This window comes from Ruegeria sp. HKCCD4884 (assembly GCF_013110855.1).
In the GTDB taxonomy this organism is placed as follows: Bacteria; Pseudomonadota; Alphaproteobacteria; order Rhodobacterales; family Rhodobacteraceae; genus Ruegeria.
In genome coordinates, this window is record NZ_WVRJ01000004.1 from 1 (window position 1) to 57,671 (window position 57,671).

Consider the following 57,671-nt stretch of genomic DNA (forward strand, 5'->3'; position numbering starts at 1 on the left):
GGAGAGTAGGTCACCGCCAAACCTAGTAAAAACCCAACAATCTCTCTAATACGATTAAAATAATACCTGGCCTCAAGTAGCCGAATAGGCGATAGGCCCACCAAAGCGTCGCGGGGTGGAGCAGTCCGGTAGCTCGTCAGGCTCATAACCTGAAGGTCAGAGGTTCAAATCCTCTCCCCGCAACCAGCGATACTTGCGAAACCGCCTCGGCTATGTCGGTATGGGCGGTTTTTGCTTTTTTACCAGACGCTAAGGCGAGAATGCCGGCAAGATCTCCATGCAGATCAATGTCATATCCATCTTCAGACGGTGTCAGCACCACCTTGTCGATCAGAGCGCGCAGCGCCTCAGCAGCTTCGCTGCGTACGTCGGGCTCATTGGGTAACGCCGAAGCTGCCATGCAAGACGCTTTGCACCCCGTTGTCATCACGCATCCTCTCAGCGGTCGGCGAGGTTTGTTCGTCAATCTTGTGTTCACGACCGAAATAAAAGGCTTGAGCGCGGATGAGTCTGCCGCGGTGCTGGCTATGATTTATGATCATTGCAAGCAGCCCGAATTCCAATGCCGCCTGCGTTGGCAGAAAGGGGATATCGCCATTTGGGACAACAGAGCGACCTGCCACAAAGCGATCAACGATTACCATGGGTTTCGACGCCTTATGCACAGGGTGACGGTGGAAGGAGACGCTCTGACGCAATGATGCAAGTGGCACACGGCGAATTTCTGCGACTCAGTTGGAGAGCCGACACGCTATGAATCTCTTCGATTCCCTGTGATTGCTTTTTGATGAGGTGTCCAGCTTCGTGGTTTTAGCCATGTTTTCTTACCTTTAAAGCGCGTTAAGAGTTTTTTCTTGTCATACTTGGAACGTTCCACTAGAAAATTGGAACGTTCCAAATTCGGGAAAATCAGATGAACTGGGCTTTTGTCGGAGCGAGTACGATAGCTTCACAACACATGCTGGGCGCGGTGCGTCATCAGACAAGCAACGAAGTGACCTGGGTCGTCAGCAATTCGCCTGACCGGGTGCAAACCTGGGCCAATGAACACGGTATTCCCAATGCGACCACAGACTTGGACGCTGCATTTGCTGACGAGAATGTTCAGGCTGTTTATATTTCCTCAACCAATGAGAAACACCACGGCCAGGCAATGGCAGCCATTTCGGCTGGTAAGCATGTACTGTGTGAAAAGCCGCTTGGGATGACGCAAGCGGAAGCTATCGAGATGGTGCGTGCGGCCGACACGGCTGGCGTGACATTTGGAACCAATCATCACCTGCGTTGCTCTGGCAGCCATCGCGCAATTCGTGACCTAATTGCAGCCGGGCGCGTCGGAGACATTCTCTCGCTAAGAATCCATCACGCAGTGCATCTGCCGGGTAACTTGCAGGGGTGGCGTATAAACTCTGCGGATGCTGGTGGCGGCGTGATCCCCGACATAGTTGTTCATGATGCAGATGTCACTCGCTTCCTGCTCAATGAAGACCCGGTGTCTGTCGTCGCGCAAATGGCCAGTTCCGGGATGGGGCAGGGCGTCGAAGACTCCTGCATGTCTGTCTGGACGATGCCCTCGGGCGCAATGGTCATGACACATGAAAGTTTTACGCACCCGTTTGCCGGGTCGGACCTGCAAGTTCACGGAACCAAGGGTTCGATTTTTGGGCATGGCGTCATGACGCAGCGACCGGTTGGGTCGATCAATCTGGTGACTGAAGCCGGAAGCGAAGAGATCCCGTTTTCGGATCATTCGCTCTACGTTCAGGGCGTATCAGAATTTGTCGCCGCGACCATCGGCAAAGGTCGCCCGGCGGCTGACGGGCCCGATGGCGTGAAATCGTTGTCCGTGGCGCTTTGTGTGCGAGAAGCCGCAGCCTCGGGTCGGCGTATCAATGTAGATTATGGTGGTTTCTGATGACCAAGCTGGTTTCTGTTTCCGAGGCCGTTTCTCGCATCCCGGACAATGCGGTCGTCTCTGTGTCATCGTCTTCGGCTCTGGGTTGCCCTGACCTTGTTCTAAAGGCGATTGGAGAGCGGTATCGCACTGAAGGGCATCCGCGCAATATTACAACGCTGCACCCTATTGCTGCAGGGGATATGTATGGCGTAAAGGGCATGGACTATCTGGCGCAGGATGGACTGCTAAGTCGCGTTCTCGCCGGATCATACCCGTCGGGCCCTTCCAGCCTTGAAATGCCGAAAATCTGGAAAATGATCGTCGAAGATCGAGTGGCTGCATACAACGTGCCATCGGGAATTCTGTTCGATATGCATCGCGAAGCCGCAGCGCATCGACCTGGTGTTCTGACGCAGGTCGGGCTTGAGACTTTCGTGGATCCTGTTCGCGAAGGATGCGCGATGAACGAGCGTGGTGCGACGGCTCCCATCGTTAATCGCAAGGAATTCGACGGTCAGACTTGGTTGCACTTCCCAAATATCAACCCGAACGTTTGCGTTTTGCGCGCAACCACGGCGGATGAGTTTGGCAACCTGACCTATGAACATGAAGGTGCCTATCTGGGCGGATTGGAGCAAGCGATTTGCGTGCGCAACCACGGTGGGCTCGTGATCGCACAGGTTCAACGTGTGACTGCTGCAGGTAGCTTGCGCCCCCATGACGTGCGCGTGCCGGGGCACCTTGTCGATCTGATCGTTGAAGACCCAGAGCAGATGCAAACGACAGAGACGCCCTATGACCCGGCGATCTCTGGCCAAATTATGCGCCCTTGGGACAGTTTTTCGCTGGCCGAGCACGGTGTCGAGAAGGTCATCGCACGACGGGCTGCCCAAGAACTGCGCCGCGGCATGAGCGCCAACTTGGGCTTTGGGATCAGCGCAATGGTTCCGCGTGTCTTGTTGGAGGAGGGCCATCCTCAGGCGGTAACATGGGCGATTGAACAGGGGGCCGTCGGTGGTGTCCCACTAACCGGCTTTGCCTTTGGGTGCGCATCCAACGCGCATGCCTATGTGCCGTCACCACAGCAATTCATCTATTTCCAGGGCGGCGGGTTCGATATGTCGTTCCTCTCGTTCCTCGAGGTCGATGTCGAAGGCAACGTGAACGTCTCCAAACTTGGTAAAAAACCCTATTTGACAGCAGGGTGCGGCGGTTTTGTCGATATAACCACGCGGGCCAAAAAGATCGTGTTCTCGGGCTGGTTCGAAGCTGGCGCCAAGATTGATCTGGCGGATGATGGTATCCGTGTGAATGCCCCCGGAAAATTCACCAAGATGGTGGATCAGGTCGAACATGTCACATTCTCGGGCCGCCGTGCCCGGGAAACCGGTCAGGATGTGCTCTATGTAACCGAGCGTTGCGTTATTCGCCTGACGGATCAGGGGCTGGTCGCGACGGAAATCATGCCCGGCATTGAGGCGCAGCGCGATATTGTCGAAGCTTCAGGCGGTCGCGTCAAAGTCGCGGAAAACGCGGTTCAGATGCCCAAGTCGCTATTCGCAGTTGGCCCGATGGGGATGACACTTTGAGCAAACTGCGCATTCATATCGAGGGTGCAACCGCCGTCCTGACTTTGGACAACGAGGCCAAGCTCAATGCGCTAACTGTAGATATGCTGCACGCGCTGGAAGCTGGCCTGACAGAGGTCGAGCGTGACGTATCTATTCGTGCGCTTGTTCTGACCGGCGCGGGTGAAAAAGCGTTCTGTTGTGGGGCCGATATTGGCGCTTGGGGTGGTCTGAGCCCCGTCGAATTCGCGCGCCATTGGGTCCGTGATGGACATCGCATCTTTGACCGCCTGGCGCGGATCGGCAAGCCAACAATTGCTGCGATCAACGGTCATGCGTTCGGCGGTGGGCTAGAGCTGGCCAGTTGCTGCGATCTGCGCCTGATGACCCCGCGGTCCACGTTGGCTTTACCTGAAGCTCGGGTCGGGATTGTACCCGGCTGGTCCGGGACACAGCGGTTGACCCGGCTGATCCCCGAAGCTGCGGTGAAAGAGATGGCACTTTTTGGGCGCCGTATTGGTGCTGACCGCGCCGTGGCCTTGGGCTTTGCGACCGAGGTGACTGACGACGTTCTGGCGCGCGCGCTTGAGATCACCGCCGAACTTAGCGACCTTTCGCCTCGCGCCACCGAAATCTCAAAAAACATGATCCATGCAGCGGTCGGTGAAGACACTCATGCCGTGGTCGAAGCCCTTGGTAGCGCAGCGATTGCCGCCTCAGCGGACCGCGAAGAAGGCGTTGCCGCGTTCATTGAAAAACGTAACCCCACATTTTCGGGCCTTTGACAATATGAAAGATATCACCATCAACCCTGCTATCCCGTTCGAGTTGCCGCCGTTGTTCGAAGGTCGGCATCTCATCGATGGCAGGTGGCAGAATAGCGCGTCGGGTGAGACGTTCGAACGGCGCTCGCCCTCGCACGGGCACATCGTCAGCCGTTCGGCCTTAGGTGGCGAGGCTGAAGCCGAGGCCGCGATCCAGGCGGCGCGCAAGGTGTTCGACACCGGTTATTGGAGCCGCGCATCCGGCAAAGAACGGGCAGCGGTTCTTCTGAGAGTTGCAGAACTGATCGAGCAGAACGTCGACCGCATCGCCCTGATCGAAACGCTGGAGAGTGGCAAGCCGATCAGCCAATCCAAGGGCGAGGTAGGCGGTGCCGCAGACCTTTGGCGTTATGCTGCCTCGTTGGCGCGCAGTACGCACGGCGACAGTCATAACACTCTCGGCGCAGACATGATGGGTGTTGTGTTAAAGGAACCCATTGGGGTCGTGTCCATCATCACGCCATGGAATTTCCCGTTCTGGATCCTCAGTCAGAAGCTCCCCTTTGCATTGGCCGCTGGTTGCACTGTTGTTGTGAAGCCGTCTGAGATGACACCGTCGACAACCTTGATGCTTGCCGAGCTGTTGGTCGAAGCCGGTTTACCCGCAGGTGTCTGTAATGTCGTGCTTGGTTACGGCGTTCCCGTCGGACGCACTATGTCCGGCCACGACAGCGTGGATATGGTCAGCTTTACCGGCTCGACAGCCGTGGGCAAGACGATCAGCGTAGTTGCATCGGACACGCTTAAGAAAGTTGCGCTGGAGCTTGGGGGCAAAAACCCGCAGGTCATCTTTCCTGATGCCGATCTGGATGCAGCGGCGGATGCCGTTGTGTTCGGTGTTTATTTCAATGTCGGCCAGTGCTGCAATTCAAGCAGTCGTATCATTGTGCACGAAGATATCGCCGACGATTTCCGTGAGCGAGTCGTAGCCTTATCGCGCAAAGTCAAATTCGGCGATCCACTGGACCCAACAACGCAAGTCGGAGCTATTGTAACACCGGAGCACAACTCAAAAATCGACGCTTATGTCAAACAGGCGCGGGCGTCCGGTGCGACTATCGATCTGGGTGGTGAGCCGCTGGAGGTCGAAGGCCTCGGTGCTCAGTTTTATCAGCCGACTGTGATTTCCAACGTCTCGTCCGACATGCCCATTGCCCGTGATGAGGTATTCGGGCCGGTTCTGTCCGTTTTGACTTTCAAAACACTGGACGAAGCCATCGCGCTCACCAATGATAGCGCTTACGGTCTGTCGGCAGGGGTCTGGAGCGAAAACGTTCACACCTGCCTAGAGTTTGCCCGCCGAGCAGAAGCGGGAACGGTCTGGACCAATACCTGGATGGACGGGTTCCCCGAGGTCGCTTTCGGTGGGGTCAAACAATCCGGGCAGGGGCGGGAAATCGGACGATATGGGTTCGAGGAATTCTTCGAAGTGAAATCAGTGGTCATGCGCGTCGGCAACAGCCGGGCGCCATGGGTTCCGCACGACTAAGACCGGGCACCAGATTGGTCCCGAGTGAGAATAACGCATTAAGGGAGGAAACAAGAATGCGTAAATTTTTGAATACAAAATCGCTGTTTGTGGCAGGTCTACTGTGCACGACCAGCCTTGCGCACGCTGAAGACGTGGAAGTTCTGCATTGGTGGACTTCTGGCGGCGAGGCTGCAGCATTGAACGTTCTCAAGGACGACCTTTCTGGACAGGGCATCGGCTGGACCGACATGCCTGTTGCAGGTGGCGGTGGTGAGCAGGCGATGACCGTTCTGCGCGCACGCGTCACCGCAGGCAACGCTCCAACAGCCGTTCAGGCTCTGGGCTTTGACATTCTTGACTGGGCCGATCAGGGCGCGCTGGCCGATCTGAACGAAGTGGCAGCCCAGGAAGGTTGGGATGACGTCGTCCCAGATGCGCTGAAAGCCTTCGCCAAGTATGACGGCAAATGGGTCTCGGCCCCTGTGAACGTGCATTCGACCAACTGGGTCTGGGCTAACAAGGCGGTGCTGGACGCCAACGGCATTGCACAGCCCACCAACTGGGACGAATTCGTCGCCGCAGTTGAGGCGTTGAAAGCCGCTGGTGTCACCCCGATCGCGCATGGTGGTCAGGCATGGCAGGACGCGACCGTGTTCGATGCTATTGCGATGTCGACGCTGGGGCCTGACGGCTACAAAGCGGCTTTCATCGACTTGGACGAGGAAACGCTGGGTGGCGACGCGATGAAAGAAGCGTTCGACCGTATGGCCTTTATCCGCGACAACGTGGATGAGAACTTCTCGGGTCGTGACTGGAACCTGGCGACAGCGATGGTCATCAACGGCGAAGCCGGCTTCCAAATGATGGGTGATTGGGCCAAAGGCGAATTCCTAAACGCGGGCAAAGTGCCGGGCGAAGACTTTTTGTGCTTCCGCTTCCCGGGTACTCAGGATCAGGTCACCTTCAACGCTGACCAGTTCATGATGTTTGATCAGGGCGGTACGGTATCGGCCGAGCAAGCCGCGCTGGCCAGCGCGATCCTGTCGCCATCCTTCCAGATTGCCTTTAACAAGGTGAAGGGCTCTGTCCCGGCTCGTACTGACGTGGATGGAAGCGATCTGGATGCGTGTGGTCAGCAGGGCATGAAAGATTTGGCCGCCGCGGCTTCGTCAGGCAACCTGTTCGGCTCGATGGCACACGGACATGCCGCGCCCGCGTCAGTCAAGAACGCCGTCTATGACGTGGTGACCGCCCACTTTAACGGCGAGTACGGCAGCGAAGATGCCGTGACCGAACTGGTTGACGCCGTTTCGATCGCCAAGTGATCCACAATTGATCCTCCCGATGGGGCGGCGGTCTGGCCGCCCTGTCACCAAACGGGCGCAAAAGCTCCGATCTAACACGACACGAACGAGGAGGGCGCGCCATGGCTGCTTCAGCCGACGCGGATTTTAAGACACGCCTTCAGAACTGGATACCCAAGCTGGTCCTGTCACCGTCGCTGGCGATGATGCTGGTCTTTGTCTACGGGTTCATTCTGTTTTCGGTCTACCTGTCATTCACCGACAGTCGCATCCTGCCGTCCTTTGGATGGGTCGGATGGGAAAACTACGACAAACTGTGGCGGCTGAGCCATTGGGAAACCTCGTTGATCAATATGGGGATTTTCGCGAGCCTATATATCGTGATCTGCACCTGTATCGGCCTGGGCCTGGCGATCTTCCTTGATCAGAAAATCCGAGGGGAAGGGCTGCTGCGTCCCATCTACCTCTATCCGATGGCTCTGAGCTTCATTGTCACCGGTACAGCCTGGAAGTGGTTCCTTGACCCTGGTATCGGGTTGGAAAACGTGATGCACACATGGGGCTGGACCAGCTTCGAGTTCGACTGGATAAAAAACCGTGATTACGCCATCTACACAGTTGTTCTAGCAGCCGTCTGGCAGACGAGCGGCTTTGTGATGGCAATGTTCCTGGCTGGCCTGCGTGGGATCGACAATGAAATTCTGCGGGCTGCGCAGATGGACGGCGCGTCGAACTGGAACCTCTATCGCCGGATCATTATCCCGCAACTACGACCAGCCTTCTTGTCGGCCTTCGTGATCCTCAGCCACCTGGCGATCAAGACCTTTGACCTTGTCATCGCCCTGACCGGGGGTGGCCCCGGTCGCGCCACAGAACTACCCGCGACCTTCATGTATTCTTACACGTTCACGCGAAACCAGATGGGGATCGGTGCGGCCTCGGCCACGATTATGCTGATGACCATTGCCGCGATCATGATCCCGTATCTTTACGCTGAATTGCGGGAGAAACGCTGATGTCTCAAGCTACTCAGGATACCGCAATCCGAACGGGCCGCGTTACGCGCACGTTGATCTATCTGGTGCTGCTTCTGTTCGGTCTGTTCTACCTGCTGCCGCTCTATGTCATGCTGGTGAACTCGGTGAAGCCATTGGAAGAGATCACCGGCGGCGGCATGATGAACCTGCCGCATGTGTTCACGATTGAGCCGTGGCTCAAGGCGTGGTCTTCGGCGCAGATCGGCGTCGATCCGACTGGGCTGAAGCCCTACTTCTGGAACTCGATCAAGATGGTGGTCCCGGCGGTGATCGTCTCGACCATTCTTGGGGCGTTGAACGGCTATGTGCTGACCAAATGGCGCTTCAAGTACGACACCATCTTATTCGGTCTGATGCTGTTCGCCTGCTTCATCCCGTTCCAGATTGTTCTTATCCCGATGGCACGGATGTTGGGCATAATCGGGCTGGCAGGCACCACCTGGGGTCTTGCACTTGTCCACGTTGTCTACGGGATTGGCTTTACGACGCTGTACTTCCGTAACTACTACGCTGTGTTCCCGACCGAGCTGATCCGCGCGGCGCAGATTGATGGCGCCGGGTTCTTCCAGATTTTCTGGCGCATTCTTCTGCCCAGTTCCGGGCCGATCGCCGTGGTTTCGATCATCTGGCAGTTCACCAACATTTGGAATGACTTTCTGTTCGGCGCGTCCTTTGCCGATGCCAACAGCCAACCGATGACGGTGGCGTTGAACAATCTGGTGCAGTCATCAACCGGTGTGAAAGAATACAACGTTCATTTTGCAGGCGCCATTCTGGCGGCCATGCCAACTCTGCTCGTCTACATCGTGGCCGGTCGATACTTCGTCCGCGGCCTGATGGCGGGTTCGGTGAAAGGATAAGACCTCATGGGTTTTCTAGACATAGACAACGCGACCAAATCCTACGGGGCGGTTGAGGTTCTGCACAAGGTCGACATCTCGGTGCAGGAAGGAGAGTTCCTGGTTCTGGTCGGTCCCTCGGGCTGTGGCAAATCCACTCTGCTGAACATGATCGCGGGGCTGGAAGAGATCACCAGCGGCGAAATCCGCATCAAGGATCAGGTGATGAACGGGGTGCACCCGTCCAACCGCAACATTGCCATGGTTTTCCAAAGCTATGCTTTGTATCCCAATATGACGGTCGGGCAGAACATCACTTTCGGACTTGAGATGCATGGTGTGCCCAAGCCTGAACGCGACAAAGCGATGCAAGAAGTTGCCAAGCTCTTGCAGATCGAGCAGTTGCTGGATCGTAAGCCCGGTCAGTTGTCGGGCGGTCAGCGCCAGCGGGTTGCGATGGGTCGCGCGTTGGTACGGAACCCTGATGTATTTCTGTTCGATGAACCGCTCTCGAACCTGGATGCCAAGCTTCGCGTCGACATGCGAACCGAGATCAAGAAGCTGCATCAAAATCTCGGGACCACCATCGTCTATGTGACGCATGACCAGATCGAGGCGATGACGCTTTCAAGCCGGATCGCCGTAATGAACGGCGGTTATGTCCAACAGCTGGGTACGCCGCAGGAAATCTATGACACACCCGCGAATATCTTCGTTGCAACATTCATGGGCTCGCCTGCGATGAACGTGGTACCGGCCAAGGTTGCGGTTTTGAATGGCCGCCCTCATGCAGAGGTCGCCGTTCACGACGGATCTATGGCGCAACTTCCGTTCAGCCAGGACAACTTGGCCGCATGGGATGGGCGCGAGATCTTGTTGGGAATCCGCCCTGAGACAATCACCGATATGGATGGCGCGGATCGAAAGTCGTCGAACATCGCGCAGATGGCCAACCGTATCGTGGTGACGGAGCCCGCTGGATCGGACACCTTCGTCTCGATGCAATTGGGCGGACGAGATGTGATCGCGCGGATGCGTTCGGATGCCGAAGTGGCACCGGGTCAGGATTTCAACTTTGCAGTGAACATGGAAAAGGCCGTGGCTTTTGATCCCGAAAGCGAGATGCGGATCCTTCCATGAATCGAGCTGACGTCATAATCATTGGGTCGGGTATCGGAGGGGCAACACTGGCTGCGGCGTTGGCTCCGTCCGGTCGTCGCATTCTGATCCTTGAACGAGGCAAGCGGTTGCAGCTCTCACCTCAGGATCGAGACCCAAAAGCGATCTTTGCCAATGGGCACTTTCGCCCTGATGAAACATGGCTGGATGGAGCAGGCAAACCTTTCAACCCCGGAAACTACTACTGCGTTGGTGGAAATTCCAAGTTCTACGGCGCAGCTTTGATACGCTATCGGAAAGAGGATTTTGAGCCGCGTCAGCATATGGGTGGCTATTCGCACGGCTGGCCCATGCCCTATGAAGAGCTGGAGGCGGATTATACCACCGCGGAACAGCTTTACGACGCACGTGGGACCACCAAAGAGGACCCCACCGAACCGCCGCACAGTAGGGGTTATCCGCACCCACCTGTGCCGGATGAGGTTGATATTGCAGACCTGAGGAACCGGCTAAGCCACGCAGGCCTGACGCCGTCCTCAGTGCCTTTGGGCGTGGATATCGAAACCTGGTTGCGGGCTGGGCAAACAACTTGGGATGCGTTTCCCAATACATGCGGCGGCAAAATGGACGCCGAAACCTGTGCCCTCGCCGAGGCATTGAAGCATGGGAATGTCGAGCTGCTAACTGACGCGCGTGTCCGAAAATTGAAGGCTGATGCCATTGGTCGTGTCACAAGTGTCGAAGTTGATGGCCACGGTACCCTGCGTGCGCCGGTCATCGTGCTTGCAGCAGGTGCGGTACAGTCCTCGGTACTGTTGCTGCAATCCGCGAACGACAATTGTCCAATCGGTCTTGCCAATCGGTCCGATCAGGTCGGACGGAACTTCATGAACCACAATTGTTCGGCGGTGCTGGCCCTTCATCCGCTGCGCCGAAACAGGGCGGTCTATCAAAAGACATTGATGTTCAACGACTATTACAACAGCGACGGACAGGGTGGCTTGCCTTTGGGCAACGTTCAGATGTTGGGAAAGATCACTGGGCCGATCCTTGCGTCGCAAACCCATCTACCGGGTCCAATTGCAGCACTGATCGCAAATCGCAGTTTTGATTTCTATGCTATGTCCGAGGATCTGCCGAACCCAGAAAGCCGGGTGACGGTCGAAGGTGACCAGATCAAGCTGGATTGGAAACGCTCGAATTGGGCTGCGCACGAGGCCTTGGTTGCGCGGCTAAAGGCGCATCTGAAGCAGGCCGGGTTTCCGGTGGTACTGTCGCGACCATTTGATCGGCGAACTCCGTCGCATCAATGCGGAACTGCGCGGATGGGCAATGACCCGGCAAGCAGTGTCGTCGACACGTTCTGTCGCAGTCACGACCACAAGAACCTGTTCATCGTCGACGCGTCAGTTCTTCCGACATCTGCGGCGGTGAATCCGGCCCTTACTATAGCCGCACTCGCACTCCGCTCGGGGCGTCATATCATTGAAACGGAGTTCGCCGCATGACCGGAACAGCATTGGTGACCGGAGGACAACAGGGCATTGGACTAGGGGTGGCGCGTGCCTTGATCGCGGTGGGGTACAAGGTCGCAATTGCCTCTCGCTCGGAGCCCGACAAACCAGTCGTTAAGGCGGCTTTGGCAGAGCTTGGCCCAAGCGCAATTTATGTACAGCACGACGTGTCCGACATTGATCACGTTCCGGCGCTACTGGATCAGATCGAAGCCGATTTGGGCCCGATCACCGCGTTGATAAACAACGCAGGGGTTGGGGCGCCAGTGCGCGGCGACATGCTGGATCTGAAGCCCGAGAACTGGGACTTCGTGCAGAATATCAACCTGCGTGGCGCGTTTTTTCTGGCGCAAGAGGTGGCCCGGCGCATGTTGGAGCAGCCGCAAGATTCCTATCGTTCGATCACCTTTGTCACCTCTGTCAGCGCTACAATGGTATCGATCGAACGCGCCGAGTACTGCGTGTCCAAGGCAGCCGCAGCGATGATGGCTCAGTTGTTCGCAGTACGCTTGGCCCCCGAAGGCATCGGCGTCTTTGAGCTGCGACCGGGCATCATTGCGACCGAGATGACGGCGGGCGTGCGCGACAAGTACACCGACCGTATCGAAGGCGGTCTTGTTCCCGCGGCACGCTGGGGTGAGCCCGCGGATATTGGGTCCGTTGTCGTCCCACTGGTTCAGGGGCAGATGCACTTTGCGAACGGCGCCGCCATCCCGGTGGATGGCGGCTTGTCGATTTCACGTCTGTAAGTCAGGGCACATAAGAATGTCTGAAGGATATGATTTCATTGTCATTGGGGGCGGCTCGGCAGGCTCGGTGATCGCTGCGCGTCTTTCCGAAGAACCGTCAGCGCGTGTGCTGTTGCTAGAGGCCGGCTCCACCGACCGTCACCCGCTCTTCCACCTACCAGCCGGGTTCGCGAAGATGACCAAGGGTATCGGCAGCTGGGGCTGGTCCACGGTTCCGCAAAAGCACATGCAGAACAAGGTCTTCAACTACACCCAGGCCAAGGTGATCGGCGGAGGGTCTGCAATCAACGCGCAAATCTACACGCGGGGTGCAGCTCAGGATTACGATGACTGGAGACAGATGGGGTGCGAGGGGTGGAGTTATGCCGACGTGCTGCCCTATTTCAAAAAGTCCGAAGACAACGACACCTACGACGACGAATTTCACGGCAAGGGCGGACCGCTGGGCGTGTCCATGCCCGCAGCACCTTTGCCAATCTGCGACGCCTACATCAAGGCCGCAGGGGAAGTGGGGATTCCCGAAACACGCGATGTGAATGGGGCGAAACAGGATGGCGCGGGGTACTATCAGCTGACCCAGCGCAATGCGCGACGATCCTCTGCTGCGATGGCGTTTATCGCGCCGAACCTCAGCCGCCCGAACCTGACCGTGCGCACCGGCGCACAAGTCCGCCGCATTTTGGTGGACAAAGGCAGGGCGACTGGTGTCGAGATGATGAATGGGGACAAGATCTCCGCCGCGAAAGAGGTCATTCTGTCCTCAGGTGCCATCGGTTCGCCGCGCTTGTTGCAACTGTCGGGAATTGGCCCCACGGATCATTTGGACAGCCTTGGCATCGACGCGGTTTTTCATCAGCCGCAGGTGGGCGCGAATTTGCAGGACCATCTGGATTTGTATTCCATCTGCGAAGTGACCGGCCCGCACACCTACGACCGTTTCGCTAAGCTGCACCTTTCAGCTTTTGCAGGCCTGCAATACCTTTTCACCCGCAAGGGACCGGTCGCGTCCAGCCTGTTCGAAACGGGTGGGTTCTGGTACGCAGACCCGGATGCGCGTTCACCGGATCTTCAGTTGCATCTGGGGCTTGGTACCGGCATTGAGGCAGGGGTCGAGGCGATGCCCAACGGTGGGGTTACACTGAACGCCTGTTTTTTGCGACCCAGATCACGCGGAACCGTCCGGTTGCAAAGTTCAGACCCCGCGATGATGCCGCTTATAGATCCCAACTATCTGGCGGATCCCTACGATCGCGAGATGTCCATTCGGGGGCTGAAGCTGGTGCAGAACATCCTCGCTCAGGATGCGCTGAAGCCGTACATCTTGGCAGAACGTTTGCCGGGTCCGGACGTGCGGACCGAGCAGGAGTATTTCGATTTTATCTGTGTACACTCCAAAACATCGCACCACTGCGCTGGTACCTGTCGTATGGGCAGCGATGCTGAAGCCGTTCTGGACCCGCGCCTGCGGTTCAATGGGATCGAAGGGCTTCGCGTCGCGGATGCGTCGATTATGCCGACGGTCAATTCATCGAACACCAATGCACCTACAATCATGATCGGAGAAAAAGCTTCCGACATGATTAAACAAGATCAGGGTTTCTAAAAATGATCCGCCATATCGTACTGACCAAATTCCGCGCCGACGTGACCGAGGAGACAATCGGAGCCATCTACAAAGGTCTCGAGAACGTGTCAAAGGCCCTTCCCGGGGCCAGCGGGTTTACCGGGGGCCGCAGTGAGAGCCCCGAGCAGATCGAACGCGGATACATGCATGGTTTCGTGATCGACTTCGACGATTGGGCCGCGCTAGAGGCCTATCAGAACAACGAAACGCACAAGGCGCTGGGCGCGCAACTGGTCGAGAACGCGGTGGGTGGCATCGACGGCATACTGGTTCTGGATTTGGAGGTTTGAGACAGTGAAATTGATTTTGCCAAATCCTGAGGGGCAGCTAGAACCCTATGCGCTGACCGGAACGCCGTTAGTACCGCGCAAGCCGCAGGTGCCTCTGACGCGCACGGCCTTTGCGGCGGCTCATGTGGTTTCAGACCCGCTGGCGGAACGTAATCCCTGGGATGGGCGTCCCGCAGTTGATTGGGAAGCGACCCTGCGATTTCGTCAGGGACTCTGGGATCAGGGGCTGGGTCTGGCCGAAGCCATGGATACCGCACAACGGGGTATGGGCGTCGATTGGGAGACCGCGCTGGAGCTGATCCAGCGCACAATGAAGGCTGCGCAGGCGCATCCGTTGTCGCCTCGGGTGGTTTGTGGAGCAGGGACTGATCACCTGCCTCTAAGCGCGTTGAACACAGCAGGTGAAATCCTGTCAGCCTACGAGCATCAGGCCGAGGCGATCGAAGCCAGCGGAGGGCAATTGATCCTCATGGCGTCACGCGCTTTCCCATCGATCAAGGCAAGTCCGGACACCTACCATTATGTATACCGCGCGCTGATCGATGGGGCTGCGGAGCCTGTAATCCTGCACTGGCTGGGCGACATGTTCGATCCTGCATTGACGGGCTATTGGGGTAGCACGGATATCGACGCGGCCAGCGACTTTGTGCTGTCCCTGATCAACGAAAATCCCGCCAAGGTTGATGGGATAAAAATATCCTTGCTGGATCAGGCATATGAAGAAAACTTCCGCGCGCGGTTGCCGGACGGCGTGCGCCTCTACACTGGTGACGATTTCAACTACGCCGATCTTATTGCCGGGGATGGAACGCATTTTTCCCACGCTCTGCTCGGCATTTTCGCTGCGATCGCCCCCGCCGCCAGCCAGGCGCTTGAGGCGTTGGCTATGGGCGACATGGATCGCTACAACGCGCTGTTCGCACCGACTATTCCCCTCAGTCGAGAGATTTTTAAGGCTCCGACGCGGTTCTACAAAGCCGGGATTGCCTGTCTGGCATGGCTGAACGGAGCCCAGTCCCATTTCATCATGCCGGGTGGGTTCCAATCCAGCCGTGACATCTGCCACTACGCGCAAGTGTTCAGATTGGCGGATCAGGCCGGTTTACTCTCAGACCCTGAACTGGCTAAAGCACGGATGACCACGCTTCTCAGCTTGCATGGAGTTGAACAATAGCCTGAATGCGAAGACCCACGATCATAGATGTCGCCAACTCGGCGGGCGTTTCCAAGTCGACGGTAAGCCTTGTTTTGCAGGGCAGTCCGCAGGTGAAGCCGGAGACACGCAAGCTCGTCCATACCGCGATGAAAGAGATCGGGTATGTCTATAACCGATCGGCGGCAAATCTGCGATCCACGGGAACGGCGCTAATAGGTTTGGTGATAAACGACCTGACCAACCCGTTTTTCACTGAGTTTGCGACTTCGTTACAGATGGCGCTGGCGTCCCGAGGCTATGCGGTCGTATTGGCGAACACAAACGAAGCCCCCGAACTTCAGGATCAGGTGGTGGGCGCGATGCTTGAGCACGGTGTTTCTGCTTTGATCCTATCACCTGCTTATGGCGATGTCACAAACACCCTCTCCGCGGTAGAGCGAGCTGGCATTCCGTTGATGCAAGTCTTGCGACAGGTTGAAAGCGAAACAGGCAGATTTCCCTTTATCGCCCCTGATTACGCAGAGGGTGGACGCGCGGCAACGCAGTACCTGATCGAAACGGGCGCGCGGAACATCGCCTTTGTCGGTGGTCTGGATGGTGCCGAAGTCACTCAGGAAAGACTGTCCGGTTATATCAGTGCGATAAAAGACAACCACTTGCAGCCTATTGTAAAAACAGGGGAATCCAGCCGATCATTTGGACATGAAGCAACGGTCAACCTCTTCAAAGAGCATCCTGCGTGCGATGCCGCAGTCTGTTTCAATGATCTTGTTGCTTTTGGGATGATTAATGCCTGCCATGAAACTCAGATAAAGATTGGTACGGAGTTTCAGATTGTCGGTTTCGACGACATCAAGGAAGCATCAGAATGCTGGCCAGCTTTGTCTACCGTACACTGCGGCGTCTCTGAGTTTGGAGAACAAGTTGCGGACACTGTTTTGCTGTGGTTGCAGGATGGTGCCACGCCAGCAAAATACACGCGAACTTCAACGCGCGTGGTATTGAGGCAAACTACGAAAAACACGGTATAGCAAAAGACTATACCAGCCTTTGTCGAGAGGTCTTGTCAGAAGTGCCTTGGTTGAGCGGGGCAGGGTACTCTCGTAGCCTTCGCGCATGATTAAACAGCCGCCATTAAAGTACCTTAAAACCAGCCCCGAGATCATCCGCCTAGCAGTGATGCTGTACATCCGTTTCCCGCTCGCGCTTCGGAATGTCGAAGATCTGCTGCACGAGCGAGGCGTCGATGTGAGCCACGAAACTGTCCGGTATTGGTGGAACAGGTTCGGCCCGATGTTTGCCGCTGAGATCAGACGGAATCGTGTGCAGCAGCTGCGCGCCTTCTCCAAATGAAAGTGGCACGTCGACGAGGTTTTCGTGAAGGTGAATGGTAAGCGGCATTATCTTTGGCGGGCTGTTGATCACGAAGGCTAGGTGCTGGAAGCCGTTGTTACCAAACGTCGAAACAAAGCTGCAGCACTGAAATTCCTCAAGAAGTTGGAGAAGCGACACGGTAAAGCGGAAAAACTCGTCACGGATCGCTTCGCATCGTATCGGGCTGCTCTCAGAGAACTTGGCGCTACCGAAAAACAAAGGACGGGCAGGTGGCTTAATAACCGCGTCGAGAACTCGCACCTGCCGTTTCGACGACGCGAACGCGCGATGCAGCGGTTCAGGCTCATGCGAAGTTTGCAGAAATTCGCGTCCGTCCATTCCTCTGTCTACAACCACTTCAACCAGGAAAGATCGCTCGCCAGCAGAGATACCTTCAAGCTGATACGCAGCGTCGTTCTTGCCGAGTGGTGTCAACTTTGTTCCGGATAGGTTCGTGGTTTTCGTGGCAAACTGAGACTGGTTCGAATTCGTCTGACAGCACCCAAACGGGAGCTTCAGTCCATTCCACGCGGACGCAACGACGATCAACTCGACAGCTTTTCCCATCTTCTGAACTGGTCCAAGGGACTGGGATTCTACCGCGCGCTTGGTCGCGATCATCAGATCAACATCGTACGTCGGGAGCGCAATCGCGAGAGGGTCAGGCGACGGTAGAACCTCAGAGTCAAGCTTGAAAACTCGTTGAATAGTACTGGGAGGGCCGATGTCGGACCAATCCTGAGAGCGGCCCCTATGATCGCTCGCAACCACAAACTGGTCTAATCGCTAATGCCGTCGGATGACGGCTTTGAGCCCAAATCGGACGTTGCTTTTTCGAAGACGTCCGGATCACCCTGCACAGTCACAAGTAGTGCAGCGCCTTCCAGCGTCGCGAGCACCGCTAGTGCGTCAGAAAGCGGATCGTCGCTGTCCGGAAATGCGCTGACAAGCCGATCGACCAATGCTGCAAAGAACATTTTTGCCGCCGCCGTTACCGGTTCAGGCAGGCCTCCGCTTTCAGCTGCGAGTAGCCCACAAAGGCACATCTTTCCGTCCTGGCGCAAGCTTTCCGCGAAAAGCTCGCGTAGGCGCGCGACACGCGCATGAGACGGGCATTCATCCAAAGCGTCTAGGAAACGGGACGTGTAATTTCTGGCCAGTCGAGCGACCAGATCGGCCTTGGTCGGGAAGTAATGATGTACGCCTGCGCTGGTCAGCGCTGTGTCGCGCGCAAGGTCTCGGAACGAAAAGCCGTTGTAGCCGCCAGTGCGGACCCGCGCCTCGGCGGCGACCAGGATTTTCTCTTCTGATGTCATACCATCACCCTCGACAATTCTTGCCGCGCTGCATCCATGGCTTCAAGAGCGCCTTCGAGGAAACCACCGTGCGACGGTGCGGTTTCAGTTCCTGCAAAGATCACCCGCCGAGTAGGAGTTAGTTTGCTATACATAGGATGGGAGCTAAGCGGCTTGAGGTCGGCAGACGTGGCGGTTGCCATGTCGGCGCTCCAATCCTTGACGATTACGCCGCGTGGCTCGGCTGCTTTGGGGCCAAACAGGCGGACCAGTTGCGCCACCGCTTGCGCTTCGAACCCGGATTGTCGGGCCGTGCCGGGCATGGCAAAGCCGAACAGAGCACCCTGGGTGCCGTCCATAGGCGACGCGTCATGGATTTCAGCCAGCGGACCTTGATGAGAGATTGCGTCGCCATTCAGGCCCGCGTCGCGCCAGAATGGGGTGTCGTAAACAGCAACGAGTTTGGCATGTCCGGCCATCCAAGTTGGAACATCCGGAACGACCACGCCCATCTGTGCAGCGAGGCGCGGGGGTAGCGCCAAAACAACGAAGTCGGCGCGCAATGAAAACCCGTTTCCGCTCAAGGTCACGAATTCGTCTTCTTCGATCACACGCCGAACTTCGTGGCCAAGGCACAGCGTATCAACAACCTTTTGGGCGAGGGCGTCGGTTATCTGAGCGAGTCCGCCTGAAACGCGAAGCGCGTCACCCATGGGGGCGAAATCGAAGTCACGACGCACATTTCCCTGAGCATCCTCGAACGCCAATCGTCCATCGCTGTATTGTGGAAATGTTCGCAGCCCAAGCTTGTCTAGGAGGGATAGCATGCGGTGGTTGTGCGGCCAAATCCAAGCAGGGCCGAGGTCATAGCCGCCCTGTGAGAGAATGCGACCGCCGACGCGGTCGCGCGCCTCTAGCAAAAGCACGTCGCGCCCTTCGAGCTTCTGCGCATGCGCCAAAGCTAGGCCGGACAACCCTGCGCCGACGATGACAATCTCTGCGTTTCGCTTCATGCCGCGCTCTCTTCGACGTGACTAAGGTGGCCGGTCTTGATCCAGACTCGCACCCCGTTAGCGCCAGCGGTCGCCTCGAAACTCGCCCCGACGGGTAGGCGTAACCAATCCCAGCGGGACAAGGTATCGCCACCCTCGTTCAGGCTCCCATCAATCACAAAGACCTCAAGCCCGCCTGAGGCATCTAAAGAGCGCACTGTACCTGCATCCCAGTGTTCCATCGCTACAGTTTCACGTACATCTGTGTGAAGGGGCAACCTGGAGACACCATCTGCTGCTTCAATCCAGCTTGCCTTGCCGCTGTCGATCTGGACCTGGTCGCGGTCGCTAGCATCGAATTGATGGAGCTTTACCAGAATTGTCGCGCCGTCCTGTGCTGCAGGTGTATGAGACGAGGTCGGCGGGTTCCGCACGTAGGAACCAGTTGGAAAATCACCGTCTTCGTCCTGAAAAGTACCGTCAAGAACGAGGTATTCTTCGCCACCGTCATGCGTGTGGGCAGAGAAAGCGCTGCCAGGCGCAAAACGGACGATAGTGGTGGCGCGAGCTACTTCTTCTCCAATTCGGTCAAGCATTTTGCGCTCAACTCCGGGCATCGGGGATGCGACCCAATCGTTCTCTTCAAAATGCATAAGGGTACGTTCATTGAAGTTGGCGTTCACGCGCATGGTTTGGTCTCCCTCCATTGTCACTGTGTATGTGCAAATTGGCTACACTTACCTACTGATAGGTAGGTCGTTTCTCGACGTCACTATCGCAACAGTGATCACGCGTTCGTGAACCATTGGTTAAACCGCAGCGAATGGCGAATTTGTCCGCAACTCTGCCGTTCAGCAGATTTCAGCGAATGTCCGCTGCCGTTCAATGCAGACCTTCAGGCGAAAATTCTCGGAATGACCACCAACAAAGACTGCTACCCGCTCCTAAGCCGTCATCTGACTGAAAGACTCAGATGACGGCCTTGAGCCCAAAGTGCCCGATGTTGCGCGACGCACGAACGGGTGCGAACCACGTCATTGCCGCCATTGGTTTTGGTAAGTACGGCCCGAACCTGCGGTCAAACTAAAATCAAAAGGTTTCTGCGCGGCCCTTTATACCGGATCGTCGTTGCGAGTACATAGCGCGGATGCTAGCAGAGGTCCGCAAGCTCAACAGACCGGTAGATCTGTTAGATGTACAGGGCATCTCAGTCCTTAGAGTGAACATCCGTTGCTCGAGTGACATCAACTCCTGCAACCCCGCCTCCGTTGTCCCATTTGGGGATGTAAATTCATTTCGGAGGTTAGCAGGTGACAGGGGCTGTATCGCAGAAGATCGCCGGTCACAGAGATCAATTCTCGAGCCAGTTTTGCCGCAGCTTCTTTCGACCAGCCCATTTCTCTCCCGGCGTTCGTCAATCCTCTGTCATCACGAAAACATAGGCCGGGCCGCCACCGAAAACCGTGGTTATTGTGTTTAGCATGTCCGCGTCATTGAGCGTGAATTCAGATCCAACAAAACGAAAGTGCTCAACCCGAGAATGAATTGAACAGAGAATTGTTACTAAATACGCCATTGCCGCGTTGCGAAGGGCTGATTGTTCCATTTCGCATTCAACTCGGCATCCACCGTGGTGCGGTCGCTTGTGGTTCTGGCAGTCAATGCGACCGAAACCTCGGCAGTTCCATCAGGCCGTTCGAAAACCATCCTGTGAAGTACGTTTGTCTGTTTCTCAACGCCATCTGAAGCATCCAGACTGTGCGTCATGTTGGTTTCATAGCTGAAAGCGGTTTCTGTTTGGGCGAAGGTTGTTTTCAAAAGCGGCTGATGCCATCCCATCTCAATCCTGTCCCCGGTAGTCTGTGTCCAGCGTGACAAAGGGTTAGGCGCATGGGTGGAATGCCGTTTCTGCACGGGCAGGTCTTGGGCTTCGGGCAGTGGCCTGGACAGGTCAGCGGGCGCATCGGGTAAAACAGGCAAACGCAGCGTTGCGTGATCTATCTGTATATCTAAAGCCGGTGATTTTGCGTGAATGAGGGGCCAGTAAGATGAGGACAAAGCAAGCCGGAGACTATGTCCCTTACGGACGCGATACGCCGTTGAATGAAGCCGAAGGTCCGCATTGAATTTGCCTGACCTCGTCGCTGATGGTTTGCAATCCAAATTCTCGTCAAGCGACAGATTTCGAACGCCGTAGCTTATTCGTGCAGCCACCCCTTCCGGACTCACATCACTGAGCCTGGCGATGATCTGCCCCGGTTTGTCGCCGGTCTCGCCACGCAGAGTCAGTGTTACCGAACCGTAGATAATGACGTCTTGCTCCAAAGGAGCCGTTTCGAAAACCAATGACCGGGCATCGTCTGCGGTTTGATCAAGTGGCAGCCCGCCGGGGCGGCCAAAATACCCCGTGTCCCCGGCGGTTTGCCCGACGGTCGGGTCTGCGGGAACCCTCCATGGTGCAGGGCCGTCGCTGGATTTAAGCTTGGACAAGTCCCAGTCCTGTATCTCGCTTTCCTTTGAGGCTGGCCCGCTTTGCGCCCATCTCCCGGACCTTTGGACCAAACTGTTGCCAGGTGTATCGAATTCGCGCATCCAGACCCGCAAGCGCGGCCAATCCAGCGCGTCGGGCTGATCCGATTTCAACCAATGATCCCACCACTCCAGCGCGAGCTTTTGAAAACCGATGGAGGGACCCGGACTACCGTGGTCGGGATAATGATGCCCCCAGGGACCGACGACCCCCCAGACCAGATCGGGGCGGGCATCAACCAAAGACATAACAGAATTGGAATAGCGATCACTCCACCCGCCGACTGACAGGATCGGAACCGAAAGGGCTTCAGCGGTATGAATAACTGAGCCGTGGCGCCAAAAGTCACCGCGCCCATCCTCACGCAGCCAGTTCTGCAGGGGGAATGTCAGACTATCAATCCGTTCTTTCCAACGCGATTTCCATTCCGGCCCGACATTCAGCGACGGTGGAGATGCCAGGATAGAAGGAAGCGTTGCACCCCATTCGAACGTGTCCGACAGAACGCAACCGCCCATATAGTGGATGTCGTCCTCGAACCGGTCATGTGTGGCACAGACAGCTATTGCCGCCTTCAACGGTGCGGGCGTATCGACGCTTGCCTGAAGAGATGCGGTCCCACCCCAGGACGTGCCAAACATGCCCACGCGGCCATTGCACCAGGGTTGCGCAGCCAGCCATTCGATCACTTGCCGCGCATCGTCCAATTCTGCCGGTGCGTACATATCCGGCATGTGCCCTTCGCTATCCCCTGATCCCCGCATATCCACACGGATGCAGGCATAGCCATGGGCGGCAAAATAGGGATGGTTCCTCTCATCCCGCGCGCGAACCATGTCGGTCTTGCGATAGGGAATGTACTCCAGAATGGCGGGCACAGGCGCTTGAGTCACAGGGCGCCACAACCGTGCGGCCAGCCGCACGCCATCAGGCATTGTGATCCACAGATGATCCGTTTCCGACACGTCGAAAGGATTTTCTGGCTGGTCCGTCATAGTGATCCGCCGCGTGCGTTTAGTGTTTATCCCACTTCTGCAAATCTGGAGCGAACTTGCAATAGCTCCGTTCTATTCAATAGAAAATAGAATTTGACTTTAAAATTCTAGTCTGTTTTCAATTTTGGTAGAGTTTATCGCTCAAACCACTTTCGGAGAGCCGCATGCCATCTGACAACGTCGTCGCTTTGCCATCCGCAATTTCCTCACTGGGCAGTGAGGTTCGGCAATTGCGCAAAGCCCGCCAGCTGACGCTCAAACAATTGAGCGAAGAGGCGGGCATTTCGCTTAGCCATGTGTCGGCGATTGAGCGCGGGGTTTCCAAACCTTCGGTTGACGTGTTGCAGGCTATCGCCAGCGCGCTCAGCGTTACGCCAGACTGGTTTTTTGCCCGCCGCGCTGGTGCCGGGCCAATGGAACAGGCCTATGTTGTTCGCTCCCAGAACCGTCGGGCGCTGAATACGCTCTACGGCCAGGACGCGGCTGAGTTGGGCTATACTGATCACCTGCTGTCCAGTTCGATCGGCGGGCAGTTTTATATGGGTTTGGCGGTGTATGCACCTCACTCGGAACGCCCCGAAGACCCTTTGCAAAAGCACGAGGGTGAAGAGCACGGCTTGGTGTTGGAAGGTGAGCTGGAGATGCAGATCGGCGATGAGTTCATCACACTGCGCGCCGGGGACAGCTACAGCTTTGACGCACGTATCCCGCACCATGCCTGCAACCGCACTGATCAGGTATGCCGGTTGATCTGGGCGGTCTCACCGGTCGTCATTCCAAAGGATGTCGTCGCACCGCAGGCGTCTGACCGGGAAACCTCGTCATGAGCCGTGACGTCCTGCTGCAACCCTATCAACTAAAGCACCTGACCCTGAAAAACAGGATCATGACTACCAGTCATGAACCCGCCTATCCAGAAGACGGAATGCCCAAAGAACGCTATCGCGCCTATCACGAAATGCGGGCAAAAGCGGGTGTTGCAATGACAATGACCGCAGGGTCTGCCACCGTCAGCCGCGACAGCCCGCCGGTGTTCAACAACATCCTCGCCTACAAGGATGAGGTCGTGCGCTGGATGGGCGAACTGACCGATGCCTGCCACGCCCATGGCTGCGCTGTGATGATCCAGCTGACCCATCTGGGGCGGCGCACAGGATGGAACAAGGGCGATTGGTTGCCGTCAGTTTCCCCCTCGCATTTCCGCGAACCGGCGCATCGGGCCTTTCCGAAAAAGTTGGAAGATTTTGATATCGAGCGGATCGTGACCGACTATGCCGATGCGGCTGAACGCATGCAGGCCGCCGGATTGGACGGGATCGAGTTGCAGGCCTACGGGCACTTGCTGGACCAATTCTGGTCGCCGCTGACCAACACGATGGACGCACCGTTTGGAGGTGATCTCGACAACCGACTTCGCTTTGGCTTTATGGTTTTGGATGCGATCCGTGACCGCGTCGGCCCCGACTTCATCGTCGGCGTCCGCTATACCGCCGATGAAGTCGAAAAAGGCGGGATCACCGAAAAAGAAGGGCTGGAAATCGCGCGCAGGCTGCGAGACAGCGGTCAGGTGGATTTCCTGAATGTCATTCGCGGGCGCATTCATACCGACCCCGCCATGACGGATGTGATCCCCGTGCAGGGCATGAAAAGCGCGCCGCATCTGGATTTCGCCGGGCGGGTGCGGGCTGAAACGGGCATGCCGACCTTCCATGCTTCGCGCATCCCTGACGTGGCGACGGCGAGACATGCGGTGTCCTCGGGTCTTTTGGATATGGTGGGGATGACCCGCGCGCATATGGCCGATCCGATGATCGTGTCCAAGATCCAAGCCGGACAGGAAGATGACATCCGGCCTTGTGTCGGGGCCACCTACTGCCTCGACCGCATCTATCAAGCAGGCGAAGCACTGTGCATTCACAACGCCGCCACGGGGCGTGAATTGTCGATGCCACATGTCATCCCTGCTGCCGAAACACGCCGCCGTGCGGTGATTGTCGGCGCAGGTCCCGCTGGGTTGGAAGCCGCGCGTGTCGCCGCTGAGCGTGGTCATTATGTCACCGTTCTGGAGGCCGCCCCCGAACCCGGCGGGCAAGTGCGCCTGACCGCGCAATCCAAGCGCCGGGCAGAGATGATCGGGATCATCGACTGGCGTATGGCGCAATGCGCTGCGCGGGACGTCCAGTTTCAGTTCAACACGTATGCCGAGGCCAGTGACTTGACCGCGCTGTCGCCGGATGTGGTGGTGATCGCGACCGGAGGTCTGCCCGAGACAACGATCCTCGATTCGGGAAATGAACTGGCCGTGTCCGCTTGGGATATCCTGTCCGGCGACGTAGAGCCGGGCGAAAACGTGCTGATTTATGACGATGCGGGGGATCATCCGGCCCTGATGGCCGCTGAGGTCATTGCAGCCTCCGGTGCACGGGTCGAGGTCATGACCCGTGACCGCAGTTTTGCGCCTGAAGTCATGGCGATGAATCTGGTGCCCTATATGCGCTCGTTGCAGAAAACCGGGGCCGTGTTCACGGTCACCCGAACCCTGCAAGCGATCGAAAAATCAGGCAATCAGCTACAAGCCCATATTGGAACCGACTATTCGGATCTGATTGAGAAAAGAGAATATGATCAGGTGGTTGTCAATCAGGGCACACTGCCACTGGACGATCTCTACTTTGACCTCAAGCCTCTGTCGCGCAATCGCGGGGCGGTGGATCACAGTGCGCTTGTCTCTGGCAAGGGCGACCTGTTTTCGCAACCCAATCCCAGCGCCGGATTTGATCTGTATCGTATTGGCGATGCCGTGTCGGCACGCAACATTCACGCTGCAATCTACGACGCTCTGCGCATTGGTATCCGGTGGTAGCAAGCGCAGGGAGATATCGCAAATACGAGAAAAATGAACAATTTTTCTTGCGAAAAAGAAACTATATCGTAACAATTCCGAAATACCGAGCGCACGAAGGGAGGAATCGTGAGCCAGGCCAGATCGAAAAAATACACCCGCACTGCCAGCGAAGAGGGGCTTGCAGCCTTCGGGGCTGAGGTGCGTCAGCTGCGCAAGGCCCGCCAGATGACCCTGGCCGAGCTTGCGTCCAGCAGCGGTGTTTCGATCAGCCATCTCAGCGCAATCGAACGCGGAACTGTCAGTGCCTCGCTCAATAAAATCTCTCGCATTGCCGGCGCTTTGGGTGTCCCCGAGGAATGGTTTTTCAACCACCGCCCCGGCTCGGGCCCGCTGGAGCGTGCATACGTCGTGCGTCAATCCAACCGTCGAAATTTGAATTTGCTGTATGACGAACCTATCGAGCAATCTGGCTATGCGGATCAGTTGCTCTCCAGTTCAATTGGCGGAGGGTTCTGTTTGGGCGTCTCAGATTACCGCCCCTATTCCGAACAGGTCGTAGACCAGTATTTCTCGCGCGATGGCGAGATGCATGGGGTCATTCTGGATGGTGAACTAGAACTGGTTCTCGAGGACGAAACCGTCACCTTGCGCACTGGGGACAGTTTCAGCTTTCCCGGAGAAATTCTGCACGTTCTGCGCAATGTAACCGATCAACCCGCGCGCATGATCTGGGTGAACTCACCCGTCATCATCCCAAGATTCTCAGCGCTTGGCGCTGATGAGCAACTGCCACAGTCAAACAAGAAAAAGAACGGATAACGCCTGCTGGCACCTGAAGTCGCGGGCACGTCTGCTCGCAAGCAACCAAACCGGACAGATGCCCGGACACGAAGACAAACAGGGAGTAAGCAAATGAGTTCGATTTTCAAAGGAGACGTTTCCCGACGCTCCGTTCTGGCCGGTGCCGGTGCATTGGGCGCGGCCAGTTTGGCCTTTCCGCATATGGCCGTCAGCGCCGATGGCTCGGTCCTGACTATCCGGTCCTATAGCGATTTGCAGGTGCTGGACCCGGCCTTCTGGCTGGCCCTGCCCGAGGCCGACATCATGCGGTCGATCTATGCCCCGCTGGTGTCAAACCAACAGGGCGACGAGTGGAACTGGAGGCCTGTTGCTGTTGAAAGCATCGAACAGCTGGACGACCTGACCATCGCCTTTAAACTGCGCGACAATATCGGGTTCACGGACGGCTTTGGCCAGATGACCGCCGATGACGTTAAGTTCTCGATTGAGCGTATCGCCGATCCGGCCAATGAAAGCCCCTATGCAGGCGATTGGAGCGCTTTGAAAGAGGTTGAGATCAAGGACAACCTCTCGGGCCTGATCCACCTGAAAAACAAGTTCGTGCCGCTTTGGACAACCACGTTGCCCACACCCGCATCTTGCATCGTATCCCGTAAAGCGGTCGAGGAAATCGGCGGCAAGATCGGATCCGAGCCGGTGGCGCAATCCGGTCAGTACATCCTGACCGAATGGGTTCCCAAACAGAAAACCGTTCTGAAACGCAACCCGGACTGGGCCTATGAGCCCGGCGGGTACGAAGAAATCCACATCCTGCCCATCGAGGACCCCTCGACCGCTGAACTGGGATTTGAAGCGGGCGATCTGGACTACACCTGGACCTCGGTTTCGTCCCTACCGCGCCTCAAGGAGAACCCACCGGCTGGATCAGTCGTCGAAGAAAAGCCCTCGCTGGCCTATGTCTGGCTGGGCATGAACCAGGATAACGAAGCGCTGCAAGATGTTCGTATCCGCCGTGCCATCCAGCATGCGATCGACCGCCAGACAGTTGTTGATGCGGCCTATTTTGGAGCAGCGGCCGTGGGCAACGGCATTATCGCCCCAGGCCTGCCTGGTAGCCGGGACAGCGTGACATACGACTATGACCCAGACAAGGCGCGCGAATTGCTGGCCGAGGCGGGTGCTGAAGGCATGACCGTCACGTTGGACATCCTCAATCAATCAGAACGTTTGACTGCGGCTCAGGTCATACAGGCCAATCTGGCCGATGTCGGTATCACTTGCGAGATCAAGCAAAATGACAGTGGGACGTTCTGGACCCTGGGTTCCAAGGACGGCGACTATTTCATGAATCTTCAGCTGGTGCTCAGCCGGTTCTCGATGAACCCGGACCCAAGCTGGGCGACTGTCTGGTTCACGCCCGAACAGGTCGGCGTCTGGAACTGGGAACGTTTCAACAACGAGGAATACAAGGCGCTGCACGAAGAGGGCCTGGTTGAAAGCGATCCGGCCAAGCGCGATGAGATCTACAAGAAGATGCAAGGCCTCATGGACGAAAGCGGCTGCTATGTTTTCCTGACGCATGAGGTGGTCGGCCTGATCCACAAGGACACGGTCAATCCGGGCCTCAAACCGAATGGTGAGCCACTGCTGCCGCTGTTCAAACCCGCCTGATCCACGCAAACGGGCGGCGCGTTATCGCCGCCTGCACGCCTATAGGGGGCGCGTATGCTGAGCTATTTTATCAAACGGCTTGGGCTGGCTGCTGCAATCGTGTCAGTTGCCATGTTTCTGCTGTTTTGCATGATTTATCTGATCCCCGGCGACCCGGCTTCGGTCGCACTGGGGCCTCGGGCGACCGAGGAAATGCGCGCCGCCCTGCGCGAGAAAATGGGGTTGAACCAGCCGGTTCTGGTTCAGTTCTGGAATTTCTACATCGGGGCATGGACAGGTGATTTAGGCGAAGAGGTTCTGTCAGGCCGTCCCGTCACCACGGTTGTGTTCGAACAACTGCCCTATACGTTGGCCCTGATCGTCGGCGGCATCACGTGGTCGGTTGCTCTTGGCATTCCGCTGGGCTGCTGGGCGGCGGTCAGCCGCGGCAGCTGGGCCGACCGGATTGTTGGCATCCTGTCAGTTGCCGTGATCGCGGTGCCGTCCTTTGTTATCGCGATTTATGCGCTACTGATCTTTGCCGTCGAACTGCGTTGGCTACCTGCCATCGGAGCAGGTGAGCCGGGCAATCTCGGCGATCAACTTACCCATCTGATCCTGCCGTCTCTGGCCGTTGGTCTGGGTTGGGTCGGTTACATCGCCCGCATGGTGCGCGCCTCAATGCTCGAAGTGCTTGAGGCCAGCCATATCCGCACCGCACGTGCGTTTGGCTTGCCCGATCGAACGATCACCTACCGTTATGCTCTGTCGATTGCGATCCTGCCCACGGTCACCTTGCTGGGTGTGGGCATCGGTCAGATGCTCTCGTCGGCTGTCTTTGCCGAGATCGTCTTTGCCCGCCCCGGCGTCGGCAAGCTGGTTTATGACGCCATCCTGACCCGCAACTTCCCCATTGTGACAGGCACCGTTCTGATCACCACCGTTCTGTTCGTTCTGCTCAACCTGTTGGCAGACCTTATTATCGGAGCTTTGGATCCCCGTGTCAGAAGCAGTTTCTAATCCCGCCCCCGGGCGCATGGCCGAGCTGTGGCGCCCGATCCGCAAAATCCTGCGCGAACCTTTAGGCGCGTTGGGATTGTTCCTTGTGCTGTTTGTTATCTTCGGCGCTGTGTTTGCCGATCTGCTCACCAGCTGGGACCCGACGAAAATCAACCCGCGTGACCGGTTCCAGGGCCCTAGCACACAGCATCTGATGGGCACAGATCAACTGGGCCGGGACCTGTTTGCACGCGTGCTGCATGGCGGGCGGATCGCGTTGTTTGTCGCTCTGGTCTCGACCGCTGTGTCGCTGGTGATCGGCATCGTTCTGGGCCTGATCGCAGGCTACGGGCCGCGTTGGCTGGACAACCTGATGATCCTGCTCTTTGACGCGATGAAGAGCTTTCCCACCGTCATGCTGGCCCTTGCGCTTGTGACGCTGATGGGACCATCCCTGACCGCCGTGATGGTTGTTGTCGTTCTGGTCACCGTGCCCGGATACGCACGGATCATCCGAACCCAGACCATTGCGTTGAAAACTTCGGAATACGTCACCGCGGCGCAAAGCATGGGCGCGTCTTCGGCGCGCATCTTACGGGTTCACATCCTTCCAAATGTGATTGGTCCGTTGGTGATCCTTGCCTCGATGGACATCCCGGTTGTCATCGGGATTGAGGCGGGGATGAGTTTCCTAGGTCTCGGCGTGCGCCCGCCGACCCCAAGCTGGGGGTCGATCCTGAATGACGGGTTCACCAATATCCGCGACACCGCCTGGATCGCGATAGCGGGTGGTGTGCCAATCATCATCACCACGCTGGGCTTTACTTTCCTGGGTGAGACGCTGCGGGACGTGTTCGATCCCCGGCTGAAAGGACGCTGATGACCACGTTGCGCATAGATAACCTGAACGTCAGCTTCTCGACCGAGGCCGGGCCGCTGCACGCGTTGAAAAACGTCAGCTTCGATGTACCCGAAAACCGGATTGTCGGCATTGTGGGCGAATCCGGCTGCGGCAAGTCCACTCTGATCAACGCCATTCTGGGGCTGTTGGCTGACAATGGTAGCATAGATGGTGGCTCGATCCTGTTCGAAGGGCAGGATGAGCTGACGACTTTGCCCCCGTCGCGGATGCGCGACCTGCGCGGCCCGCGCATAGCCACTGTTTTTCAGGACCCGATGGGCGCGCTAAACCCCGTGATCTCAGTCGGCAAGCAGATGTTGAATATCCAGTATCGCTCGTCCCTGTCGAAAGAGGAAAAGCTGAACCGCGCGGTCGAGATGCTGGAACTGGTCCGTATTCCCGATGCGCGTGCCGCCTTGGCGCGTTATCCGCACCAGTTCTCGGGCGGGATGAAACAACGGATCGCCATCGCCATGGCCTTGATGATGGAGCCTGCCCTGCTCATCGCGGACGAACCTACAACTGCGCTGGATGCGACGCTTGAGGTGACAACGATCGAGCTGCTCAAAGACCTGCAGCAGAAAATCGGCTGTTCGGTCATGTTCATTTCGCACCATCTGGGCGTCATCGCCGAGTTGTGTGATGACGTTGTGGTCATGTATGCGGGTGAAGTGGTGGAGCGCGGCACCGTCCGCCAGATATTCCAGGACCCTCGCCACCCTTACACAGCGCGATTGCTTGAATGCGACCCGGCGCGGCAAAGCGAACGCACCCGGCACCTGCCAACAATCCCCGGAGAAATCCCCGATCTGCGCGCACGGCCTGCAGGCTGTATCTTTGCCAATCGGTGCGACCTTGTAAGCGACGCGTGCTCGGCCCCGCCGCCTGACAAGGATATCGGAGACGGCCATATCGCCCGCTGTGTTGTTGCAGACAGCCCCGAAGCAACCGGAGTAACGGCATGAGCAGCGATCCCATTCTCAAGGTTGAAGACGTTCAAGTCTCGTTCCCGGTTGGTGGCATTGGGCGTAGAAGTTCGATCCTTGGCGTGGCCGGCGTGAACTTTGAAGTCAACCGAGGTGAAACCTTTGCGCTTGTCGGAGAAAGCGGTTCGGGCAAAACGACGCTTGCGCGGGCCGTGAACGGTTTGCAAGAAATCAGCGCAGGATCCATTACGTTCGAGGACCAGCGCATCGACACGTTGGATCGCAAGGCGATGAAGCCAGTTCGCAAACGTATGTCGATGATGTTTCAGGACCCCGTGGGCTCCCTGTCCCCGCGTATGACCGTCGGCGATCTGGTGACCGAGCCGTTCCGCATCCACGGGATCGAAGGCCGCAACCTGCGGGACGAGGCCGCGCGGCTGCTGACCTTGGTAGGGTTGCCAACAAGTTTCGCCTCGCGCTTTCCACATCAGTTGTCGGGCGGGCAAGCCCGGCGCGTTGGCGTGGCGCGGGCCATTGCACTGGACCCGGCGCTGATTATCGCGGACGAGCCCACCGCTGGTCTGGACGTGTCAGTGCAGGGCGAGGTTCTCAACCTGCTGAACGATCTGCGCGAGCGGCTCGGACTGGCAATGGTCATCATCACGCACAACCTGCATGTGGTGCACCATGTGGCTGATCGAACAGCGGTGATGTATCTGGGGCGCTTTGTCGAGGCAGGTGACACTGAAGAGGTGTTCAGCGCACCGCAGCACCCCTATACGGCGGCACTTTTGTCGGCCAACCCCGAGCCCGACCCGGACAAAACCCACGATCGGATCACCCTGCCTGCCGAAGTTCCATCACTGCTGGCGCGACCGGCTGGATGCGAGTTCCACACCCGCTGCCCATGGGCGCAATCACGATGCAGTATGGATGCACCCGAGCGGCAGGTCACAGACGGACGCGCAGTTGCCTGTCATTTCCCCCTCGAACCCGGTGCCCGCCCGCCGGAAATAGAAAAACAGGCCGCATCATGAGTGAAATCGAGGTCCTTGAAACTGTCTGGATTCCTATGCCCGACGGCACAAACCTTGCCGCGCGGCTCTGGCTGCCTGCGTCTGCCAGAACCTCACTGCTGCCCTGTATTTTGGAATACATCCCCTACCGACGTCGAGATCGCACGCGCATGCGCGACGAGAGCATGCACCCGCATTTTGCGGCTGCCGGATACGCTTCGATCCGGGTGGATATCCGGGGGTATGGCGACAGCGAAGGCGTGGCTGAGGACGAATACTCTCACCAAGAAATCCAGGACGGCTATGACGTCGTTCAATGGATTGCCGCTCAGGATTGGTGCGACGGAAATGTCGGCATGTTCGGCAAAAGCTGGGGGGCGTATAACGCGTTTCAGGTCGCAGCGACCCGGCCCCCGGCACTGAAAGCCATCGCGCCGGTGATGGGAACGGATGATCGGTGGCGCGAGGATATTCACTTTTATGGTGGCTGTCTGGCCAACGATAATTTCTGGTGGGGTTCGATCATGCAGCTCTACAATGCGATGCCTCCCGACCCCGAGATTGTCGGTGCGGATCGCTGGATCGACATGTGGCGCGACCGGATGACCGGCGCGAGATTCTGGCCTGCCATGTGGCTGGAGCACCAAACCCATGATGAGATGTGGCGGCGCGGCTCGATCTGCGAAAACTATGCGGAAGTAGAGGTTCCCGTGTATTTCTTCGGCGGCTGGATGGACCTGTTCCGGGACACGCCCTTCCGCATTGCCGAGCATCTCAAAGGCCCGGTGAAAATCCTGATGGGACCTTGGGCTCATCTTTACCCGCATGAAGGTGTCCCCGGACCAAAGGCCGATTTTGTCGGCGAAGTAATCCGCTTTTGGGACCATTGGCTGAAAGGCAAAGATACCGGTCTGATGGATGAGCCCCCGCTGCGGTTTTTCCTGCAAGACAGCGTGGCCCCTTCAGGCACGCATCTGCATCGCGCGGGGCGTTGGGTCGAAGAACCCTCTTGGCCGTCGCCGAATGTGTCCGCGCAGACGCTCTGGCTAAATGATCAGACGCTGGACGATACGGCTCAGGCCGGGACGGCGATGTCGATCTGCTCGCCGCAGACGTTCGGGGCAGCCGCTGGCGACATGTGCTCGTTCGCGATCCCCGGCGATATGGCTGCGGATTGCAGGATCGATGCCGGGTGTGCTTTGCAGTTCAAGGGGGCGCCCCTGACCGAACCTTTGGACTTGCTTGGCCAGCCCAGTGTTGACCTGACGGTATCCGCTGACCAGCCACAGGGGTTTGTCGCCGCATTGCTGGTGGATGAGGCCTCGGACGGCGCTCAAACGCTGATCGCGCGAGGGTTTTGCAACCTCAACCACCGGGAAAGTGACACCCAGCCTACACCGATCGCGCCCGGTGAAGACATGACCGTTACGGTTCCCATGTACGGAACAGGGTACCGAGTGCCAGTGGGCCATCGTGTCATTCTGCAAATCGCCTCAACATATTGGCCAATTCTGTGGCCCGCGCCGCAGCCGGTGACGCTTACGATCCGGCCCGGTACATCCCGGCTGATCCTGCCGGTCAGAACCCAGCCTGACGGCAGCACCGAACCACGTCCGCTGCCCGAACCAGCGCCCCTCACCGTAGCCCCGCGAAAAACCCATGTTCGCAGTGGTTCGATGGAACGTTCGATCCATACTGATCTGACGACCGGCGAGATGACACACCGGTTCTTCCTGGACGGCGGAGTGTTTGGTCCGGTCGGCGATTTCCGCCTGGATGACATCGGAACAGTGCTTAGCGACGTTTCAGACCGCCGCTACACGATCCACCCCAGCGATCCCTTGTCCGCCGTCGCCACCATGGAGCAAACGGCCGGTTTTGACCGCGACGACTGGTCCGCGAAAATCTGGACCTATTCCGAACAACGAGCAACGGCGACCGAGTTTCACCTGACCTCACGCCTCAAGGCCTGGTCAGGTGATGAACTCATTTTCGAAGAAGAAGAGACGCACATCATTCCCCGCAACGGAATGTAGCGCGTCCTTGCGGCCACAGGAGCCTTCCAATGTCAGCTTTCCCTGAATTTGGGCCAAAAGCCGAAACGCACCAATTGACCATCGGCGGCGTCACCATGCGGGTCGTCGTCGAAGGGGACGGGCCGCCGGTCGTGTTTGTTCCCGGAGGCGATCAGACGGCTGAGGCCTATTCCGAGCAATTCTCGCGCCTGTCTGACAGTTTTAAGTGCATCACCTATGATCCACGCGGCGCAGGTGACACGCTGTCACCCCCTCCGCCGTGGACGATGCATGACTATGCCGCGGATTGCGCCGCCGTGATTGACGCCTTTGCCGGTGGGCAAGCGACAGTCTGCGGTCTGTCACTGGGCGGTCTGGTTACGCAGCAAACCGCGATAGACTTCCCGGGCAAGGTGCGGCTGGCCATTCCCATGGGCACCTCAGCCTATATCGACGGGTTCACCCGTGACTGGATGCAGGCCGAGATCGATCTGCGCAAGGATGGCATCACCCTGCCAGACTATTTTCTGGCGCCGCATTATGCGGTTTATGCCTTTCCGGCCAAAGCGCTGCACGAACCCGAGCTTTGGGAACAGCTCAAGGCATCCTACACCGAACGTTTTCGGGATCGCGACCCACAGGCAACGATTGATCAGTGGGAGGCCTGTCTGGAATTCGATTGCCGCGAAGGGCTAAAAACCTGCCCGGTCCCGATGCATGTCATCGCCTTTTCCGAGGATGTTCAAACCGCTCCGGTCATGTGCAAAGTGGTTTCTGATCTTGCGCCCAACGGCGTGTTCCACGAAATTCCCGGCCTGGGCCATGTTTCGATGACCCGGCACAAACCGGAAATCGTGGCGGCAAAACTGCGTGAGATTTTGACCGCCGAATTGGTGCAGCAATAAGCGGCTAAAGGATCAGATGAGAATTGCAATCGCAGGATTTCAGCACGAAACCAACACTTTCGTCGACACTCCGACGCGGCTGAGCGATTTTGAACAAGCCGACAGCTGGCCGGAATTGCTGAGTGGTCAAGACGTATTGGATGTGACCCGCGATATGAACCTGCCTATCGCCGGTTTCGCAAAAGCTGCGTTGGTGGATGGGTTCGATGTGATGCCCATCTTATGGTGCGCCGCCGAACCGGGCGGCAAGGTCACGGATCACGCCTTTGACACTATTGCCGGACGCATCGCTGACGCGTTAGCGGACATGACGCCGATGGATGGGGTCTATCTGGACCTGCACGGCGCCATGGTCACCGAGTCCTGCGATGATGGTGAAGGAGAGCTGTTGTCGAGGATCAGGCAGGTGATCGGGAAGGACTTACCGCTTGTTGCAAGCCTTGATATGCACGCCAATATCTCGGGGCAAATGGTGGATTTATCGGACGCGATGACCATTTTCCGCACCTACCCACATCTCGACATGGCAGACACGGGCGCACGGGCCTTTCGGATGATGCGCGACATCTGTTCAAAGGGTCCACCTGCTAAAGCGTGGCGGCAGGGTGAGTACCTGATCCCCCTGCACAGCCAATACACGGAAATTGACCCGGCCAAAACGCTGTACGCCGCGCTGGATGCCTTGGACGGGTCGGGTGGGCGCCTTTTAGAACTCGCCATGGGATTCACCGCAGCCGATACAGCCGATTGCGGACCATCCGTCTTGGCCTACAGCGCGTCTCAGTCCGATGCCGACGCATTGTCAGCGCAGATGTTCGAACAGTTGCAGACGGCTGAAGCACGGTTCGATACCGCCCTACTAAGCCCCAAAGATGCTGTTGCCACTGCACGCCGCGCAAACGTCAAAGGACCTGTTGTCATTGCGGATGTGCAGGATAACCCCGGGGCCGGAGCGTCCGCCGACACGACAGGATTGCTACGTGAGCTCGTGCATCAGAACGCGCCCTCGGCCATTCTCGGGCTGCTGCATGACCCGCAGCTGGCTGCCAAGGCCCACAAACTGGGCGAACGTGCGGAATTCGAGGCCGAGATTGGCGGTAAAGGTCCCGGCGACACCCCCTTTTCTGCACAAGTGAAGGTGCACCACCTGAGTGACGGCCAATGCAGCTATACCGGCGAAATGTATGGCGGCGGCGTTGCAACGCTCGGCCCGTCGGTCGCATTGCAAATAACCGGAACGCAGATCCATGTCCTTGTCACCAGCATTCGAAATCAATGTCTGGATCTGGCGCAGATTCGTTTGTTCAATCTGGAGCCGGAAGACGCAAAGATACTATGTGTCAAAAGCACAGTGCACTTCCGAGCCGATTTTGAGCCCATCGCGCACAAGGTTTTAGTATGCGCCTCGCCGGGACAGTTTCCATGTGAACTGGCGGACGTCAGCTATTCAAAGCTGCGCGCTGAGGTTGGTACAATTTAATGATGACAACTTCTGCACCTAAAGTGAGAACAAACCGGCTAAGAACCTGTCATAAAAGGTTCGGACTGCTGCGGTAGTAGTGCGCTAACAGCAGCCATTCGTGTAAGAAATATGTACGGCGGGTTTGTCCGCATCGCAGTCATTAATGTACTGCAGAGAGAATGGCTCCTTTGCGGACGAATCTGCCGTCCCGATTGTTTTCATTAACGGCAGCTTTCCGTAGTTGCGTCATCGGTTTCTGCCGAGAAAGTCGACGAGCAATCCAGAGATCTTTTCCGGCTGATCTTCCATTGAGAAGTGACCGCAGTTTTCTAGCACATGCAGTTCTGATCCTGGAATTGCCGAGTGTAATTTGTGCGCCCAATCCACTACCTGCCATGCGTCATCTGCACCCCAAATCAGTTGTACTGGCTTTTGACCAAGCTCGCCGTAGCGCGGGGCTATCTCGTCTGTGTGCTTCGGATCATAGTGCATCACTTGATGCTGAAAGAAGCTGCCCTGTCCGACTGGGCCGCAAATGAAATCGAGGTAGGTTTCCATCGACGTCTCCGCCAAGCGCTCCTTGTTTTGAACCGTCGAGTTGAGCCAGTTGCGAAAGTGTTCTCTGTGGTCTGTATCGGGCGCTTTGATCAGCTTTTCCAAACCGGCCTGCATCTGCTCGCGCGTGCGTTTGGATGGCCAACTGTCATAGCTTACTACGTCAATCATGGTCAAACTGCGCAGCCGTTCCGGCGACTGAATGCCGAACCTCTGGGCAACGCCGCCGCCGATATCGTGTGCGATGAAGTGGAAGTCTTTAAGGCCCCAAACATCCAGCAACCCCTCAAGGATCGGCACTTGGCCCGTGACGGACGTATCAATGCTCGGGTCTTGCGGGCGCTCTGACAGGCCATAACCGAGCAGGTCATACAAATGTACTTTGTAGCCAGCTTCGACAAGCGTTGGCAGTACGTTCCGCCAAATATACGAGGAAGACGGTGTGCCATGCAGGAGAACCACGGGCTCACCCTCTCCGTGTACACCATGTGTAATACGGGTGCCGTTGATGAGAACATGTTGGTCGACGAGGTGGGTCATGAGGGGAACTCCAATTTTTTTCTTTCGCAAGTCCTAGCGCTTTGATACTTGATCAAGCAAATGAATGATTGTCATGTAGCGATAGAAATTCCGAATGGCTGAGCGTTTGGACATCGAAGGTTTGCGCGCCTTGGTCGCGATCTCGACCCATGGCGGTGTAACGCGCGCCGCCGAGCATTTAGCGCTGTCTCAACCTGCAGTGAGCCACAAAATCAAGCGGCTTGAGACTGTTCTAGATTGTGAACTCCTAGCACGCCGCGCCGGTGGGCCATTGTTCACCGAGGCCGGTACACGCCTGTTAGAGTATGCGCACCGGATGATGGATTTGCATGACGAAGCGCTCGCCGCTCTTGGAAAGAAGCCTTTGGCTGGCACCATTAAATTGGGCATGACCGAAGATACAACGGGCGGTGACGTTGCGCGCATCCTTGGCCGCTTTACACGTCTGCACCCAGAGACCACGGTCAGCACGCGGGTCGCGCAAAGCCTAACACTGTCTGATTGGCTTATCGCGGGTGAAATCGACATCGCGGTTATACAGGTCATGAGAGACGAAGTCCGGAGCGATGACCTTGTGCTGTATGAGGACCGGCTGCACTGGATCAAGTCTTATGATCTATCACTGAATCTTAACGCATCCGTTCCATTCCTCGCGTTCGATCAAAACTGCTTCTACAAGCACTGGGCACAATCGCAGAACTCAAGAACGGGTCATCAATTTGAAGCAGTTTTAGAATGCCCGAGCGTATCAGGTATCCTTTCGGCAACGCGCGCGGGGCTCGGTATAGCCCTAATGAATGGCTTGCACGTGCCCCAAGACTTGGAAGTTATCGAAGATGTGTTCCCGGAGCCTCCTGCGATTGCATACGTTGCGCGCTCTAACCCCAAAAGGCGTAGTGACGCCGCCCGCGCACTGCTCAGCGAAATCACCGCCGAGGTGGGACGCCCGTCGACCTTGCGCGTAGCGTAATTGGGAAAGCGGAAATTCACGCGAAACGCAGCATCCGGGAAGTATGGGCTCAAAGCGGTCATCTAACATCTTCGGTCAGCTATCTCAGGTTTCACAGCGTTCCAAACGTCGGCTCTGCGTACAAAGCAGACGAATTGGAAAACACCTGATCATTGCTGAACGAAGAATTATCGCTCAAGGTGCGCTAAGCATCTGGAGAAACCGCATTAGAAAACTGACGACAATTTTAGCCGCCGATCTAGCGGCCTATTCGCGCCTTATGGCCGCAGACGAAGAGGGTGTGGTTTCGCGCCTTCGTGCGATCTAGTGCGAGGTTGTCAAACCAATGGTACGTCAATCAAGCGGGCGGGTTGTCAAAACAATGGGTGATGGCTGTCTGGCTGAGTTTCCGTCGCCGGTCGAACCTGCTCGGACTGCCCTCGCCGTTCAGGAAGCGATGGAGAGCCGTGATACAGATCGGCCAGTGCAAGAAAGGCTGCATTTTCGAATTGGGATGCATGTCGGCGACGTGGTCGTCGTTGATAACGATATCTTAGGCGATGCGGTGAATGTGGCGGCGCGGCTGGAGGCTTTAGCACCTGTTGGCGGGATTTGCCTGTCACTATCGGAACGGGATCAGATCAAGGGACGCATAGACGTTGAGATAATCCCCCTAGGAGCTGTTTCGGTAAAGAACATTCCAGAACCGATTGAAGCATGGGTTATTGGAGAAGATCCAGCCGGTTTACTTGCAGTTTCGGCAAAGCTGCCTGCCGTTGTGGTAATGCCATTTGAAGAGATTGGGAGCGAAGACGAGTTTTTTTGCTGACGGCGTCGTGGACGAAATCACTTCGGTTCTTTCAAGCGTAGGCGACATATCGGTAATAACCCGACAGTCAGCTTTCAGCTTCAAGAGTCGCATAGTAGAAGTCAGGAAAGTCGGGCGCGAGCTTGGCGCGCGGTTCGTCGTGACGGGGGCCATCCGTCAATCTGGTTCGAGGGTGCGGATTTCCGTTCAACTGAACTCTGCCATAACGGGCGCCAACCTTTGGTCGCAACGCTATGATGAAGAACTCAAAGACCTGTTCGATCTTCAAGACAAGATCGCTTCACATGTCGCCGGAGCAATTTCGCCGTCCATCCGCGCATCTGAAATAGCTGCTGCTCGAGCCGTCGCGCCGATGAATAGAAAGGCATACGAGCTTTATATGAGCGCGTTTCCACATTTTTGGGCTCATCGACGGGAGGAGAACGAGCGCGCGATTGAGCTTTTGACATCCGCGGTAAACAAAGACCCGAACGATTTTCGCGCAAAGGCGTTGCGTGCTTGGGCTTATGCTCAGCAGGCGACTTATTTGTGGAGTGAGACGCCACTAAGGTCTCGGGAATACGCTCAGTCGGACGCGGAAGCCGCCATATTGTCATCAGGTGATCATGCACCCTCACTGGTCGCGATTGCCGCTGCATTGAGCATGACAGGACTTGAGCACGAACGCTCCGGAGTGCTGCTGGAACGGGCGCTGGTTCTCGACCCAAATTCAGCCTGGGGTTGGTTGCGAATGGGGTGGAACCAAATCTATCATATGCGCGACATTCATGATGGTCTTGCAGCGTTCGACAAAGCTGAAGCTCTTAGCCCACTCGACCCATTTCGCTTCAACATCCAGTTCGGTCGCGCCTATTCGTCTCGCTGCATCTGGCTGGAGAAACGGGCATAGATTGCAACTCGGGTCATCGCCAGACCTTTTTCTTTTGGTTGATCAGATCCGCGTAGTCGCGGCCTGCTTCAATGGTTTGGGCGTGAATGTAGTGATGCTCTGCCGTTCCGAAGCTCGCATGAACCAATATTGGTCGGATCAGCTTTGCGTGTTCCGGAGAGGAGCGCGCCAATGTCGTTGCGGCGGCATCCCGCGCCGACGCGGCTCCTTCTGGCCCGGTGCAGAAACGCGACTACGGAACCCACCGGTCGACGGGCGTCTTCAGACACTCGTCGGACCGGGGGCCGCCGAGACCGTGCGCGGTCAAAGCGGGGTAGGTGAGAAACCTGCGGGGAAGCGGCTGGCCTCCGACAAAAGGCATCGCGCGGATACGAACCTGAAAGCGAAGGGCCTTCTCTCGCATGACGGGGGGAAGGAGCGGGGGCCGGATATTGTCTGGCAAGTAAGGGCGAAGATGTGTTTTTGGAAAAAACGGCCGTGGCAATCGCCTCAGTACTTCCTCTTGTATAGCATTATTACATCTCCATGGCAGCTTTAGGTTGCAACCCGCCGCCAATGCACGGTCGAACTGACTAAAAACCAAATAGCAACTGCGACACTAGCGTGATGACGCTGTCCGCCTTTCCTGTAGATTGATGCGAATGTGGCGCGGTATTAAGTGTGTTACTTCTGGCTGAGCAGAGTTGAGTACGAATTGGCCTCATTTCATTTCCTCAGGTGCTCATTGATCCTTGTCAAGATTTGAGCGGGCAAGAAGTGGTACACTCCATGGTAACTCAGGGGGGATTCATGGAAGAGTTAATTGAAATCGGTAGATCCTTCGTCGAGGCCATGCGTGAGCGCAGGGGCCTTGGAAGTGTTAATGAAATGTATGCGGAAAACGCACAGTCGATAGAGGCCGTTCTGCCTCCGGTTCGACAATTCCGCGTTTCAAAGGGTCGCGAAGCCATCAAGGGAAAAAGAGAGGATTGGTTGGCATCGCATGAAATCAAAGAACTAGAAGTGGACGGCCCCTACGTCCACCCACCCAACCGCTTTGGAGTGCGCTTCAGAGCTGAAGTGATTCAGAAGGCTACGGGTGAGCGTATGACCCTGCGTGAGATCGCAGTGTATTCGGTGGCGGAAGGCAAGATTGTATTGGAAGAGTTCTTCATGCTGCCGAAGTAAGATAAGCGACTAACAACATCGGCTATTTGTTGGTTCAATCAATGCGCACGGCTTTCGGGCGAAGTGAAATTCCGGACGGAGGTCGGGAATGCGACACAGAACAGTGGCATATTATGTAGGAGTTGATGCTGACGACGCGTCGATTTTGGAATGCGCTGATACTGCCCGTATCCAGAACGACCACTTGAATTGCGTATTGATCGCGGCGTTACCTAGCCTGCCTTACCTGAAGTATGGATCAAACAAGTTCGTTGAGGCGGGTCTGCCCTCAGATTGGTTGGACGTTCTTCACGCGAAAAATGCCGCCTTGAAGTCTCGCGCCACTAGAGTTGAAGCGCTTCTGGTTGGGCGGGACGTATCGGCAAATGTAGTTGCCTTTATGGGGCCTGGAGCAGAGTTACAGCAACTTGTAGCAGAACAAGCCAAATGCTCCGATATCGCCTTTCTAGACGCTGGATTGCGAAGAGATCCCGATTTATTTCACATGATCGCGTGCGGAGTATTGTTTCATTCGCCTGTCGCTCTGATGATCAATGGAGATCCGTTTGCCCAACGCGACTGCATTTTTTTGGCATGGAATGACAGCTTGCCTGCGTCTAGGGCGACGCATTTAGCCTTACCCATTCTTCTGGCGGCCAATGAAGTTGTGATTGGGTGTTTTGATTTCCCGTCGCCTGAGGACTTAGAAGGTAGCGTGCCCGGAAATGACCTAGCTGAATGGCTCGGCCATCACGGTTGCGACGTGACCGTGTCGCAGTTCCAGTGCGGGGGAAATTCAATTGCAGACTGCATTCAAGAACGAGCAAGCGAAGCGGGGGCCGATCTCGTTGTTATGGGAGCTTATGGGCATTCCCATTTGCGAGAGTCAGTTTTTGGGGGCACGACGCAAGCAATGTTGGAGCAGACAAGTTTACCAGTGCTTTTAGGACACTGATGAAGTGAGCCGACGACTGTGACTTTCTGGGAGTCAAAACTATTAAAATTCATCGGTAAATACTTGAGAAAACATTTTTTAAGATTTTGCTGGAGGTTGAAGCGTGTTCGCCCGACCGTTTTCGCCAAGGAAATCTATCACAATTGACGTTAGCTCATCCCAGTCAGTAAACTCCCTTGCTCCTTCTCGTGGATCGATTTTTCGACCGAGCAAGACGACGTGCTTAAGGATCTCCCTCTCAAAATACCCGTAGTTTTCGGGCCTCACCGCGCCTGCGATCAAAGCCGTCGCATTTGGTTCAAAACCTGTTCGAAGAAGCATTTCGTCAAGATAGTCGCGTGCTTCTTCTCGACCTGACGCAAAAGCAGCTTTTAAACCGACGGAAAGCACGAGAGACTTTCGCTTCATTAAGGCATCTCTATTTGAAGCGATAAATGCCTCAAATGAATTGGGGTGCCTACGCTCGTGGACAGGGGCCAGAAGAACAACCTTGACCACATCGCCAAGCGAAACGTGGCTGGGCATTTCGTCGGTATTGATCAGCTTTGCGTTGAAACCAGCATTCTTCGCGACATCGTTGATGAAACACGCAATCTTTTCTGTCTGGCCTTCGACTGTAGCGAAGGCGATGAGTACGGTCATTCCGATCCTCCCATAAATCGGTCTGAATAGATTGCTGATTATGAATAAGTGGCCTGCGTTGCCCTTGATCTCCATCAAAGGCGTTACATGGGAGCGTATCGGGAGAGTCGTGGTACGCTTTTGCTGTCCACGCAGAGCATGTTTTTAAGGAAGTTTGCGGCGACCTACATCTCGAATCAAATCGGCCTTTTTGGCGGACAATTTTTGAGACTGGCCATGGCCCAATGGCTTGTTTTGCCACCTTAAAGAAAAGGCCAAGGCAGCGACGAGGATTATAAAACTGATGCACCACACAATGACCTTCACTTGTTGGCGTGCGGGCAGGTTTCTGATCAGGCTAATCATAGTCAAACCTTTCAGACAAAATCCGGTGTGACGCGGTGCCCCGAGCGATCAGATGATCTTCGACGGCGTCCATCATGGCAGGGGGGCCGCAGAGAACAAAAAGCCAGCTCTCAAATTGCTTGGAAGATAAATTACGGTCCAACAGGGGACCGTCGATCAAACCTGTTTCGCCTCGCCAATCCTTTGGCGGTTCGGATAGAACAAATACTGTGTCTTCTTTGGACAACTCCTGGCGAAAAACAATCTGCTCCTCCACCCGGTTGCCATAGATAAGCTTGAGATCGTTTAGTGTTCCACTCAGTCGAACTTGACGCATAATGCTCAACATGGGCGCGATCCCGACACCACCTGCGATCAGAATAATGCCTGTCTCATTGCGGTGGCTGATCGACAGGTTCCCGTGTGGGGCATCTAGATAGACAGTGGTTTGCGGAGCGATCTGTCCCAGACCGCATGTGAAGTCCCCAAGCTCCTTTATCACGAATGAAACTTCGGGGCCTTCAGGTTGTATGCTTGCGCAAGATCAAGGTCCTTGACCGCGTTTTCTGCCATAATGTTGCGCGCGCGAAATCAGACCAAAGGAGGAGGCTCAAAAAATGCTAGAAGACAAAAAGTCCCCGCAACTTTTCACTGGAACGCATCCCCTCTCCGACAACTTTCGGCGTGAAATGGAAACGTTGATGTCGCGTTTTTTGGGGGGAGGATTACCCTTCCTACCGATGGAAACGGCTGCGCAACGCACGGGTTTTCCGTCTCTCGATATGACGTGGGCGATTTCACCGGCAATCGATGTCCAAGAAACGGATTCTGCGATTGTTCTGACGGCTGAATTGCCAGGGCTGGAAGAGGATGATGTGGAAATTGAGATCAAGGACCGCAGGCTAATCCTGCGCGGTCAGAAGAAGATTGCGCATGATGAAACGGGCGATCTACGCGTCAGCGAAAGAAGCTATGGCAGTTTTTCCAGAGCCATGTCGCTGCCAGACACTGTTGAAATCGACAAGATTTCAGCAACATTCGACAAAGGCGTTTTGCATATCGAAATGCCGAAGACTGAGCCTCAGGATCCAAGCCGCAAGATCAAGGTATCGTCGAAATAGACGGTTTGGTGGATCGATACAGTGCTTGAAAAGAGCAAAGTAGAGGGTCGATCGTGGATCGACCTTCTTAGAGTTGCGTCCTGATAAGTGTCTTTGGTTGAATCCGCGCGGGCACCGCAAGTATCTGTACAAATGTGTTTTTTGCACATTCGTACCAGGCCATGGGTTTGGCGTTGAAGCGTGGTAGAATGCCCTCACGCGTTTGGGTAGGGGGCCACAATGCGAAAACCAGAAGAGAGTGGCATGACACCCTCAGGACATGCTGGTGAAGGTGAGGTGCGGGCCTTTCTGGAGAGCCTGACCGGACCATCGCGCGGAAACGTGAACTGGCTGGTCGATAAAGCCCTGACCGTTTCTGTTGACGATAGCAGGGTGTTAAGCCTTCGACCTAAAGACAACCTGCCTCCGCATGATAACGATATTGCGACCCTACAGTGGGTTGACGACGGTTACACAATAACCGCGTCAGCAGGGCGTAATATATGGGTAAACGGACAAAAAGCCTCATCGGTGTCTCTGAGGCATGGCGACATGATCGAGTTTGGCGAAAAGGGCCCTATGTCTCGATACAGATTGTGCGATCACTCATTTCCCGCGCACCATACGGTCGAAGATATCTTTAGTGACGCATATGCCTACGCCCGAGCGAGCCGCCGACCTTTCGCTAAAAAGATGTCTGGCGCCCTGCGCGATAGTGGGCGGCGGCTTGCGTCTCAGACCACGATACTGTTCAGGATCACAGTTCTTGCAACGCTTCTTGTGATTGCGGGGTTTGGGTACCTGCTTTTCCAGAACGACCGGCGCTTGGCGGATAGTATCGAACAGGAGTCCCGTAAGATCGAAGCGGTAGCGGTTATGCTCGCCCAGACGCGAGAAGATGCACTTACGCCTGATGACCTGGCTTCGTTGCGTGACGCTTTTGAAAACCAAGTTCTTTCGACCGAACAGCGTCTTGGAACCTTGGAGCAGCGGGCGGGAGCGCCAACGCGGGTAATCGCCGCCTCCACTCGATCGGTCGCTTTCCTTCAGGGGGCTTACGGACTGCGCCACGTGGAAAGCGGAAAGATTTTACGGCATGTGTTGGGACCTAACGGAGAAAACCTGAAGACCCCGTTTGGCCAGCCTTGGATCGAACCGGACGGGACCGGCGAACCTGCAGAATTTCAATTCACCGGAACGGGCTTTTTGATCGCTGGAGTGCCGTTGATGGCCACCAACCGCCATGTTGCGTTGCCGTGGACATCAGGGGACCAAGAGAAGGCGCTGAGAGAAGCTGGTCTTGAGCCAGAGATGTTGAGGCTGCTGGCCTATTTGCCTGATCAGACGGATCCAATAGAGGCGCGTTTGGTCCGGTTCAGTAAAGCCGCAGACTTGGCGATTTTGGCAGTTGAGCCCAGCCGCGTTCAGGACCTCGGAATTCCGTTGGCGGATGCCACGTCGCGCGTTGGTGAAGAGCTTTATCTGTTGGGATATCCAACGGGTTTGAAAGCTTTGATCGCGCAGGCTGGTCCGGGCTTTCTAGAGGAACTGGAGGCAGAAGGAACGTTGAACTTTTGGTCGATTGCGTCCCGGCTTTCCGCTCAAAGCAAGATTCACCCGCTAGCAAGCCGGGGGATCGTCGCGCGGACAAGTGGGAGCGCCATCGTTTATGACGCTGAGACTACGACCGGTGGGAGTGGAGGACCAGCATTGAATCGGCAGGGCGAGGTCGTTGCCATCAATGCTGCGATCCTGCCCGAGTTTGGTGGTTCAAACATCGGCGTCCCGGTCTCACATCTCAGAACTCTGCTAGGAGAGGTGGAAAGCCAGTGATCATTCGCTCGTTCGGAAGCGCGAGTTTTGAACAAAGAACACAGTGACCAGTGGAACGATCACTGAGATCAGGGCCACGGAGATCAGCAAGTACCCAAGTTGACTGTAGTCCGCAGTCGACGTGACCTCACCGGTTTCGGGCTTGGTGACAGCGCGCGTGACGACGTATGTCTGGTTGAGGTATTTGGTGCTGAGGCTGCTGGCCGACAATGCCATGTTGGTAAACGATGCCATCACGGCAAAGAAGGTCGCTTTCAAATGAGTTGGGGCATTGCGTGCAATCCAAGCCAACATCGGGACCATGGCGATCTGTCCGAGTGGAGACTCAACGGCGGTGTCGAGAATGGCAATAAATCTTGCGTCTACAATTCCGCCGGTTCGCTCCGCTGTCCATTCATGAATGCCGTAGTAGAGAGCAAGGTTAGGCAGGGCGAGTATGCCTGCGGCGATTGTCAGCAATATCACCACATGCGCAATTGAGCGGTTGGCCATGAATGGTCGCAGAACAATTAACCCCAGCAGCGCCAGCAGCGAAGTCAACAAAGCCAAGATTGCTAAGAATTGCTCATCGAACTCTAGTTCATCGATTTCAAACCAGGTCAGGCCTGGTCCCGGCAGAGGAACGGAACGGAAAACAAAAATGATTGTCGCTGTCCCAATTAAGGCTTTGGCTTGGGCCGGTTCCAGCTCTTTGAGCAGGCGCGACATAAGGTACAGAATTACCGTCAGGGAAACCGCGAAAACTGTTTCCTGCGCAAATTCGAAATCAGCGGTTCCCAGAACGATGCTGAGCACCACGAATGCGAGACCGCCGAGCAATATGGACCATTTGACTTCTGTGACTGCGTCCGGTGTGTGGGGCGGGTGTCCCCGCTGGACACGTTGACGCTGGATCAAGCTGTGAAGAACGACTCCGCTGACCGACAACACGGGTATGGCCAGTGCTACTAGGTACACTCGGCCATAGAGCGCGAGGCGCTCGGATTTTTGCAGATCTTCGGTTCCAGAGAAAATCCAGATGTTCACAGCCGCCACCGCCGCAAACCCGGAAATGATCGAGACTCTGCCCAAGGTCTGCATTGTCGTGTGCTGTGCACGGGTTTCTTCAGGTGTAAACGGGAGGCCGTGCTGGTTGACCTTGGGAACCGCCTCAACCGTCATGGCGTCGGCAACAACGTCCTGAATGGCATAGCCCGAAGGCGCCAACAGCAAGGCAACAACATACCAGTCTTCCAGTGGCATGAAACTGGACATCTGTGCAGGCGCGGTCACAAGCCCATACATCGTTAGCAATGACAACGTGATCAGGGATGCGCCAAACAGGATCAGCAGGGACTTCCAGCGCCAGAACAGGTCCACGACATGGCCAAGCGGCATTTTGAGTATCCACGGGATACCAGCCCAAAATGCAAGTCCAGCAACGAAAGAGGCGGATAAATCTAGATAGTCTTTGAGGAAAAAAGCTCCGACGACCGAGGTCAGGCCGGACACGCCGGCAGCGAAGTAGACCATCAATGGCGGTAAATACGACCATTGCAGTTGCTGAACCAGATCCACAAACGTTCTATGCCACCAGGCCGAAAGTTTTGATCCTATTGAAGTTTGGTCAGTCGTCATTTGCCGTGGTAGCTCGTGGAAGCCTTTGGGTCGTTGTGTTTAGTTAGAGAAATCCAGATCCGAAAAGCAATGCACTGGTGATCACCCCAAGGATCGGTACCACAAGAGGAACACGGAAGTGCTTGGCGGCCTCGTCCGGCTTCATCTTCAGCAAGATCAGCGAAATGTTGACGAGCACAAAGACGCCTAGAACGATCTGAGACGTGCGCTCTGCCAGAGTACCAATCGGTATAGTTTGGGTCAGCAAAACGATGATCGCCACGACCAGCAAAGTAGCGATAACTGGTGTCTGAGTTGCTTTTGGGACAATCGCCAGAACCTTCGGTAAATGGTTACGGTCAGCTAGGCCGTAGATCACCCGCGAGGCCATGATCATCTGGATCAGTACTCCATTGACTGTCGCCACAATCGCGACCGCGGAAAACCCCTGTTTGATCACCTCGGGGGCGTTTGAAAACACAAGCGCGAGGGGTGCTGCGGATGTCGAGAGAACATCGATCGGAACAACAAGTAGAACCGTCATTGAGGTTCCCAGATACAACATGGTCGCCAGAACGAGGGTTAGTAAAATCGCTTTTGGGATGGTGCGCACGGGGTTTTTGACCTCTTCCGCGACATTGGCCATGTCCTCGAAGCCAACAAATGCAAAGAAGGCGAGAAGTGATGCTGCGAAAATGCCTCTCCACGCGTCGAGTTCAAGTGGTGGAAGCATCGAACTGATCCCGTATCCCTGCGGATCCTGAACCGACATGCCCCAGCCAATCACAAAGAGAAGGCCTGCGATCTCGATGATCGTAATGACGGCCGCAACAAAGACCGATTCAGTGATCCCCCAAAGCGCGATTAGACCCATGATCAAAACGACGCTGATGGTCAAAACAGGAATCGCAAAACCGATCAAAGCATGAAGATATGATGCTGCGCCAATTGCAACGGCAGAGGCAGAGATAACCCCCGAAGCCGCGACCGCGAGCCCTACGAAAACCGCCAACCATCCTTTCTGAAATCCCGCCTCAACATAGGCTGCTTCACCTGCACTGACAGGAAATCGTGTTGCGAGTTCTGCATACGAAAGCGCGGTCAGTGATACGACGAGCGCGGCTACAACGAACGACAACGCCGCAAACGGTCCGGCAATGTCAGCTGTTGCACCGACTAAAACGTAAATGCCCGCTCCGACCGTTACCCCAAGGCCATAAAGCGTGAGCAACGGGGTAGTAAGGGCCCGTCTGAGTTTCTGTTCGTTTGGATCAACAGAGCTCATAAGCGATTTCCACCAACTGCCCATTCAGAACGTCGTCAGTGGCGTCCTTCTCGTTACTTTCCGCGATTGGCGGAGCAGCTCAATCCTATGGTCAAAGCTGCACCGAATGCTTTGTGTCTCAACGTGTGGGCGCATTGGGCGCCAATCAACCAACTGGGGGCTCGCCACCACTTCTGCCGAGCCCCCGTGGGTGGAACTTCCACTCCTACAAAATTCCGTTCACCATAGTGTTCGCTTGGGGACAGGTCGGTGAACGTAGAACAAGTTGAAACATTCGCATTTCAGTATGTGATTCATGTTGGTGCTTTGATCTATGTCAATCAACTTGCAGTGTCGGGGTTGCGATGCTGGATGCAAACCAATTGTCGAATACCGTCGAACTTAAAGGCAAAGCTAAAATGTTCGGCAATGTCAGATCAAAGGTGAAAAGCTATTCGCGATGTTCTGGAACCTGTTACCAGCTTTGGGTGGCATCGGCCTGTTTCTTATCGGCATGCTGCTGATGACGGACGGTTTGAAGGCTTTGGCAGGGGCGCAATTACGAGATATTTTGGGTCGGTTCACGTCGACACCGTTTACCGGGGCGGTAACGGGCGCGGTCACGACAGCTGCAATCCAGTCTTCTAGTGCAACGACTGTCGCGGCAGTAGGATTTGTCGCGTCTGGCCTTCTCACGTTTCCACAGGCGCTTGGGATCATCTTTGGGGCCAATATCGGAACGACTATGACAGGTTGGCTCGTCGCGCTCTTGGGGTTCAAGCTAGACCTGGGGCAAGTGATGTTGCCCGTTGTTTTTGTTGGGGCTTTGCTGGCGCTTTCGGGAAGGAAAGCGGTTTCCGGCCTTGGGCTGGCGTTGGCCGGGTTCAGCTTGATTTTCATTGGGATCGAGCAACTCAAGTCCGGGCTTGACGTATTTCGCGGCATAGTGACTCCTGCCGATTTCCCGCCAGATACACTGCTAGGCAGGCTGAAGCTTGTATTGATAGGCGTGCTTATCACGATGGTGACGCAGTCTTCGAGCGCTGGCGTTGCGACCGCATTGGCTGCGTTGAGCGCGGGTGCTGTGAACTTCCCTCAAGCAGCAGCTCTCGTCATTGGAATGGATGTGGGCACGACTTTTACGGCAGTTCTGGCGACTTTGGGCGGGGGCACGATGGCGCGTCGAACCGGGTTTGCTCATGTGATCTACAACGTGATGACAGGAGCAATGGCTTTTTTCTTGCTAGGTCCATTTACTTCGGTGTTTGCAAGCGGGGCGGGGGCCGGAAATTCTCTGACTGCGCTGGTCGCGTTCCACAGTTTTTTCAATGTCATAGGCGTAGCTCTGATCTTGCCGTTCGCGAAACCCTTCGCCAGATTTGTCGAGGCGCTTATACCTGACCGAGGTGCTGAGTTAACGAGATCTCTGGATCCGCTTGTCCTTGGGATGCCGGAATTAGCCGTGGATGCGGCAAAGGCTGCAGTCGAACGCATTGTAAGGGCCGAAGTGGCGCACCTTCGGTCGTGTCTGGGGGCATCTCAGACAAACGGAATCGATTTTGGTCGGGACAACATTCAGACCGCCGTGTCCGAAGCCCGCTCGTATCTGGACAAAACAGAACTGCCCAGCATGCCCGACGCAGAGATATCCAACATCAAGGATATGTACCATATCCTGGATCATCTTGACCGGTTGCTTTACCGGTGTGGCCAAGATGATCGGATAAGCGAGTTACCGAAAGACTGGCGGTTGAGGCGGCTTGCTTCGGTGATGATTGCAGCAACTGATGGCTATTTGGAAATCGACGATCCAGTGGAGTGTGAAATTACGCTGAACCGCGTTCGCCGTTTTCTGCGACGACAGAGGAAACTTCGCAGAGACTTGCTCATCTCTGACGCTGCGACTGACAGTCTGCCGGACGACGTGGTCTGGGCTCGCTTGGATGCCCTCAGATGGTTGCATCGAGTGTCTTATCACCTCTGGCGAATTCGTCTGCATTTGAACGCATTGGAAGGAGTGCCGTCTGGGCGCAAGGGTGGTGAGGTCGATGACGAGGTTGCGTAGTTGGAGGCCGGGCTGGATTGGATTCGGCGCGTGCTCAAACGTTATTCGACTGAAACGGCAATGTTCGTACTGGTGCGAACAACATGAGCAAGGTCAAAGACGTTCCTTAGCTATACTGTTTAATGGGATCTTCATTTGTGGCAGAGATTTGGAGGAGAATATGCAGGTTTATCGAGGGATTCTACTGGCACTGTTAGGCACGGAGCCTGCACTAGCGCAGGAGGTCAGCGTCAGTGAGGGAAGTGATTTGTACCGGACGTATTGCTGGCAATGTCACGGTTTCGAAGCGACCGGAGACGGGCCAATGGCCGAAATGCTGGCTATTCGAACACCTGACCTTACCAAATTGGCAGGCGAGAACGACGGAGTGTTTCCGATAGATCGCATAGCTGAACAGATTGATGGTCGTTCACAATTGCTCGCCCATGGGGGCGAAATGCCAATCTTTGGCGCGGTGTTTGAAACAGACCAGCAAATCGCAGTGGCTCTACCTAATGGGCAACCTATGATGGTAGGCCTGCCGTTGGCGAATTTGCTCGCCTTCCTTGAATCGATCCAGTCTGAATAGTCACTGACCAATCTGCTGGTCCGTGTCAGCCGTGCGTTTGATTGACATGAGAGTCAGTGGCGGCCCCAACACCTCGAAGGCCACAGTACTGGCTAGAGTAAAGGCCATGATCGACGCGGCCCAATGCGGAAACTGCTCTCCGGCTACAAGGGCCATACCTACCGCGACACCAGCCTGTGGCAACAAAGCGGGACCGTACCAGCGGGTCTGACGGCGAGGCAGGCCGCCCAGTTTTGCTCCGCAGTAACCTCCGACAAGGCGGGCCACGGCACGTAAGAATAGGAAAAGAGCACCAGCCCAGCCCATCAAACCGAAGGCTTCAACTTCCAACGTGGCGCCAGCCAAAAGGAAGAACAGGATCATGAATGGCCACTGAATGTGCTCGATCTCATGAAAAGCACGGTCGTGATGGCGGGCAAGATTCCCAATCACTGCGCCGACAACCATGCCTGCTACTAGAAATGAAACCTGCAGCCAAAGCGCGAGACCCGCTGTAAGAAAGACGATGCCCACTGCTTCTGCCTGCATTGGCTCTCCCGGTTTCAAACGGCCGGTTAGGTAAGCGGACGGAACGCCCAAGGTGACACCCAAAACAATGGCGCCCCCGAAATCCCACATCGCTGCGGCGGTGATGCTGGCCCAACCATCCGAATGACCGGCCAGAACCAGGGCGATGCTGAAAACGATCAGACCCCAAGCGTCATCAATTGCGACGACGCCCTTTAATGTCTCGGTAAAGCGGTTAGACACCCCAGATTGTTTGATCACATCAGTTATGGCGGCCGGAGCCGTAGCTGTGGCAATTGCCGCCAACACCAATGCCAATCCAAACGGCATACCAATTGCGGTCAATCCAGCAGACACGATAACAAGGGTTGCAACCACGATTGAAATCGAAATCGTCAGAATGGCCCGGCCATGTCGAACCAGGTTCTCGCGGGTCAAAGATCCGCCAAGAAGGAACGCGACCATCGTCAAAGCCACAATGGAAATCTCGTCGAACCACATGGCAACGTCGAGTGGGATTAGCCCCATTCCGGCGTTCCCGGCGATCAGACCGAGGAACAGTAAGGTTGTAACACGAGGAAAATGCGTGGCCCGGCCTAGTTGGTCGGCCGCCAATCCGGCAAGAAAGAGAACACCAAGAGTAATCAGAAAGCCGGCAATGTGCATAGAAATCCAAACGTTAAGTTCTTGTCTAGACTACTCTAACTCCAACGCTGCCCTCTAGGAACCGATGTCGGAGAGAATGCGAGTGTCCCGTTGCGGCCTATGCCGAGGGTAATAAAAATAAGGGATTTTGATCTGTATTAAGGCGAAAGCGCGCCGCAGGTGGCACAATAGCCTATTCAGGGAATGAGGAGGATTTTTCGATGCCGACAAAGAAATCTAACACAAATAGCCCGACCTCACTTTTGGATGTTTTCAAGCAAATGCAGCCACCCATGTCTGGCAATCCGGCCTTCGGTGCCCAGATCGAACAATTTTGGGACGCGCAAGAAAAATTGCTCGAAGAAACAGAGGCCTTTGCGCAGCATTGGTTCGAACGGCGTCATGAGGCGGTCCGGACGGCTCTAAAAGCTGCACGCAATGTGTCTTCCACGAACCCGTCCGATCCCTCTAAAGCCTTTCAGAGCATGGCGGAGTGGCAGCGCCATTCGGCGGAGCGGTTGGTTGCTGATGCTCAGGAATGGTTCGAAACCGTGTCCCGCTGTGCATCTTATGTCGCTGAAACCGAAGCTGAAGCTGTTGAGAAAACAGTTGATGATGTTGTAGCCGCTACAAAGAGCGCGGGGAAATCTTCAAAGTCCGAGCCTGTATAGATTTCCTGCTGCCGAGGAACCAAACTGGAATCATCGGAGCAGTAGATAGGAGGTCAAATGTACAAGAATATCCTGATCCCGGTTGCTCTGGACCAAGAACACGACACACAAGCGTCGTTTGAAGCCGCGCGCCAATTGGCTGATGCGGACGCTGTATTCACCGTGATACACGTCCAAGAACCAATTCCGGCGTATGTAGGGTCTCAAATTCCCAGCGAATTACTTGCCAATACGCGGCATGAAATCTTGGAAAACCTGCATCAAACTGCTTCTGAAATTCCAGGCGCGAAGGCTCGGCTCATCTCTGGGCACGCGGGTAGGGCTATTGTCGATTTCGCAAATGAGAGCGACGCGGATTGCATCGTCTTGGCTTCGCACAAGCCTGGTTTTGAGGACATATTTTTAGGTTCCACTGCGAACAGAGTCGTGCACCACGCCAAGTGTTCGGTTCACGTAATTCGGTGATCCAATGTTAGCGGGGTGGCTTCCTTTTTGAGTGGCCCCTACTTAGTGAGCCAAATCCAATCGAGAGGATTGACCGCTGAGCCAAAGAACCCTTGGACTCCAGCTTGCCTGCGGTTTCGAATTTATTAGAACGCTGGATTTCTTTAGTGTGAAGAGCGGTTGCTGGTCGGTCGCTTGGAGGCTTTCGACACTTGGGTTGCTTCGGAGCCTCAGATTGTGTTTCGAGATGTAGTCTACTTTCCTTTTCTTCGAAGGACGGTTGTGCGATGAAGGCCAAATCCTGCTCCCGCAACCAGTGTCGGAAAATCCCAACACAGACCGGTCAAACTACAATTGATCCACAAAATCAATTGCTCGAAGCCTTAACATCCGCAGGATCAAAACCAAAAGGTCAGAGGTTCATATCCTACTCCTCCTACTCCCGTAAACGCTTGGCTCGAACACACAATCAAACCGACGGGTCAAACACCTTACCCGTTGTTGTTTCAGGCATCCGCTCTTATCAAATCACTGGCCTTTTCGCCGATCATGATGGCTGGCGCATTGGTGTTACCACTGACGATTTCCGGCATGATCGAGCAGTCGGCTACACGTAAGTTGGCTATGCCGTGTACTTTTAGTTTTGCATCTACGACTGATGCTTCGGTGCTTCCCATCGCGCAAGTGCCGGTAGGATGATAGATTGATGCGGTGTTTGACCTTACCCAGTCCAGCGTGCCTTCGTAGTCGTCGGAACTCAGCTGAGCCGTTGGCCGAAACTCCTCTGATATTTTCGAGGCTAAAGGATTCTGTTTGGCTATTCTGCGCGCGATGTTCACCCCGTCAACAATGGTTCGGCAATCCGTTTCAGTGGACAGATAGTTGGGTCTTATTTTGAGATGTTTAGTCGGATCCGGACCGTTCAAACAAAGCTCTCCACGGCTTTCCGGGCGAAGTTGGCAGACCGACATGGTAAAGGCTGAAAACGGATGAACACCCTCGCCGGGGCTGTCAGCGGACCAAGGCTGGACGTGAAACTGGATATCGGGCGTTTCTACATCTGGTCGGGTTTTCATGAAACCGGTGGCAAGGCTGGCCGCCATGGTCATAGGACCAGCACGGAACAGTGCGTATTTCAGGGCGATGCGCGCCTGATTAAACAGGCTGCGCACTTCATCATTCAGCGTCGGCTCATTGCATTTGAACACTAGCCGGGCCTGTAAGTGGTCCTGTAGCCCTTTTCCGACACCTGTCAGTGCGTGCAGCGGCTCGATGCCATTTTCCTTTAGGTGGTCTGGGTCTCCGATCCCTGAAAGCATAAGGATCTGTGGCGAGTTTATCGCTCCGCCGGACAGGACGATTTCACGTCGGACTGTCAAGGTCTTCTCAACGCCGGAACGATCCCGGTAAACCAGACCGGTTGCCTTTTTGCCTTCCAGAACCACGCGTGTGACCAGAGCGTTTGTGATGATGTTCAGGTTTTGTCGATCCCGAATGGGTTTCAGATAGGCAACGGCAGCACTGCACCGGCGGCCATTGCGGGTTGTCAGTTGGAAATAGCCGACGCCTTCTTGCTCGGCCCCATTGTAATCGGGGTTGAAAGGATAACCTGCCGCTTGCGCCGCCGCGACCCAGGCGTCGCAAATCGGGCGCTGAATGCGCATGTTGGACACCGAAAGCGGCCCGCCCACACCGTGAAACTCATCCTCGCCGCGTTCCTGATCTTCGCAGCGTTTGAACAAGGGTAGCACATCGTCCCAGCCCCAGCCCTCGTTTCCCATCTGCCGCCAGCGGTCATAGTCCTCTTTCTGCCCGCGCACGTAGAGCAACCCGTTCAGAGAGGACGACCCACCCAGCACCTTGCCGCGCGGCCAATCGATGGATCGACCGTTCAGACCCGGGTCAGGCTCGGTGCGGTAACACCAGTCGACCGAGGGGTTGTGCATGGTTTTGAAGTAACCAACGGGAATGTGAATCCACGGGTTGGTATCGCGGCCACCTGCTTCTAGCAGTGCAACAGTCGTGTTGGGATCAGCGCTTAGCCGATTGGCGATAACACAGCCCGACGACCCCGCGCCAACAACCGCATAATCCACCTCCATGACTGCCTCCTCCCAATGTCGCTGAAAAAAACTCTATGCAAGTTGATCGAATTATACTAGCCTTTTTTGATACAAAACGTCTCAATAATTGCGATCAGGGAGGTAAGCAATGGAGATCGGTAAGAAACTGAGTGGGATTTCGCGGCGGGATTTCTTCCGCGTGGCAGGTCGTTACGGCATGAGTTCGACACTGCTGGCAGCAGGCGGGTTCGGTGGCGCGATGAGCTTGGCAAACCTGGCGCAAGCGGCTGAATCCACGTACGAAAAACGGTTCTCAAAAGAGCCCAAACACACACTGAAGTTTGGCGCTTCAGGCTTTAATACTCGCAACCTTCTGATCGAACGCGCCGGGGCTATCGAGTTTGCGCGCGATCTGGAAGAACGCACAGATGGTGAGATTCGGATCGAGTTTATCGGCGACAATCAGATCTGTGGTCAGCTCAGCTGTGTTGAAAAAACCCAGCAGGGAATCGTCGATATCTACGCCGCATCGACCCAAAACTCGGCTGGTGGCGCGCCTTACCTGAACGTGCTGGACTATGCCTATATGTTCCCAAGCCGTGCGGCGCAGTACCATTTCTTCTACAGCCCTGCGAGCCAACGCATTCTCCGCGAACCCCTTGAGAAACGGCATGGGCTGAAGTTCCTCTTTACCCATTGCGAACTGCGTGGCTTGCAAATGGGCTCAACCTTTGCCGATAAGCCTACGGTGACCAAGCTGGAAGAGCTGTTCGGCACCAAGAACCGCGTGACCGGCACGCAGTTGGGCCGGATCGCAATGCAGTTGCTGAACCTGAACCCGGTTCCGGTGGCCTGGGAAGAGACGCTGGATGCGCTGAAAACCGGTCTGATTGACGGGGCTGAAACTTGGGCCTCCGCCGTGGCTTACGCCAATATGGCACCGGTGGTTTCGCAGTCGGTGAACCTGAAGTTCTTCTGTGGCACCGAGCATACGTCGATGTCGGCCAAGGTCTTCGACGGCCTCGGGGGCGAGTTGCAGGACGCAGTGATGGAGTCTTCCTACTTCACTCAGGCGTTGATCCAAGGTGCGAATGAGGCCGCGTTGTTGAACACTGTTGGCTTCTCGGAGCCGCAGCTTCCCAACACGATCTTTGCCGAAAACGGTGTCCGCCCGGCCTTCCTGCCGGACGATCAGATCAAACTGGCCGAAGAGATGTGCGCACCGAACTATAACCCTGAACCTTGGGCGCAGTGGCGTGAACGCCTGAACAAATGGGCGGGCGGCATCGATACGTATCAGGAAATCTACGACATCGCGCGTGAAATTCCGGCTGACACCCTGCCAGAAAACGTAGAGCCGCGCCGTTGGTGGATGGGCCAAGCCTGATAAGCTGATGTGAACCGGCCCCAAACGGGCCGGTTCCAAAAACACACCGACTGGGAGGACGGGGTACATGTCGTTATGGGCAGACATAGGCGCGATCTTCAGCGCCTTTCTCAGCCAGGATTCGTTCGAGATTCAATCCGCTCTGGAATCTGACGCTGCTTGGGTTTTTGGTGCAGTCGTCTCGGCACTTGGCGGTTTTCTGGTCATGTTGCTCTATAGAAAGGTGCCCTTCATAGAACGTCATTTGGAACGATCAGTGATGGTTTATTCCTATCTTGCCATTGCACTGATCATCTTCTGGGGTGTGATCGACCGCTTCGTGTTCAATGATCAAGAACCATGGTCGACGACCATTCCGCCATTGCTGTTTATGGTCATGGCTTGGTTTGGCGCATCTTACAACGTACGCCTTCGTACGCACTTGAGCTTTAGCGAATTCCGCACCGCAATGCCGAGGGCAGGGCAACTCGCTTGCCTGATCCTTGATGCGGTTTTGTGGTTTATCTTCGCTGTGATCGTCATTGTCACCACGTCCCGCCTGGTCGCCCTGTCCGCGTCAAATTTCCAGATCGTACTGGGTACCGACAACGTCATGCAGTGG

General features: G+C 56.0%; 50 protein-coding genes, 1 tRNA gene and 1 pseudogene (1 of these 52 running past the window's edge). 41 read left to right on the forward strand and 11 right to left on the reverse strand.

The features are described from left to right. The first annotated feature begins 109 nt into the window (after positions 1-109). The 17 genes and pseudogenes from GS636_RS07070 to GS636_RS07150 all read left to right on the forward strand — a co-directional run bounded on the left by GS636_RS07070 (position 110) and on the right by GS636_RS07150 (position 17,216). Positions 110-186 (forward strand) — tRNA-Met (locus tag GS636_RS07070). Between the two features lie 212 nt (positions 187-398). After that, positions 399-701, forward strand: a complete 303-nt coding sequence (locus GS636_RS22865) for a TauD/TfdA dioxygenase family protein (RefSeq protein WP_371808710.1) — start codon at positions 399-401, stop codon at positions 699-701. A gap of 212 nt (positions 702-913) precedes the next feature. Next, on the forward strand, positions 914-1,915 hold the full coding sequence (locus GS636_RS07080; protein ID WP_171668969.1) for a Gfo/Idh/MocA family protein: 1,002 nt from the start codon (positions 914-916) through the stop codon (positions 1,913-1,915). Beyond that, positions 1,915-3,486, forward strand: a complete 1,572-nt coding sequence (locus GS636_RS07085; protein WP_171668970.1) for an acyl CoA:acetate/3-ketoacid CoA transferase — start codon at positions 1,915-1,917, stop codon at positions 3,484-3,486. Before GS636_RS07080 ends, GS636_RS07085 begins: the two co-directional genes overlap by 1 nt. Continuing rightward, positions 3,483-4,250: an enoyl-CoA hydratase/isomerase family protein gene (locus tag GS636_RS07090; RefSeq protein WP_171668971.1), complete on the forward strand. Its 768-nt coding sequence runs from the start codon at positions 3,483-3,485 to the stop codon at positions 4,248-4,250. Before GS636_RS07085 ends, GS636_RS07090 begins: the two co-directional genes overlap by 4 nt. A gap of 4 nt (positions 4,251-4,254) precedes the next feature. Then, positions 4,255-5,778 (forward strand): aldehyde dehydrogenase family protein, encoded by a 1,524-nt coding sequence (locus tag GS636_RS07095; RefSeq protein WP_171668972.1) that lies wholly within the window; start codon positions 4,255-4,257, stop codon positions 5,776-5,778. A gap of 56 nt (positions 5,779-5,834) precedes the next feature. Next, entirely contained in the window at positions 5,835-7,085 is a 1,251-nt protein-coding gene (locus tag GS636_RS07100; RefSeq protein ID WP_171668973.1) for an ABC transporter substrate-binding protein, read from the forward strand. A gap of 101 nt (positions 7,086-7,186) precedes the next feature. Then, the gene (locus tag GS636_RS07105; RefSeq protein WP_170376146.1) at positions 7,187-8,080 is read left to right on the forward strand and encodes a carbohydrate ABC transporter permease; all 894 of its coding nucleotides are present in this window, start codon (positions 7,187-7,189) and stop codon (positions 8,078-8,080) included. After that, positions 8,080-8,961 (forward strand): carbohydrate ABC transporter permease, encoded by an 882-nt coding sequence (locus GS636_RS07110; RefSeq protein WP_171189151.1) that lies wholly within the window; start codon positions 8,080-8,082, stop codon positions 8,959-8,961. The genes GS636_RS07105 and GS636_RS07110 overlap by 1 nt, the downstream gene beginning before the upstream one ends. Before the next feature lie 6 nt (positions 8,962-8,967). Then, complete coding sequence (locus tag GS636_RS07115; RefSeq protein WP_171236922.1) at positions 8,968-10,080, forward strand: ABC transporter ATP-binding protein; 1,113 nt, start codon at positions 8,968-8,970, stop codon at positions 10,078-10,080. Continuing rightward, positions 10,077-11,567 (forward strand): GMC oxidoreductase, encoded by a 1,491-nt coding sequence (locus tag GS636_RS07120; protein WP_171668974.1) that lies wholly within the window; start codon positions 10,077-10,079, stop codon positions 11,565-11,567. The genes GS636_RS07115 and GS636_RS07120 overlap by 4 nt, the downstream gene beginning before the upstream one ends. Continuing rightward, positions 11,564-12,322, forward strand: coding sequence for a 3-ketoacyl-ACP reductase (locus tag GS636_RS07125; protein ID WP_171668975.1), 759 nt, complete (start codon positions 11,564-11,566; stop codon positions 12,320-12,322). The genes GS636_RS07120 and GS636_RS07125 overlap by 4 nt, the downstream gene beginning before the upstream one ends. Positions 12,323-12,338: 16 nt before the next feature. After that, positions 12,339-13,925 (forward strand): GMC family oxidoreductase, encoded by a 1,587-nt coding sequence (locus tag GS636_RS07130; RefSeq protein WP_171668976.1) that lies wholly within the window; start codon positions 12,339-12,341, stop codon positions 13,923-13,925. Between the two features lie 2 nt (positions 13,926-13,927). Beyond that, complete coding sequence (locus tag GS636_RS07135; protein WP_171668977.1) at positions 13,928-14,236, forward strand: Dabb family protein; 309 nt, start codon at positions 13,928-13,930, stop codon at positions 14,234-14,236. 4 nt (positions 14,237-14,240) lie between these two features. After that, a complete protein-coding gene (locus GS636_RS07140; RefSeq protein WP_371808706.1) occupies positions 14,241-15,410 on the forward strand; it encodes a dihydrodipicolinate synthase family protein in 1,170 nt (389 codons plus the stop codon). A gap of 5 nt (positions 15,411-15,415) precedes the next feature. Then, positions 15,416-16,423, forward strand: a complete 1,008-nt coding sequence (locus GS636_RS07145; protein ID WP_171668978.1) for a LacI family DNA-binding transcriptional regulator — start codon at positions 15,416-15,418, stop codon at positions 16,421-16,423. Between the two features lie 85 nt (positions 16,424-16,508). Continuing rightward, positions 16,509-17,216 (forward strand): annotated as a pseudogene (locus GS636_RS07150) (IS6 family transposase). A gap of 329 nt (positions 17,217-17,545) precedes the next feature. On the opposite strand, the gene GS636_RS07155 reads toward GS636_RS07150, so the two are convergent. The 4 genes from GS636_RS07155 to GS636_RS07170 form a co-directional block, all read right to left on the reverse strand. Next, a complete protein-coding gene (locus GS636_RS07155; protein ID WP_171668979.1) occupies positions 17,546-18,082 on the reverse strand; it encodes a TetR/AcrR family transcriptional regulator in 537 nt (178 codons plus the stop codon). Then, positions 18,079-19,074 (reverse strand): FAD-dependent oxidoreductase, encoded by a 996-nt coding sequence (locus GS636_RS07160; RefSeq protein WP_171668980.1) that lies wholly within the window; start codon positions 19,072-19,074, stop codon positions 18,079-18,081. Before GS636_RS07160 ends, GS636_RS07155 begins: the two co-directional genes overlap by 4 nt. Continuing rightward, positions 19,071-19,742 (reverse strand): cupin domain-containing protein, encoded by a 672-nt coding sequence (locus GS636_RS07165; RefSeq protein WP_171668981.1) that lies wholly within the window; start codon positions 19,740-19,742, stop codon positions 19,071-19,073. The genes GS636_RS07160 and GS636_RS07165 overlap by 4 nt, the downstream gene beginning before the upstream one ends. Before the next feature lie 874 nt (positions 19,743-20,616). Then, entirely contained in the window at positions 20,617-22,578 is a 1,962-nt protein-coding gene (locus GS636_RS07170) for a CocE/NonD family hydrolase (RefSeq protein ID WP_171668982.1), read from the reverse strand. Between the two features lie 164 nt (positions 22,579-22,742). On the opposite strand from GS636_RS07170, the gene GS636_RS07175 reads away from it, so the two are divergent. The 11 genes from GS636_RS07175 (at position 22,743) to GS636_RS07225 (ending at position 36,116) form a co-directional block, all read left to right on the forward strand. After that, positions 22,743-23,405, forward strand: a complete 663-nt coding sequence (locus GS636_RS07175; RefSeq protein WP_171668983.1) for a helix-turn-helix domain-containing protein — start codon at positions 22,743-22,745, stop codon at positions 23,403-23,405. After that, a complete protein-coding gene (locus GS636_RS07180) occupies positions 23,402-25,441 on the forward strand; it encodes an NADH:flavin oxidoreductase (RefSeq protein ID WP_171668984.1) in 2,040 nt (679 codons plus the stop codon). The genes GS636_RS07175 and GS636_RS07180 overlap by 4 nt, the downstream gene beginning before the upstream one ends. 108 nt (positions 25,442-25,549) lie before the next feature. Beyond that, a complete protein-coding gene (locus GS636_RS22870) occupies positions 25,550-26,242 on the forward strand; it encodes an XRE family transcriptional regulator (protein WP_171668985.1) in 693 nt (230 codons plus the stop codon). Between the two features lie 93 nt (positions 26,243-26,335). Then, positions 26,336-27,895 carry an ABC transporter substrate-binding protein gene (locus GS636_RS07190; protein ID WP_171668986.1) on the forward strand — a complete coding sequence of 520 codons (1,560 nt, stop codon included), beginning with the start codon at positions 26,336-26,338 and terminating at the stop codon, positions 27,893-27,895. Positions 27,896-27,949: 54 nt separating this feature from the next. Then, positions 27,950-28,894, forward strand: coding sequence for an ABC transporter permease (locus GS636_RS07195; RefSeq protein ID WP_171183674.1), 945 nt, complete (start codon positions 27,950-27,952; stop codon positions 28,892-28,894). Continuing rightward, positions 28,875-29,753 (forward strand): ABC transporter permease, encoded by an 879-nt coding sequence (locus GS636_RS07200; protein WP_241484037.1) that lies wholly within the window; start codon positions 28,875-28,877, stop codon positions 29,751-29,753. The genes GS636_RS07195 and GS636_RS07200 overlap by 20 nt, the downstream gene beginning before the upstream one ends. Continuing rightward, the gene (locus GS636_RS07205; protein WP_171668987.1) at positions 29,753-30,739 is read left to right on the forward strand and encodes an ABC transporter ATP-binding protein; all 987 of its coding nucleotides are present in this window, start codon (positions 29,753-29,755) and stop codon (positions 30,737-30,739) included. The genes GS636_RS07200 and GS636_RS07205 overlap by 1 nt, the downstream gene beginning before the upstream one ends. After that, entirely contained in the window at positions 30,736-31,737 is a 1,002-nt protein-coding gene (locus tag GS636_RS07210; RefSeq protein ID WP_171668988.1) for an ABC transporter ATP-binding protein, read from the forward strand. The genes GS636_RS07205 and GS636_RS07210 overlap by 4 nt, the downstream gene beginning before the upstream one ends. After that, positions 31,734-33,752 (forward strand): CocE/NonD family hydrolase, encoded by a 2,019-nt coding sequence (locus tag GS636_RS07215; protein ID WP_171668989.1) that lies wholly within the window; start codon positions 31,734-31,736, stop codon positions 33,750-33,752. The genes GS636_RS07210 and GS636_RS07215 overlap by 4 nt, the downstream gene beginning before the upstream one ends. A 29-nt stretch (positions 33,753-33,781) precedes the next feature. Next, positions 33,782-34,636 carry an alpha/beta fold hydrolase gene (locus tag GS636_RS07220; RefSeq protein WP_171668990.1) on the forward strand — a complete coding sequence of 285 codons (855 nt, stop codon included), beginning with the start codon at positions 33,782-33,784 and terminating at the stop codon, positions 34,634-34,636. A 16-nt stretch (positions 34,637-34,652) separates the two neighbouring features. Then, positions 34,653-36,116 carry a M81 family metallopeptidase gene (locus tag GS636_RS07225; RefSeq protein WP_171668991.1) on the forward strand — a complete coding sequence of 488 codons (1,464 nt, stop codon included), beginning with the start codon at positions 34,653-34,655 and terminating at the stop codon, positions 36,114-36,116. Positions 36,117-36,344: 228 nt separating this feature from the next. Here GS636_RS07225 and GS636_RS07230 read toward each other — a convergent pair whose 3' ends face one another. Continuing rightward, positions 36,345-37,193, reverse strand: coding sequence for an alpha/beta fold hydrolase (locus GS636_RS07230; RefSeq protein WP_171183687.1), 849 nt, complete (start codon positions 37,191-37,193; stop codon positions 36,345-36,347). A gap of 94 nt (positions 37,194-37,287) precedes the next feature. Here GS636_RS07230 and GS636_RS07235 point away from each other — a divergent pair, with 94 nt between their 5' ends. From GS636_RS07235 to GS636_RS07255, 5 genes are all read left to right on the forward strand, one after another. Beyond that, positions 37,288-38,163: a LysR family transcriptional regulator gene (locus GS636_RS07235; protein ID WP_171647453.1), complete on the forward strand. Its 876-nt coding sequence runs from the start codon at positions 37,288-37,290 to the stop codon at positions 38,161-38,163. A gap of 325 nt (positions 38,164-38,488) precedes the next feature. Next, positions 38,489-38,971, forward strand: a complete 483-nt coding sequence (locus GS636_RS07240) for an adenylate/guanylate cyclase domain-containing protein (RefSeq protein ID WP_256369058.1) — start codon at positions 38,489-38,491, stop codon at positions 38,969-38,971. A gap of 7 nt (positions 38,972-38,978) precedes the next feature. After that, positions 38,979-39,860: a hypothetical protein gene (locus GS636_RS07245; protein WP_171668993.1), complete on the forward strand. Its 882-nt coding sequence runs from the start codon at positions 38,979-38,981 to the stop codon at positions 39,858-39,860. A 789-nt stretch (positions 39,861-40,649) separates the two neighbouring features. Then, the gene (locus tag GS636_RS07250; RefSeq protein ID WP_171668994.1) at positions 40,650-41,027 is read left to right on the forward strand and encodes a nuclear transport factor 2 family protein; all 378 of its coding nucleotides are present in this window, start codon (positions 40,650-40,652) and stop codon (positions 41,025-41,027) included. A gap of 88 nt (positions 41,028-41,115) precedes the next feature. Next, positions 41,116-41,961: a universal stress protein gene (locus tag GS636_RS07255; protein ID WP_171647451.1), complete on the forward strand. Its 846-nt coding sequence runs from the start codon at positions 41,116-41,118 to the stop codon at positions 41,959-41,961. Between the two features lie 78 nt (positions 41,962-42,039). On the opposite strand, the gene GS636_RS07260 is transcribed toward GS636_RS07255, so the two are convergent. After that, positions 42,040-42,603 carry a flavodoxin domain-containing protein gene (locus tag GS636_RS07260; RefSeq protein WP_171668995.1) on the reverse strand — a complete coding sequence of 188 codons (564 nt, stop codon included), beginning with the start codon at positions 42,601-42,603 and terminating at the stop codon, positions 42,040-42,042. Between the two features lie 337 nt (positions 42,604-42,940). After that, positions 42,941-43,429: a hypothetical protein gene (locus GS636_RS07265; protein WP_171668996.1), complete on the reverse strand. Its 489-nt coding sequence runs from the start codon at positions 43,427-43,429 to the stop codon at positions 42,941-42,943. A gap of 199 nt (positions 43,430-43,628) precedes the next feature. Between GS636_RS07265 and GS636_RS07270 the strand changes: the two genes are divergently transcribed. Then, positions 43,629-44,048 carry an Hsp20/alpha crystallin family protein gene (locus GS636_RS07270; protein ID WP_171668997.1) on the forward strand — a complete coding sequence of 140 codons (420 nt, stop codon included), beginning with the start codon at positions 43,629-43,631 and terminating at the stop codon, positions 44,046-44,048. 243 nt (positions 44,049-44,291) lie between these two features. Then, on the forward strand, positions 44,292-45,860 hold the full coding sequence (locus tag GS636_RS07275; protein WP_171668998.1) for a trypsin-like peptidase domain-containing protein: 1,569 nt from the start codon (positions 44,292-44,294) through the stop codon (positions 45,858-45,860). On the opposite strand, the gene GS636_RS07280 is transcribed toward GS636_RS07275, so the two are convergent. Beyond that, positions 45,861-47,477 carry a hypothetical protein gene (locus tag GS636_RS07280; RefSeq protein ID WP_171668999.1) on the reverse strand — a complete coding sequence of 539 codons (1,617 nt, stop codon included), beginning with the start codon at positions 47,475-47,477 and terminating at the stop codon, positions 45,861-45,863. 43 nt (positions 47,478-47,520) lie between these two features. Further along, positions 47,521-48,741, reverse strand: a complete 1,221-nt coding sequence (locus GS636_RS07285) for an APC family permease (RefSeq protein WP_171669000.1) — start codon at positions 48,739-48,741, stop codon at positions 47,521-47,523. 439 nt (positions 48,742-49,180) lie between these two features. Here GS636_RS07285 and GS636_RS07290 point away from each other — a divergent pair, with 439 nt between their 5' ends. Together GS636_RS07290 and GS636_RS07295 are read left to right on the forward strand one after the other, a co-directional pair. Continuing rightward, entirely contained in the window at positions 49,181-50,785 is a 1,605-nt protein-coding gene (locus GS636_RS07290; protein WP_171669001.1) for a Na/Pi cotransporter family protein, read from the forward strand. 160 nt (positions 50,786-50,945) lie between these two features. Beyond that, a complete protein-coding gene (locus tag GS636_RS07295) occupies positions 50,946-51,353 on the forward strand; it encodes a c-type cytochrome (protein WP_171183713.1) in 408 nt (135 codons plus the stop codon). Here GS636_RS07295 and GS636_RS07300 read toward each other — a convergent pair whose 3' ends face one another. Continuing rightward, entirely contained in the window at positions 51,354-52,526 is a 1,173-nt protein-coding gene (locus GS636_RS07300; protein WP_171669002.1) for a cation:proton antiporter, read from the reverse strand. A gap of 200 nt (positions 52,527-52,726) precedes the next feature. Here GS636_RS07300 and GS636_RS07305 point away from each other — a divergent pair, with 200 nt between their 5' ends. Both GS636_RS07305 and GS636_RS07310 read left to right on the forward strand, forming a co-directional pair. Beyond that, on the forward strand, positions 52,727-53,176 hold the full coding sequence (locus GS636_RS07305) for a phasin family protein (RefSeq protein ID WP_171669003.1): 450 nt from the start codon (positions 52,727-52,729) through the stop codon (positions 53,174-53,176). A 57-nt stretch (positions 53,177-53,233) separates the two neighbouring features. Then, positions 53,234-53,641, forward strand: a complete 408-nt coding sequence (locus tag GS636_RS07310; protein WP_171183719.1) for a universal stress protein — start codon at positions 53,234-53,236, stop codon at positions 53,639-53,641. 485 nt (positions 53,642-54,126) lie between these two features. Here GS636_RS07310 and GS636_RS07315 read toward each other — a convergent pair whose 3' ends face one another. Further along, entirely contained in the window at positions 54,127-55,722 is a 1,596-nt protein-coding gene (locus tag GS636_RS07315) for a GMC family oxidoreductase (protein WP_171669004.1), read from the reverse strand. A gap of 109 nt (positions 55,723-55,831) precedes the next feature. On the opposite strand from GS636_RS07315, the gene GS636_RS07320 reads away from it, so the two are divergent. Both GS636_RS07320 and GS636_RS07325 read left to right on the forward strand, forming a co-directional pair. After that, entirely contained in the window at positions 55,832-57,070 is a 1,239-nt protein-coding gene (locus tag GS636_RS07320; protein WP_171183723.1) for a TRAP transporter substrate-binding protein, read from the forward strand. 67 nt (positions 57,071-57,137) lie between these two features. Next, positions 57,138-57,671, forward strand: partial view of a TRAP transporter small permease gene (locus GS636_RS07325; RefSeq protein WP_171669005.1) — the 5' portion only. It continues 132 nt past the right edge of the window; the window shows 534 of its 666 coding nt (coding positions 1-534); the start codon lies at positions 57,138-57,140; its stop codon lies off the right edge, out of view.

Excerpts from the sequence above, each read along its gene's own strand:
- GS636_RS07160 (WP_171668980.1), bottom strand. The coding sequence starts at position 19,074 with ATGAAGCGAAACGCAGAGATTGTCATCGTCGGCGCAGGGTTGTCCGGC.
- GS636_RS07305 (WP_171669003.1), top strand. The coding sequence starts at position 52,727 with ATGCCGACAAAGAAATCTAACACAAATAGCCCGACCTCACTTTTGGAT.
- GS636_RS07230 (WP_171183687.1), bottom strand. The coding sequence starts at position 37,193 with ATGACCCACCTCGTCGACCAACATGTTCTCATCAACGGCACCCGTATT.
- GS636_RS07110 (WP_171189151.1), top strand. The coding sequence starts at position 8,080 with ATGTCTCAAGCTACTCAGGATACCGCAATCCGAACGGGCCGCGTTACG.
- GS636_RS07085 (WP_171668970.1), top strand. The coding sequence starts at position 1,915 with ATGACCAAGCTGGTTTCTGTTTCCGAGGCCGTTTCTCGCATCCCGGAC.
- GS636_RS07170 (WP_171668982.1), bottom strand. The coding sequence starts at position 22,578 with ATGACGGACCAGCCAGAAAATCCTTTCGACGTGTCGGAAACGGATCAT.
- GS636_RS07080 (WP_171668969.1), top strand. The coding sequence starts at position 914 with ATGAACTGGGCTTTTGTCGGAGCGAGTACGATAGCTTCACAACACATG.
- GS636_RS07115 (WP_171236922.1), top strand. The coding sequence starts at position 8,968 with ATGGGTTTTCTAGACATAGACAACGCGACCAAATCCTACGGGGCGGTT.
- GS636_RS22865 (WP_371808710.1), top strand. The coding sequence starts at position 399 with ATGCAAGACGCTTTGCACCCCGTTGTCATCACGCATCCTCTCAGCGGT.
- GS636_RS07295 (WP_171183713.1), top strand. The coding sequence starts at position 50,946 with ATGCAGGTTTATCGAGGGATTCTACTGGCACTGTTAGGCACGGAGCCT.
- GS636_RS07240 (WP_256369058.1), top strand. The coding sequence starts at position 38,489 with ATGGTACGTCAATCAAGCGGGCGGGTTGTCAAAACAATGGGTGATGGC.
- GS636_RS07130 (WP_171668976.1), top strand. The coding sequence starts at position 12,339 with ATGTCTGAAGGATATGATTTCATTGTCATTGGGGGCGGCTCGGCAGGC.
- GS636_RS07145 (WP_171668978.1), top strand. The coding sequence starts at position 15,416 with ATGCGAAGACCCACGATCATAGATGTCGCCAACTCGGCGGGCGTTTCC.
- GS636_RS07225 (WP_171668991.1), top strand. The coding sequence starts at position 34,653 with ATGAGAATTGCAATCGCAGGATTTCAGCACGAAACCAACACTTTCGTC.
- GS636_RS07290 (WP_171669001.1), top strand. The coding sequence starts at position 49,181 with ATGTTCTGGAACCTGTTACCAGCTTTGGGTGGCATCGGCCTGTTTCTT.
- GS636_RS07260 (WP_171668995.1), bottom strand. The coding sequence starts at position 42,603 with ATGACCGTACTCATCGCCTTCGCTACAGTCGAAGGCCAGACAGAAAAG.
- GS636_RS07270 (WP_171668997.1), top strand. The coding sequence starts at position 43,629 with ATGTCGCGTTTTTTGGGGGGAGGATTACCCTTCCTACCGATGGAAACG.
- GS636_RS07300 (WP_171669002.1), bottom strand. The coding sequence starts at position 52,526 with ATGCACATTGCCGGCTTTCTGATTACTCTTGGTGTTCTCTTTCTTGCC.
- GS636_RS07320 (WP_171183723.1), top strand. The coding sequence starts at position 55,832 with ATGGAGATCGGTAAGAAACTGAGTGGGATTTCGCGGCGGGATTTCTTC.
- GS636_RS07155 (WP_171668979.1), bottom strand. The coding sequence starts at position 18,082 with ATGACATCAGAAGAGAAAATCCTGGTCGCCGCCGAGGCGCGGGTCCGC.
- GS636_RS07205 (WP_171668987.1), top strand. The coding sequence starts at position 29,753 with ATGACCACGTTGCGCATAGATAACCTGAACGTCAGCTTCTCGACCGAG.
- GS636_RS07275 (WP_171668998.1), top strand. The coding sequence starts at position 44,292 with ATGACACCCTCAGGACATGCTGGTGAAGGTGAGGTGCGGGCCTTTCTG.
- GS636_RS07210 (WP_171668988.1), top strand. The coding sequence starts at position 30,736 with ATGAGCAGCGATCCCATTCTCAAGGTTGAAGACGTTCAAGTCTCGTTC.
- GS636_RS07125 (WP_171668975.1), top strand. The coding sequence starts at position 11,564 with ATGACCGGAACAGCATTGGTGACCGGAGGACAACAGGGCATTGGACTA.
- GS636_RS07285 (WP_171669000.1), bottom strand. The coding sequence starts at position 48,741 with ATGAGCTCTGTTGATCCAAACGAACAGAAACTCAGACGGGCCCTTACT.
- GS636_RS07195 (WP_171183674.1), top strand. The coding sequence starts at position 27,950 with ATGCTGAGCTATTTTATCAAACGGCTTGGGCTGGCTGCTGCAATCGTG.
- GS636_RS07105 (WP_170376146.1), top strand. The coding sequence starts at position 7,187 with ATGGCTGCTTCAGCCGACGCGGATTTTAAGACACGCCTTCAGAACTGG.
- GS636_RS07250 (WP_171668994.1), top strand. The coding sequence starts at position 40,650 with ATGGAAGAGTTAATTGAAATCGGTAGATCCTTCGTCGAGGCCATGCGT.
- GS636_RS07165 (WP_171668981.1), bottom strand. The coding sequence starts at position 19,742 with ATGCGCGTGAACGCCAACTTCAATGAACGTACCCTTATGCATTTTGAA.
- GS636_RS07220 (WP_171668990.1), top strand. The coding sequence starts at position 33,782 with ATGTCAGCTTTCCCTGAATTTGGGCCAAAAGCCGAAACGCACCAATTG.
- GS636_RS07190 (WP_171668986.1), top strand. The coding sequence starts at position 26,336 with ATGAGTTCGATTTTCAAAGGAGACGTTTCCCGACGCTCCGTTCTGGCC.
- GS636_RS07280 (WP_171668999.1), bottom strand. The coding sequence starts at position 47,477 with ATGACGACTGACCAAACTTCAATAGGATCAAAACTTTCGGCCTGGTGG.
- GS636_RS07175 (WP_171668983.1), top strand. The coding sequence starts at position 22,743 with ATGCCATCTGACAACGTCGTCGCTTTGCCATCCGCAATTTCCTCACTG.
- GS636_RS07095 (WP_171668972.1), top strand. The coding sequence starts at position 4,255 with ATGAAAGATATCACCATCAACCCTGCTATCCCGTTCGAGTTGCCGCCG.
- GS636_RS07120 (WP_171668974.1), top strand. The coding sequence starts at position 10,077 with ATGAATCGAGCTGACGTCATAATCATTGGGTCGGGTATCGGAGGGGCA.
- GS636_RS07310 (WP_171183719.1), top strand. The coding sequence starts at position 53,234 with ATGTACAAGAATATCCTGATCCCGGTTGCTCTGGACCAAGAACACGAC.
- GS636_RS07180 (WP_171668984.1), top strand. The coding sequence starts at position 23,402 with ATGAGCCGTGACGTCCTGCTGCAACCCTATCAACTAAAGCACCTGACC.
- GS636_RS07215 (WP_171668989.1), top strand. The coding sequence starts at position 31,734 with ATGAGTGAAATCGAGGTCCTTGAAACTGTCTGGATTCCTATGCCCGAC.
- GS636_RS07135 (WP_171668977.1), top strand. The coding sequence starts at position 13,928 with ATGATCCGCCATATCGTACTGACCAAATTCCGCGCCGACGTGACCGAG.
- GS636_RS07100 (WP_171668973.1), top strand. The coding sequence starts at position 5,835 with ATGCGTAAATTTTTGAATACAAAATCGCTGTTTGTGGCAGGTCTACTG.
- GS636_RS07255 (WP_171647451.1), top strand. The coding sequence starts at position 41,116 with ATGCGACACAGAACAGTGGCATATTATGTAGGAGTTGATGCTGACGAC.
- GS636_RS07315 (WP_171669004.1), bottom strand. The coding sequence starts at position 55,722 with ATGGAGGTGGATTATGCGGTTGTTGGCGCGGGGTCGTCGGGCTGTGTT.
- GS636_RS07235 (WP_171647453.1), top strand. The coding sequence starts at position 37,288 with ATGGCTGAGCGTTTGGACATCGAAGGTTTGCGCGCCTTGGTCGCGATC.